The sequence below is a fragment of the Halobacillus kuroshimensis DSM 18393 genome, assembly GCF_000425705.1.
Classification (GTDB): Bacteria; Bacillota; Bacilli; order Bacillales; family Halobacillaceae; genus Halobacillus; species Halobacillus kuroshimensis.
Genome location: NZ_AUDY01000006.1, coordinates 1 through 50,965, shown reverse-complemented (window position 1 = coordinate 50,965; position 50,965 = coordinate 1). Strand labels below are relative to the sequence as shown.

The following is a 50,965-nucleotide window of genomic DNA, read 5'->3' as shown; positions in this document are numbered from 1 at the left end:
AGCATCTAAGCATGAAGCCCCCCTTGAGATGAGATTTCCCTCTGCTTCGAGCAGATAAGATCCCTCAGAGACGATGAGGTTGATAGGTCCGAGGTGGAAGCGTGGTGACACGTGGAGCTGACGGATACTAATGGATCGATGACTTATCTATATGAAGAAGGCGAAAGCGACTGGTCAAATCCGACTGGCTAAGCAAACATTCGTAAAGGCTGTGTTTTTCAGTCTTGAAGAAGGTGTGCTTAGAACAGCGAGGATTTAGGAGCTGCAGCCGGACTGAACTTCGTGAATGATGTTTAATCAATAGTTGTTTCCTTATCCGGTTTTGAGGGTTCACCTCAAACTTTATATTGATGTGGTGGTGAAGGCGGAGAGGTCACACCTGTTCCCATGCCGAACACAGTAGTTAAGCTCTTCAGCGCCGATGGTAGTCGGGTTTACCCCCGTGAGAGTAGGACGCTGCCACGTCACACAAAACCTTCAGGATTGTCCTGGAGGTTTTTTTCTATCTTTTTTTAAACGTACATAGATCTTGAAAGTATAAGATTCATAGTTTTGGACATACTAAGGCTGTAGCATATAAATCGCACGGAAAGAGGGGGATAGCGATGAGTAGGAAAGATCGATGCAGCATTTGTGAGAGGGAAACCGATCAGGGGTTGTATCTATTGAAAATCTATATCTGCGAAGCCTGTGAATCAGAAATAAAAGACACACCGGCGGATGATCCGAAGTATGTGCATTTCGTGAAGAAAATGGCAGAGGCACAGAAGTCCATGATTCCCTCCTGACGATTGATGACTTGTGCCAACAATGAACCTCGAGCGGTCTGTCTTTACCAGTAGAAAAAGAATTTGAATTCTCAAGCCGCGCGCCGGTAGATATCAGTCCTGCGCTTATCCGGCAGACATCGCTGGTGCTCGGAACATTACCAAAGGATCATCTAAAAAGGAAGATTTTCTGTTAAACAGAGAATCTTCCTTTTTTCTGCTTCAAAATCATAAAGGAAAAGAACAGACTTGCTTCTGAGACCACTCCTGGTTCTCAGAACAGCCGTCAGTAAAAAGACCTGGAGGGATCACGAAACTTCGGTGGATTGCCTGAGGAGGCGATCTCCGGTAGTGTGGAGGAGAAAGAAAGGATGGAGTGCACGTGAATGTAAAATCGACGCCTCTTTATGAGGCGCTGCAAAAAAATAGAGAGAAAGAACCGATTTCTTTTCATGTTCCAGGTCATAAATATGGGCAGATATATAAGGGGGAGGATACCGGCTTTCTTGGACTGGATGCGACAGAAATCAGTGGATTGGACGATCTGCATGCTCCCGAAGGCGTCATCCGCCAGGCGCAGGAGCAAGCGGCTGATTTTTTTGGAAGTGAAGAGACGTTTTTCCTCGTGAATGGTACGACGGTTGGAAACATGGCGCTCCTCTTAACGGTCTGCGGGCCGGGAGATGAAATCATCGTACAGCGGAACTGTCATAAATCTGTCCTGAATGGTATAGAATTGGCGGGAGCAAAACCGGTATTTATTGCCCCTGAATTTGAGGAGGATACGAGTCGCTACAGCCAGGTCACACCATCGTCTATTCAAAAAGCGCTCGACCAATATCCGGAAAGCCGTGCTGTTTTTTTAACCTACCCCGATTACTTCGGCCGGGCGTATCCCTTAAGAGAGATCGCTTCCGTTGTCCACAGCCGGGATATTCCTCTGCTGATTGATGAAGCTCATGGTGTTCATTTTCATTTAGGACCTCCATTCCCGGAGCCGGCCTTAAAAGCGGGGGTCGACGCCGTCGTCCAGTCGGCCCATAAAATGGCCCCGGCGATGACGATGGCTTCATACCTGCATATAAAGAGCTGCCGCGTCTCTTCTTCCCGTCTGCGTCACTACCTGCAGATGCTTCAGTCAAGCAGTCCTTCCTATCCATTGATGGCGAGTCTTGATCTGGCAAGGGATTATTTACAGCAGTGGTCTAAAGAGGATCGGGATACGCTCGTATCTTTCATTAAGGATGTGCGGGCTGTATTTGAACATTATCCGGAGCACTGGCGTGTTCTTCCCGTCACCCCTATGGACGATACACTGAAGATTGTACTTGAGCCTGAGACGAACACAGGCTTTGTTGTAGCTGATGTGTTGGAAAAGCAGGGACTGGTCCCTGAGATGGCTTCAACGGACCAGGTGCTGCTCGTGTTAGGGTTGGAGCCTTATTTTTCCTTGGCTAACTTAAAGAAACAACTGGCTTTCGTCGATAACAAATTAAAAAAGACGGAAAACCATGCTACAATAAAGCAAGATCAAATATCGTTTCCACCTATTCAAACATTGGAATGGAGTTATTCGGAGATGAGGGACAAACCGGTCGTTCTTATGGACTGGAACGAAGCGGAAGGACAGGCAGCCGCCGAAGCCATCATCCCTTATCCACCCGGAATCCCTTTGGTACTCAAAGGGGAACGTCTTTCCAGTACACATATCCAGGCCGTCCACTCTTTGGTGGAGAAGGGCGCACGTTTTCAGAACTTAGATATGGCAACAGGGGTGCGAGTGTTTAAAGGAGAATGATTGTGAAGGGATTGTTTGTAACATTTGAAGGCGGCGATGGGGCTGGAAAGTCATCCATGCTGAAAGAAATGGCCGCTGAGCTTCGGAGTGAGGGATACCCGGTCATGGAAACAAGGGAACCGGGTGGAATCCGTATTGCAGAAAAAATTAGAGAAGTCATCCTGAATCCGGATCATACAGAAATGGATGCACGGACAGAGGCACTGTTGTATGCAGCAGCCCGGAGGCAGCACCTTGTTGAAAAGGTTTTACCTGCTTTAGAGAAAGGGACCATTGTCTTGTGTGACCGTTTCGTCGATTCCAGTCTGGCCTACCAGGGTGCCGCCCGGGGGCTGGGTATGGATGAGGTCTATCAAATCAATGAATTTGCGATAGAAGACTGCATGCCGGATCTGACTCTGCTGTTTGATATAAAGCCGGAAGATGGTCTCGACCGGATTGCACAGAACAAAGGTCGGGAACAGAACCGTCTCGATCTAGAACATCTTGCTTTTCATAAAAAAGTCCACAAGGCTTATGAGGAACTTGCCGCACGCAGTAAAGACCGTATTCAAGTCATTGATGCCGGCCGGTCGTTCGACGAAGTGAAAAAGGACGCATCAAGAATTCTGCGCGCGTCCTTACCCTCATAAACCTTCCGCGATTTGTTATAATAGGAGAAAACACCCAAACAGGAGGGCTGTTCTCATGAAAATGATTATTGCGGTCGTCCAGGATAAGGACAGCAGCCGTTTAAACGATGCGTTATCCAAAAATGACTTTAAAACAACTAAACTGTCGACCACCGGTGGTTTTCTCAGGGAAGGAAATACGACATTCATGATTGGCTGTGGCGATGATCACGTCGATCATGCCCTCGATATCATCAGGGAAAATTGCAGCCAGCGCGAACAGATGGTGGCACCGATTTCTCCAATGGGGGGGAATGCCGACTCGTACATTCCGAAACCTGTGAAGGTGGAAGTCGGAGGAGCGACGGTGTTCATCTTACCTGTCGATTCCTTTTTTCAGTTTTAAGAGGGCCTTATGAAAATCAATCAGGATATAAGAGCAAATGTGGAAGGCCCAATTAAAAATACAGGAAAAATCCCACAGGGAAACCGGACGTTCGGTACGATGATCCAGACCCAGACTCAGCAGCTGCAGCAGAATCAGCTGGACCGGCTCGTGGAGACGATTACGGCCCAGGGAGAACGCGTTGCACGCTCCCGGTCCTTCAGGGATCTTGCTAAATATAAGCGTCTCATCAAGGATTTTATTAAAGAATCCGTTCAGTACGGCACAAACCTCAAGCCGTCCCAGCATTGGAGTCCGAATGGACAGACGCGCAGGCTTACGCTTATTGAAACCATTGATGAGCGGCTGCTGGAACTTACGGAAATGGTAATGGATCAGGAGAAGCGTTCGGTCGACCTGCTTGGATTGATGGGTGAAATGAAAGGTCTGCTGATTAATCTTTACACATAAGGACGGTATTTACATGCAGACGTGGCAGGACATGAAACATTTACAGCCGTTAGCGGCCCAGATGCTGGTCAACAGCTTCAAGAAAGACCGCATCTCCCACGCCTATCTATTTCAGGGAGATCGCGGCACTGGAAAAAAAGAAATGAGTTTACTATTTGCGAAAAGTATTTTCTGTAAAAATAAAGACGGGGCGGAACCGTGTCAGAACTGCCGCGACTGCCACCGTATCGATTCGGGGAACCACCCCGATCTGCACTGGATAGAACCGGATGGACAGTCTATTAAGAAAGACCAGATCCTTCATCTGCAGAAGGAATTCACATACACAGGACTGGAGTCCAACCGTAAAGTCTATATCATTGTGGATGCAGAAAAAATGACCGTCAACGCGGCGAACCGCCTGCTGAAGTTCCTCGAGGAGCCGAGCCGGCAGACGACCGCGATGCTGTTAACGGAAAACGGCGCCACGATTCTGGATACCATCCGATCCAGGTGCCAGCTGCTGGCTTTTCAACCACTCCAGGCGCATATCATGGAGAAAAAATTAATTGAAGAAGGCGTTTCCAACTCAAACGCCCGCCTGCTTGCGGCTTTGACGAATAACATAACGGAAGCACTGGAGATGAATGAGGATGAGTGGTTTGCGAATGCTAGAAAATTAGTGATACAATTAATTGAAGTGCTTCAAAATAAACCAAATGAAGGACTTTTGTTTATCAACCATCAATGGATGCCTCACTTTAAGGAACGCACCCAGCTGCAGCGCGGTCTTGACGTGCTCATACTCTGGTTTCAGGATATGATCCATCAACTTTTGGACCGGGAAGATTCGATCGTTTTCATTTCAGAGAAAGAGAAATTGAACCAGTCGGTCATGAGATGGTCACGACAGTCGGCAGCCAGAGGTCTTTCCAGCATTCTTGAGGCAAAACGAAAGATAAATCAAAATGTCCATCCTAATTTAGTGATGGAACAACTTACCCTTCAACTACAGAGGTGATGATCGTATGATCGAAGTTGTAGGTGTCCGATTTAAACAAGCCGGTAAGGTCTACTACTTTGATCCAGGTGGACTGCGTATGACGACGGAAGACTACGTCATTGTGGAAACGGTCCGCGGGATTGAATTCGGAAAAGTTGTCATTGCTAATAAATCCATAGATGAAGAAGATGTGGTGTTACCTCTTAAGAAAGTGATCCGCATGGCGGATGACAAGGATAAACTCACCGTGGATGAAAACAAGGACAATGCTCAAAAAGCCTACCAGGTTTGTGTGAAAAAAATCCGTGAACATAAATTGGACATGAATCTTGTCGATGTTGAATATACATTTGATCGCAATAAAGTGATCTTTTATTTTACTGCCGATGGACGCGTCGATTTCCGGACACTCGTCAAGGATCTCGCGTCTGTTTTCAAAACGAGAATCGAGCTTAGACAGATCGGTGTCCGTGATGAAGCCAAGATGCTCGGCGGCATCGGTCCCTGCGGCAGAATGCTCTGTTGTTCTACGTTCCTCGGGGATTTCGAGCCCGTATCTATTAAAATGGCGAAGGATCAGAATCTGTCGCTCAACCCAGCCAAAATTTCAGGCCTCTGCGGCCGCTTGATGTGCTGTCTGAAGTACGAAAATGATGATTATGAAAATGCGAAAAAAGAGCTTCCGGATCTCGGTGAGAATATATCAACTTCTTATGGGAAAGGCAGAGTGGTCGGTCTCAACATGCTTGAACGCATGGTTCAGGTTGAATTCCGCGAGAAGGAACGTGTATTGGAGTATTCCCTTCAGGAACTGATTGATGAAGGAGTCCTTCAAACCGAAGCCTCAGAATAAAAGGGTGAAGTCGACCGTGAATAAGAAAGCCATTTTTGAACAAGTATCCCATTTCGAAAGCCAGATCGGCGAGTTGTATGAACAGCTTGGAGATCTGAAAAAGCAGCTGGCCTATCTATTGGAAGAGAACCAGCATTTATCGCTTGAGAATCATCATCTGCGGCAGCGGTTGGAAAAGGAAAATGAGAAACAGGAGACAACTTCCTCACCCTCGTCGAAACAGGACAAAGGCACGGTCGTCGGAGAAGGCTATGATAATCTGGCCAGACTCTATGAAGAAGGCTTTCATATTTGTAACCTGCATTTCGGCAGCCCGAGAGACGAGGATTGCTTGTTCTGTCTATCATTTTTGAATAAAAAGAAATAAATCCAGGTCCAGGCCCTTTCCTTGCTCGTTCGAGGAAGGGCTCTCTTTATATCGGAAAGAAAGGAAACAGACGGATGGTACAATTGAAAGATGATGAACGAATCGATGATTTATTAGCCAAGGAAGAACGGAGGATTATCCAAAGCCCGAGCGCTTTTGCTTTTTCGCTCGATGCTGTTCTGCTGGCCGACTTTACATACGTACCGAAAACGAGAGGGAAGATTCTCGACTTGTGTACGGGGAACGGGGTCATTCCGTTGTTTCTATCCACACGCTCTTCTGTACCTATAACTGGAGTGGAAATTCAGGAGCGGCTGCATGATATGGCGGTTCGGAATGTTGAATTGAATGAACTTGGTGATCAGCTTCAGATGATTCGTGGAGATTTGAAGGAGATGCCGGCTTATTACGGCAATAACAAGTTTGATCTGGTCACCTGCAATCCTCCTTACTTTCCAACACCCAAAACAGAGGAGCATAACTTGAATGAATACCTGGCTGTCGCCCGCCATGAGATTCACTGTACTCTTGAAGATGTAGTGTCTGCATGCAGCCGGCTGGCCAAATCCGGCGGGAAAGTATCCATGGTGCACCGGCCGGACCGGCTTGTGGAAATTATCCAACGCTTCAAAGCCCACAAGCTGGAGCCGAAGCGGATGCGTCTTGTCTACCCGAAAGCAGGGAAGGAAGCAAACATCCTTTTGATTGAGGGGGTGCGGGACGGTCGTCCCGGCTTAAAAATCCTTCCGCCATTATATGCGCTTCAGGAAGATGGCGATTACACCGATGAACTGAAGGAAATCTTAAATGGACGGTAGTCATTATGTCTATATGCTTCGTTGCGGGGACGGGAGCCTTTATACCGGGTATACGAATAACCTCGAGCACCGTCTGCAGAAGCATCGGGAAGGAAAAGGAGCTAAATATACCAGAGGACGGGGACCGCTCGTACTGGAAGCGTGGCAGTGTTATGATCATAAAAGAGAAGCCCTCCAGGAGGAATACCGTTTAAAGCGGATGGCCAGAACGAAAAAAGAAATATGGATTGAACAGCGGAAGGAGGAAGCTGGTGAAAATTCAAAAGAGCTTTAGTGAACATCCAACAGGTACCCTTTATATTGTGCCTACACCGATCGGGAATCTGGAGGATATGACGTACCGGGCTGTATCTACCTTAAAGATTGCCGATATGATTGCGGCAGAAGATACCCGGAATACAAGAAAGCTGCTGAATCATTTCGATATTCACACGACATTGGTCAGCTACCATGAGCATAACAAATACACCAAGGGATCTCAGCTGATCGAACAGCTGCAGGCAGGGCAGACCATTGCTCTTGTCAGCGATGCGGGGATGCCGGGAATTTCAGACCCGGGGACAGACCTTGTGGCTGAAGCAGTGGGGGAGGACGTTCCAGTCGTTGTTCTTCCAGGGGCGAATGCCGCCCTTCCAGCCTTAGCCGGGTCCGGTTTACCAACGGATGAATTTTACTTTTGTGGCTTTCTGCCACGTAAAAAGAAAGACCGGGCAGCTGTATTAGGACGTCTGAAACCTTATGGAGCGACGCTGATCTTCTATGAATCCCCTCATCGTCTGAAAGAAATGCTCGCGCATATGAATGAAGAGCTCGGAGCAAGAAGGGCATCGCTCGTGCGGGAATTGTCCAAGCGTTTTGAAGAATATGTACGCGGGACCCTCTCTGAGCTCGCCCAGTGGGCAGAGGACGAGGACCTTCGTGGGGAATTCTGCATCATTGTAGAAGGATCTTCAGAAGAGGAAAAGCAGGAGGAGGCATGGTGGGCGGGGATTTCCCTGATCGATCATGTTGATCACTACATCGAGAAAGAACAGATGAAAAGTAAGCAGGCGATTAAGCAGACCGCCCTGGACAGAGAACTTCCAAAACGGGATGTTTATCAGGCTTATCACGTCATCCAGGATGAATAGAAATAAGAAAATCCCTTACTGTCAGGCCTGTCCAGTAAGGGATTTGTTTTGGAGCATATGTCAGACTGATTATCTCTCTATTCGCTAACCAGTGAGTGTCGTCGTCTTTTGTTTATCTCTTTTTTTATTTAAGGTTGTCCTGAAGTTCGTTAAGAAGCATTTGAGCGCCTTCTTTACTTAGAACAAGGTTGCCGTTGGCCAGTTTCATGTTGTCGTCTGAAACTTCACCAGTAATATGACAAGTCATATTCGGCTTGTACTTCTTGAGAACGATGCGGTCATCGTCCACGTAAATTTCTAATGCGTCTTTTTCATTGATCCCCAGTGTGCGGCGAAGTTCGATCGGAATTACAACGCGACCAAGCTCGTCCACCTTACGTACAATACCTGTAGATTTCATTTTTCTATCTCCCCTCAATCAAAAGTATGATCGTCATGTTTCGACATATGTCTCGACATAATAGTACCAACCATTCCCAGACGTGTCAATTACTAAAAAAGGTGCAGAGATTTCCATATCCCTATACTAGGTGAGGTATATAAAATGGGTGAGAGGAGTGATTTCCGCAGGCCTGATTTCCTCTTCTCCATTTATATCGGTTCCAAAAATGGATACTTTATCCACTTCGGTTATATATGTCCTATTTTACCATGGTATTTACATATGTGAAGTCTTTATATGTACGGCTTTTGACAGTTTTACATAACTTTCGGTATATTTTAATGTTAGGAATGGAAATAAAAGAAATAAATCGATAGAATGATACCATGACCTTTCATGGCGTTAGCATGATTTTTTTGAGGAGGGAACAGGATGCCAGAGGAAAAGAATACGTTCTATATTACGACACCAATCTATTACCCGAGTGGTAATCTGCATATTGGACATGCCTATACAACGGTGGCCGGCGATGCGATGGCCCGTTATAAGCGCCTGCGGGGGTACGATGTGATGTACCTGACAGGGACGGATGAGCACGGACAGAAAATCCAGCGGAAAGCCGAGGAAAAAGGGGTTTCCCCACAGGAGTACGTCGACGATATCGTCAGTGGAATCAAGCAGCTGTGGGATAAGCTGGATATTACGTATGATGATTTTATCCGTACGACACAGGACCGCCACAAAGTGGTCGTGGAGAAAATTTTCGACTATTTAATGAAAAAAGGGGATATCTACCTCGACGAATATGAAGGATGGTACTGTACATCATGCGAGTCCTTCTTCACAGAACGCCAGCTTGATGACGGGCACTGCCCGGACTGCGGCGGGGAAGTGGAAAAAGTGAAAGAGGAGTCCTACTTCTTCAAAATGAGCAACTACGTGGATCAGCTTCTTGACTTTTATGAGAAGAATCCAACGTTCATTCAGCCGGAAAGCCGGAAGAATGAAATGATCAACAACTTCATTAAACCAGGACTGGAAGATCTGGCGGTTTCCCGGACGACCTTCGATTGGGGAATCGGCGTGCCAGGTAATGAAAAACACGTCATATACGTGTGGATTGATGCCTTGAGTAACTACATTACAGCCCTCGGTTATGGTACAGATGATGATACACGCTATCAAAAATACTGGCCGGCCGACGTACAGCTGGTAGGTAAGGAAATCGTCCGTTTCCATACGATTTACTGGCCGATCATGCTGATGGCGCTGGATCTGCCGCTTCCGAAAAAAGTGTTCGCCCACGGATGGATTTTGATGAAAGACGGCAAGATGTCCAAATCAAAAGGGAATGTCGTCGACCCGGTTCAGCTCAGTGACCGCTACGGCCTTGACGCCCTCCGTTACTATCTGCTTCGCGAAGTGCCGTTCGGATCTGATGGTGTCTTCACTCCGGAAGCCTTTGTAGAGCGGACCAACTATGATTTGGCCAATGATCTAGGCAATCTGCTGAATCGTACAGTGGCTATGATCAGCAAATACTTTGATGGACAAATCCCGGCTCTTACACTCGCTGAGGATACCTTCGATGAAAGCCTGGAAAGCCTCGCCCGTGAAACGCTTGACGGCGTCGAAGAGTCGTTGGAAAATATGGAGTTCTCCGTTGCGCTTTCTACGTTGTGGAAGCTCATCAGCCGTACGAACAAATACATTGATGAAACGCAGCCATGGGTGCTTGCGAAAGATGAAGCGAAACGCGAGCGTCTCGGAAATGTCATGGCTCACCTGGCCGAAGCACTCCGTCATACCGCAGTTATGCTGCAGCCGTTCCTGACGCAGACACCGGACCGGATTTTCCAACAGCTTGGCTTGAATGAAGAGCGTTTCAAGTCATGGGAAAGCCTTGCAGAGTTCGGATTGATTCCAGCCGGAACGACTGTTCAAAAAGATGAGCCGATTTTCCCGCGTCTTGACGCAGAGGAAGAGACGCAGATCATTAAAGATATGATGAAACAGCCGGCTCCGAAGGAAGAAGAGAAAAAGGAAGCTCCAGCCGATCTTGCTGATGAAGTGACGATTGAGGACTTCGCCAAACTCGACTTCCGCGTAGCTGAAGTTTTGAAGGTCGACAAAGTGAAAAAAGCGGATAAACTGCTGAAAATCCAGCTTGATCTTGGCTTTGAGCAGCGTCAGGTTGTCTCAGGCATTGCCGAGCACTATTCGCCGGAGGAACTCGTTGGTAAGAAAGTGATCTGTATTGCCAACCTGAAGCCGGTGAAGCTGCGCGGTGAATTGTCCCAGGGGATGATTCTTGCCGGTGAAGACAATGGAAAGCTTGCTCTAGCTTCTGTTGATCAGACCTTGAGCAATGGAACAAAAGTGAAATAACCAATGGATAAAAAGGGAAAGCTCTAATCAGCGCTTTCCCTTTTCCAATGAAAAAAAGAAAGGCGGGACGACAATGCTTTTTGATACACATGTTCATTTGAATGCCGATCAATTCGAAGAAGATCTGGAAGAAACGATCCAAAGGGCACGCGAAGCTGGTGTGACGTATATGACGGTTGTCGGTTTTGACAGAAAGACGATTCCTAAGGCACTGGAAATTGCGGAATCTGATGAGAATATTTATGCAGCGGTAGGGTGGCACCCGGTGGACGCCATAGACATGACAGAGGAAGACCTTGCCTGGATTGAAGAGCTTACTTCGCATCCGAAAGTAGTCGCCCTCGGAGAAATGGGGCTCGACTATCACTGGGATAAGTCGCCCGCTGATGTGCAGAAGGAAGTGTTCCGGAAGCAGATCAGGCTTGCTAAAAAAGTCCGCATGCCGATTATCATCCACAACCGCGAGGCAACGGAGGATATTGTGCAGATCCTGAAAGAGGAGAACGCAGCAGAAGTCGGCGGAATTATGCACTGTTACAGCGGCCCTGTGGAAACTGCTCAGGAATGTATCGATATGAATTTTCTCATCTCCCTGGGCGGACCTGTGACCTTTAAAAACGCCAAACTTCCGAAAGAAGTCGCCAAGGCTGTTGATCTCAAGCATCTGCTTGTGGAAACGGACTGTCCTTTTCTCGCCCCTCATCCAAATCGGGGCAGCCGGAACGAGCCGGCTTATGTGAAGCTTGTGGCGGAACAGGTAGCTGAGCTGAAGGACATCTCCTATGAAGAGGTCAGTCGTGTCACAACAGAAAATGCTCTGTCCTTCTTTGGTATTTCCGATTCATAATGGAGGACTTTGGTCATAATATTACAGCTGGTTGAGAATTGTATGGGAATTGTAACATGCCTGTTATGTTATTCATCTGGGCATAAATGCATAATGGAGGAGTCAGTGATTGTCATCTGACTCCTCCATTTTATTTAAAGGGGAGTTAGTTGACATCATTTTGTCACTTGAATACAATGGTACGCGTGCTTTAGAGAGGGGGCCTTTAGGATGATTAGAAAAGAAATTGTAAAAAAAGCTGTCAGTCAAACGACTTTCTGGGCCGTATTATCTGTTATCCTGGTATCCGCCTTTTTAGTGACCGTTACCTATGAAGCCACCAAGGCTTCTGTGCAGGTGACTCAGAACGGAGAAAAAGAATTGATTCGTACCCATGCGGATACGGTGGAGGAATTAATGTCTGACCTGGACGTTGCCGTACAGCCGCATGATGAATTATCACATAAATTATCTGATTCAGTTGAATACGGGATGGATGTTGAATACATAGCATCAAAATCGGTTCACCTGGCCATTGATGGCGGGGAAAAGGAAGACTACTCTACAACGGCAGCTACTGTCGGAGAGTTTTTCAAGGAGAATGATCTGGAATTCAAGGAACACGATCAGCTGTCCCACCAATCCAGTGAGCATCTCGCTGATGGCATGAGTATTGAGGTCGCTGAAGCCTTTCAAGTTACGTTAAATGATGGCGGAGACGAGGAACATATATGGACGACGACTTCCACTGTGGAAGAATTATTGAAAGAACAGGGAATTGAACTCGATGACCTGGATGAATTGAACCTTGATGCGGATGCATGGGTGTCTGCGGATACACCGCTGGAAATCACGCGGGTGGAAAAGGTGACCGACATTGTCGAAGAAGAAACCGATTATTCTGTTGAAGTGAAAAAGGACGACTCCCTTCCGAAAGGGGAGCGTAAGGTGCTTGAGGCAGGGCAGGAAGGTCTTGTGAAGAAGACGTATGAAGTCACGATTGAAAATGGTGAAGAGGTCAGCCGTGAACTGGTAGAAGAAACGGTCGATCAGGAAAGCCGTAGGGAAATCGTAGCGCTTGGCACAAAAGTGGATGAACCCGCACCACAGCCTGTGGTGGCAGCCTCCACTTCGGATGCTGAAAAAGACACAGACTCTTCCCGCAAGGTCGTGCAGACATCTGCCAACGTTTCAAAAAGCAGTCAGGAAACAAGCCGTGAAAAAGAATCAAGTCAAACGATGCGGATGCATGCTACAGCGTACACGGCAGAGTGTGCCGGCTGTTCGGGCGTAACAGCAACGGGAATTGATTTGAATGAAAACCCTGATAAGAAAGTCGTGGCTGTTGATCCGAGTGTCATTCCACTGGGCAGCCGTGTCTGGGTGGAGGGTTATGGATATGCTGTTGCAGGAGATACGGGTGGAGCAATCAACGGGAAACGGATTGATCTTCACGTCTCTTCCAAGAGCGAAGCCTACAACTTTGGTTCAAAAACGGTACAAGTGAAAATACTGGATGAGTGAAGACAGCAGAGGAACCTTTCCTCTGCTTTTTTCCGTGTATAGACTCATGGTATGCTAGGGAGAGGTTTATAAACGGACGTGCAGGGAGGATACACCATTGAAAATTAAAGAGGTCATCGTCGTTGAAGGAAGAGACGACACGGCCAAAATTAAACGGGCCGTGGATGCAGATACCATTGAAACGAACGGCTCGGCTATTGATGAAGAGGTGCTGACACGCATCAAGCATGCGCAGGAGAAGCGGGGCATCATTATTTTTACGGACCCCGATTATCCCGGGGAGCGGATCCGGCATATCATTGCGCAGAAGATTCCGGACTGCAAGCATGCCTTCCTTCCGAAGCACCAGGCCAGAGCAAGGCAGGATAAAGGAATCGGAATAGAGCATGCTTCCATTACGGACATTCAAACGGCTTTAAGCGCTGTCTATGAGCTGATGGATGAAAAGGAAGGGGAAATTTCAAAGCAGGATCTGATTGACCTTGGTTTGATCGGAGGCCCGCATTCTGCTGATTTACGAGAAAAGATAGGCATGGATTTAAATATAGGCAAAACCAATGGAAAGCAGCTGCTCCGCCGGTTGAATATGTTTCATATCACCCGCCGACAGCTGGCTGAAAGTATAGATAGAATCAATCAGGAGGAAAGCTATGAACAATAAAGCGGTTGCGACACCATCACGTACAAAGGAAATACTCGGGAAGTATGGATTTTCGTTTAAGAAAAGCCTCGGACAGAACTTTCTTATCGACGTAAACATTCTGAAGAATATTATTGAAGAGGCTGGTATTCATGAAGAGGCGGGAGCCATTGAAATCGGGCCGGGGATCGGGGCACTTACAGAACAATTGGCCCGTCATGCCGATCGTGTCGTAGCCTTTGAAATTGATCAGCGCCTGCTTCCGATCTTGGAGGATACACTGAGTCCTTATGATAATGTGCATGTCATCAATCAGGATATTCTTCAAGCCGACGTAGAACAGGTCATTCAGGAACAGTTTAAGGAAGGACAGCCGGTCCGGGTTGTCGCCAACCTTCCTTATTACATCACGACGCCTATTCTGATGAAGTTGTTGATGAGTCGGCTGCCGATTGACAGCATTACCGTCATGATCCAAAAGGAAGTGGCCGACCGCATGGCCGCCGAGCCGAATACGAAGAGCTATGGGTCGTTGTCGATTGCTGTCCAGTACTATACAAGAGCAGCCGTGGCCCTGACTGTTCCCAAGACCGTCTTTATGCCGCAGCCGAACGTGGATTCTTCTGTCCTGCACCTGGAGATGCATGATCAGCCGCCGGTACAGGTGGAAGACGAAGACTTTTTCTTTGATGTGGTCAAAGCGACTTTCGGGCAGCGCAGGAAAACGTTGATGAATAACCTGGCCCGTCATTTCAAGGGCCGCATGGATAAGAGTGAACTGCGTGCCCGCCTGGATGAAGCCGGCATTGATCCTTCCCGCCGCGGGGAATCCCTGTCGATGGAAGAGTTTGCAGCTCTTGCGAATGAGTTGTATAAGTAAGACACAAAGCCCATCTTTTCACATACACTAATGTAGTGCTTAGAGTAAGGTGGGGAAGAAATGATATCAAATGGAGACCTCGTTACGAGGAAGTCTTATCAGCACGATGTAATTTTCCGTGTGAAGGAGAAATCCTCTTCCGTCGTCCAGCTGATGGGTGAGCATATCCGCCTCGAGGCGGACGCCCCGCTGGATGATGTGGAAGAAGTCACAGGCGCGGAGTACCACCGTAGAAAAAGCCGCGTGGAGGAGCAGGAAGCCTTTTCCTACCGCTTATTCAGACAGGATTACCGGCTGTTAAGGGAACAGCGGGAAGCGGATGCAGGAAGCGGCTACGGAACCGATGAAGAAACGAGCTACTTTCAAATCCCGCCCCGCATTCTCCATATTGATGGGGATCCGTTGTTTTTAAAAAAATGCATTGCCTTATATGAGCAGCTTGGCCTGCAGGTACACGGACAGTATCTCCATGAGAAGGAAATGCCTCACCAAGTCCTGCCTTTAATAGAAAAAGTCCATCCGGAAATCGTCGTTTTAACGGGACATGACTCGTATTCGAAAGCGAAGGGTCCGGTCAGAGAACTGGAATCGTACCGCCATTCCAAGTACTTTGTCGAAGCTGTGAGGAACATCAGGCGGAGCTACCCTAATTTCGATCAGCTGGTCGTATTTGCAGGAGCCTGCCAGTCGCATTTTGAATCGATCATCCGTGCCGGGGCCAATTTTGCGAGCTCACCATCCCGGGTGAACATCCACGCCATTGATCCTGTGTATGTAGCAGCCAGAGTGGCATATACGTCGTTCAAGGATCATATCAATATATGGGAGGTTATCCGCAACACCATCAGTGGTCAGGATGGGCTTGGCGGAATTGAGACGAAGGGACTTCTTCGGATCGGCATCCCCTATACGAAAAATCAGGAAGAATTATAGCCGTTGTTTCCAACAAACAACGGCTATTCACTTTTTGGATGGCCCGACGTGCAGTCATCCCCTTGTTTCGAATCATCCGGCACTGGATTCCAGCTGATTCAACCCTGCAGAAATTCCGCAAAAAACTACATACTTTTCCTACTTATGGATAACCTAACCAAGAGTAATTATTTATATCATTCTGTTGCAATGTTTTCGATCAGTTGGTATAATTGATAACTTTATTTGACTTTGTCCATAGTCTGTGGTATTCTTATAAACAGTGAGGTGGAGTGCAGTGGCTAAAACGTTAGGTGAAATTAAGCAGTCCCTAGAAGGACAGATTGGTAAACGACTAACTTTGAAAGCAAACGGCGGGCGCCGCAAGACGATTGAGCGTTCCGGTGTTTTAGCAGAAACTTATCCTGCGGTTTTCATTGTCGAGCTTGACCAGGAAGAAAATGCATTTGAACGTGTATCATACAGCTATGCAGATGTACTTACAGAGACAGTCGAACTGACCTTTGATGACCTTAAGACTTTGGCCCTTGAGCAGTGAACCTTCCGTTTGCTGCTTTTTTATTTTGCCTTCATTACGGAAAGCCATGCGTCTGCCCTCTGCGGGCGGCTTTATTGTAGAAGTTCCTGCCAGCATTGTATAGAACTACCGGTTATCCGGTGAGTGGTTTGGCACATACTAACGTTGTCGTAGCTGAGTGAAAGCGAAAGGAGCTGAGAACGATGGGACGTAAGCGCAGCATGATGTCCGATTCGTTTAAAGAAGAGATCGCGAAGGAACTTGGGTTTTACGACAAGGTACAGAAAGATGGCTGGGGCGGCATCTCTGGGCGCGATGCCGGCAACATGGTCAAACGGGCGATACAAATGGCAGAAGAACAAATGGTGAAAAACCGAAACTGAACGTTCCCCTTGATGCCGGGCATCAAGGGGTTTTACAGGTTTATCTGTTTTGCAGGTCCTTCTTCCTCTTCCAGGTGCGAAATATGGTACAATGCTTTCAGATAATCCAGAAGAAGAGGTGCTTATATGCAGATTTTAGAAAAAGCTCCTGCCAAGATAAATTTGTCCTTAGATGTTTTACATAAACGACCGGACGGCTTCCATGAAGTTGAAATGGTGATGACGACCGTTGATTTAGCGGATCGCATCCAGTTGACCCTTCTACGTGAACCTGTCGTAAGAGTGGAATCTGAAAGCCGCTTTGTTCCGAATGATGAACGAAACCTTGCCTACCGGGCGGCAAAGCTGATCCAGGATCGTTTCCGTGTAAAAAAAGGTGTGCATATTCATATTGAAAAAAACATTCCCGTTGCGGCTGGTCTGGCCGGGGGAAGTAGTGACGCAGCGGCTGTCCTGCGCGGAGTGAACCGGATGTGGGGCCTCGGCCTGTCTATGGATGAACTGGCCGTCCTTGGTGCTGAAATCGGTTCGGACGTGTCGTTCTGTGTTTACGGAGGAACAGCGCTTGCGACCGGTCGTGGTGAAAAAATTCAATCGCTGCCGGCTCCGCCGCCATGCTGGGTCGTTCTTTCGAAGCCGACTATCGGCGTATCAACCCAGACGGTTTATCAGAACCTGGACCTTAAAGGAGCGCTTCATCCTGATACCACGGCGATGGTCGAGTCACTGAAGGACGGAAATTACGACGGGATCTGCTCACATGTCGGCAATACACTGGAAGGTGTCACTCTCGGTCTTCATCAGGAAGTCGGCCAGATCAAGGAGCAGATGAAGCAGGCTGGTGCGGACGCTGTGCTCATGAGCGGAAGCGGACCGACGGTGTTCTGTCTTGTTGATCAGGATGCCCGTGCCCAGCGGATTTACAACAGCCTGAAAGGGTTCTGTACGGAGGTTTATATGGTAAGGATGCTTGGTTACCGGGAAACCACTTGATAAATTCCGTACATATTTGTTATATTTAACTAAAATATTCGGATTTTGAGGTGTCCTTACTATGAAAAGAAGTGAAAGGCTCGTTGCGATGACGCATTTTATCCTGGACCAGCCGAGAACGTTGATTTCCCTTCCCTACTTCTCAGAAAAGTACGGAGCGGCCAAGTCCTCCATCAGTGAAGACCTTGGCATCATTAATAAAATGTTCCAGCATGAGGGGATCGGGTATTTGGAAACGATATCCGGTGCCGCCGGAGGAGTGAAGTACATTCCTGTATTCTCGGAAGATTACAGCCGCACGTTCGTCAATCAGCTCTGTGATCGTCTTGAGGACCCGGAACGTCTGCTTCCCGGAGGGTATTTGTTTATGAGTGATATACTCGGGGACCCGGAGACGACGAGGAATATCGGCCGGATGTTCGCCTCCGCCTTCCGGGACAAAGGTGTTGACGTCGTCATGACGGTGGCAACCAAAGGGATTCCCTTAGCTTATGCCGTGGCTTCGTATTTGAACGTTCCAGTCGTCATTGCCCGCCGGGATCCTAAAATATCAGAAGGTTCCACGGTGAGCATCAACTATGTATCAGGCTCCACCCGTAAAATCCAGACCATGGTACTGACGAAGCGTTCCCTCCAGGAAGGCTCGAGAGTCTGCATCATTGATGACTTTATGAAAGCGGGCGGAACCATCAACGGCATGCGGAACCTGTTAAAAGAATTCAACGCAGAACTTGCCGGCATCGGCGTCCTCGCAGAAGCGGAAGATGAAGAGGAGGACCGGGTGGTGGAAGAATATTTATCGCTCGTCCAGATCGTCAATGCGGACGACCGCCGTTCAACCATCGAAGTCCGTCCGGGCAATCTGCTTGAAAATATCTAACCTTTTCCAAAGCTCTCATTCTTTTGTATGAGGGCTTTTTTCATGGCCGGAAAACCATCAGGGAGCCTGGAGTTCATCGAATATAAAAATTTTTTAGAAAACAGGCAGGAATTTTTCCCGTTTTGTGGAATTTGTGTTACATAAGTTCTTTTGGATAAAAAAGGTGGTGAAATTAATGGAAGTAACTGACGTAAGACTGCGACGCGTGAATACCGATGGAAGAATGCGAGCAATTGCTTCTATTACCTTGGACCAGGAATTTGTTGTCCATGACATACGGGTGATTGATGGCAACAACGGATTGTTTGTGGCGATGCCGAGCAAGCGGACTCCGGATGGAGAGTTCCGTGACATTGCACACCCGATCAATTCAGGTACACGTGGAAAGATCCAGGACGCTGTACTTGAAGCCTATCACCAGGCTGGTGAAGAGGAAGGAGCAGAGGTGGAATTCGAAGAAGCCGGGGCCTCCTGATACTTAGGAAACAACAAGAGTCTAACCGATGCGGTTAGGCTCTTTTTTCTGTTCTGGTAAAACCTTCATGCATTGTCCTATATTGTTGAAAATACCCCTGGATTAAGATATGATTCAAAGTGGATAATTAGGATGGAGGTTCTTTCATGACGAATCGATATGCCGTCGTACTGGCAGCTGGACAAGGGACACGTATGAAATCGAAACTGTACAAGGTTCTGCACCCTGTATGTGGGAAACCGATGGTTCAGCATGTCGTCGACCAGTTGAATACATTAGATCTAAGTGAATTGATTACAGTAGTAGGATTTGGAGCGGAAAAAGTTCAGGAACAGCTTGGTTCGGACAGTCATTATGTCGTCCAGAAAGAACAGCTGGGCACAGGCCACGCCGTTCAACAGGCCGATGACATCCTTGCTGATAAAGAAGGAACGACTGTTGTCGTCTGTGGTGATACGCCTCTATTGACAGCTGAAACCCTTCAGAAACTTCTCGATCATCACGAAGCGCAGAACGCAAAAGCCACCATTTTAACGGCTCACGCGGATGACCCTCATGGATATGGACGTGTCATCCGTGGCGGAAACGGCCAGGTGGAACGTATTGTAGAGCAGAAGGATGCATCAGAAGAAGAACAGGCGATTCAGGAAATCAATACAGGAACGTACTGCTTTGATAATGCCCTGCTTTTTGACGCATTGAAAAATGTTTCCAATGACAACGTTCAGGGAGAGTATTACCTTCCGGATGTGGTCGAAATTCTTAAAGACCGCGGGGAAACAATCAGTGCCTATCAGACACCGGAATTCTCTGAATCCCTTGGAGTCAACGACCGTGTAGCTCTGGCAAAAGCAGAAAAATTAATGAAAGCACGCATTAACGAGAAACATATGAGAAATGGTGTCAGCTTGATCGATCCGGATCAGACGTATATCGGTCCTGATGTCACCATCGGACAGGATGTCACCATCTATCCGGGAACCGTCATTGAAGGAACGACAACGATTGAAAATGATGCTGTCGTCGGTCCTCATACGACAATCAGCAACTGTCATGTCGGAGCGGAAACGTCGATCAAGCAGAGCGCGGCCTCAGACAGCCGTATCGGAAACCGTGTGCAGATCGGACCGTTCGCCCACATCCGTCCGCAGTCTGATCTCGGCAATGATGTAAAAGTCGGCAATTTTGTTGAAGTGAAAAAAGCCTCCTTCGGAGACGGAAGCAAAGCCTCCCACCTCAGCTACATCGGAGATGCGGAAGTGGGAAGCGGTGTGAACATCGGCTGCGGTACAATTACCGTCAATTACGACGGTCAGAACAAGCATTTGACGACAATCGAAGATGATGCCTTTATCGGCTGCAACTCCAATCTGATCGCACCGGTAACGGTCGGCCGGGGAGCCTATGTGGCAGCCGGATCCACCATCAATCAGGACGTACCGTCAGAGGCACTGTCTATTGCCCGTTCAAGACAGACGAACAAAGAGGGCTATGCAAATAAAATGAAATCGATCAAAAAAGATTAACGGAGGGTAACATCCATGCCAACTGGATATAAAGATTCAAAACTGAAAGTATTCTCGCTTAACTCGAACCCGGGCCTTGCGAAGGAAATAGCGGACAACATTGGAGTGGAACTTGGGAAATGTACAGTTACAAGCTTCAGTGACGGAGAGATTCAAATCAATATCGAAGAAAGTATCCGCGGCTGCGATGTGTATATCGTCCAATCGACCTGCGAGCCTGTCAACCAGCACATCATGGAACTGTTGATTATGATCGATGCTCTTAAGCGTGCATCTGCCCGTACCATCAATGTTGTTATGCCTTACTACGGCTATGCCCGCCAGGATCGTAAGGCCCGTGCCCGTGAGCCGATTACGGCCAAATTGATTGCCGATCTGCTTGAAACGGCGGGAGCTTCCCGTGTCCTTATGCTTGATCTGCACGCACCGCAGATCCAAGGGTTCTTTAACCTGCCGATCGATCACCTTGTCGGAGTACCTATTCTTTCTGATTACTTTGAAGAGAAGAATTTTGATGATGTCGTCATCGTATCCCCGGACCACGGCGGTGTAACCCGTGCCCGTAAAATGGCCGACCGTCTGAAGGCTCCGATTGCGATTATCGATAAACGCCGTCCACGACCGAACGTCGCGGAAGTGATGAACATTGTCGGAAACATCGAAGGGAAGACGGCCATTCTGATCGATGATATCATCGATACAGCAGGTACCATTACCCTCGCCGCCAATGCGCTCGTGGAAAACGGAGCCACTGAGGTTTACGCGTGCTGTACGCACCCTGTCTTATCCGGACCGGCGATTGACCGGATTGAGAACTCTAAAATTAAAGAATTGGTCGTGACCAATACCATTCCGCTCGGCGAAGAAAAAGCGAGCGGTAAGATTACGGAACTTTCCGTAGCAGGCTTGATCAGCGAAGCGATTATCCGTGTTCACGAACGCCAGTCCATCAGCATACTATTCGATTAATTTACAAAAATACGTTTAGCACTCTGCTTTAATGGGAAACTTTTATTAATGATTGGTAAATTAATGGAGGTTGATTATTTTGGCTATTACGTTGAAAGCGAAACAAAGACAAAATCTCAAACAATCCGTCACGCGTGAACTGCGCCAGGAGGGAAGTATCCCAAGTGTTGTTTACGGAAATGACAAAGAACCGATCACGGTTGCTGTTAACAGCATAGAGTTACTTAAAACTGTTCGTGATGAAGGGAAGAATGCGATCATTTCCCTGAATATCGAAGGTAAAGATACAGTTGATGTGATGCTGCATGACTATCAGGTGGATCCATTGAAGGATGAATTGATCCATGCCGACTTTTATGTCGTGAACATGTCTCAGGAGATGGATGTGGAAGTACCGGTTCGTCTGGAAGGAGAAGCTGCCGGCAGCAAAGAAGGCGGTGTCGTTCAGCAGCCGCTTTATGACCTTGCCGTTCGTGCAAAACCTGCAGATATTCCGGAAGAAATCGTCGTGGATATCTCTGAATTGAACATCGGTGACAGCGTGATGGTCAGTGATCTGAAAGCTTCCCGTAATTATGAAATTACAGAAGATGACAATACGACCATTGTTTCCGTAACACCACCGGAGGAAATGCCGGAGGAAGAACCGGAACCGTTGGAAGTTGATGCTGATCCAGAAGCGTCCGAAGAGAAATTCGAGGACGAAAAAGCTGGAACGGATGAAGCGAAACAGTAAAACAGAATCCCATGGATCAAGGGGCGCGGCCATAAAGGCCCGCCCCTTTTCTGTGTTTAGAAACGATGGAAAAGGGGATGGTAGGAATACATCGGCCTTTCCAGCGTGTTTTGACATTATTTTTGATTCAGCTTTGCTATAATAGATGGTATTAGAGAAAAAGGGAGTTCATTATGAAATGTATTGTTGGTCTCGGCAACCCGGGAAAGAAGTATGACCGGACCCGTCATAATGCCGGGTTTATGGTGCTTGATGAATGGGCGGAACGCAACAACTGGTCATTCAGTCAAAAGAAATTCAATGGTTTATATACAATGGAGCGTATGGATGGCGAGAAAGTGGTGCTCCTGAAGCCACAGACCTATATGAATTTGTCAGGAGAGTCGCTGAGACCGCTGATGGATTATTATGATCTGGATGTGGAGGATATCCTTGTCGTTTACGATGACCTTGATCTTCCCCCCGGAAAAATCCGCCTGCGCAAAAAAGGCGGCCACGGAGGTCACAACGGCATCCGCAGTATCATCGACCATCTCGGTACGAAGGAGTTCAAACGGCTTCGTGTCGGTGTAGGACGCCCGGAAGGCTCCAAAACCGTCATCGATCATGTGCTCGGAACGTTTACAAAAGAAGAGATTCCTCACGTCGAAGACAGTATCGATTACGCTGTGAAAGCATGTGAGGCATGGGTCGGTCAGACCTTTGACGAAGTGATGAATACGTACAATATGAAATGATACCTGTTTACTACTGAGTTCGTATAACGGACCACAAGGACGGTAACACTATCTACCATCACCCCTTCAAGGAGGATGGACATGAAAATACGATACTTCTGCCGTCATTGTGAGAATCAGGTTGGAGAATTAGATGCAGCACACGTGGATGTTTCTCAACTAGGGTTTGATCTGTTGAATGATCAGGATCAGGAACAGATGGTTCATATGACCGCTGATGGCGGTATGAATATACGGACGATCTGTGACTCGTGTAAAGAATCATTGGACGAACATCCACATTACCATGAACTGGACCATTTTATTCAGTAAATCCCGACCCCCAGCTTCTGCTGGGGGAAAAGGTGGTGGAGGAATTCGTTATGCAAGGGATAAAGGATTATTTACATCCAAAGGAAGATGTACAGTCCGTGATTGAAGGCTTTCAATCCGGAATGAAAGAACAAATGGTGGCTGGTCTATCCGGAGCCTCCAGGAGCCTGATGATTTCTCTTCTTCAGCAATCCCTGGATCGTCCGGTTATTCTTGTCACTCATCAATTGATACAAGCACAGCAGCTGTATGACGACATGCAGGAGCTTGCAGACCCTGATCAGGTTCATCTGTATCCGGTCAATGAACTGATTGCATCGGAAATCGCTGTTGCGAGTCCTGAACTCCGCAGTCAGAGAATCGAAGCGCTCAGCCAGTGGCTGAATCAGGAAAAGGGTGTATTGATCGCACCTGTAGCTGCTTTGAAACGTATGATGCCGCCGCAATCCTATTGGGAGCGTAACCTGCTCCCTTTTCGTGTTGGAGAAGAAATCAACCTGGAGGATTACCTGGAACGGTTTATCAGTATGGGGTATGAGCGTACGGAAATGGTGGCGACCCCGGGGGAGTTCTCTCTTCGTGGGGGAATTCTGGATGTGTATCCATTAACCGCCGAATTCCCGTACCGGATCGAGTTGTTCGATACAGAAGTGGACTCGATTCGGACCTTTGATTCAGAAACCCAGCGCTCCCATCAAAAGGTGGAGGCTGTCACCATCGGGCCGGCGACAGAACTGCTGTTGACGTCCGAGGACTTTACAAGAGCCCACCATCGTCTGGAAAACGCACTGGCTCATTCCTTGAAGAAGCTGACGCAGACCGAATCCAAGGAAACGTTGAGCCGGGTCATTGATCATGACCTGGAGCGTCTGAAGCAGCAGGAACGATTCCAGGAAATGTATAAGTACATTGAAATGTTCTATGAGGAGCCTGTCAGTCTACTAGACTACTTGTCTAAGGACGGGCTTATCGTTTTAGATGAGATGAGCCGGATACAGGAAACCGCCCACCGTCTGGATCAGGAAGAGGGTGAATGGCTGCAGAGCATGCTCGAGGCGAATCAGTCGGTACGCGATCTCCGCTTATCCTTTGACTGGCAGGATACGTGGAATAAAATGGAACACCCCCGTCTTTATTTATCTGTTTTTATGCGTCATATTGCCAATACCCAGCCTCAGAACATCGTCAATATTTCCAGTCGGCAGATGCAGCAGTTCCACGGACAGATGAATTTATTGAAAAATGAGATGGACCGCTGGGAGAAGCAGGACTACTCTGTCGTGATTCTCGCACCGGACGGAAACCGCCAGGAGAAGATCCAGGGAGTGCTGGCGGATTACGATATTGAAGCTGTTCCTGCTAAAGGGGAACCGGAACTCCCGCTTGTGAAGCCGACCATTGTGATCGGCAACATCAGCAGCGGTTTTGAATGGCCGATGCACAAAATGGCCGTTCTGACGGAAAAGGAATTGTTCAAAAAGCGGACGGCCAAGCCGAAACGCAGACAGAAGATGTCCAACGCCGAACGGATCAAAAACTATCAGGAGCTTAAAGTCGGCGACTATATTGTGCACGCCAGTCACGGAATCGGGAAATACCTCGGAATTGAAACGCTGAAAATGGGAGGAAGTCATAAGGACTTCCTGATGGTGAATTACTCGGGGAACGACAAATTGTATGTCCCGATCGATCAGATCGATATGATCCAGAAATATGTCGGTTCTGAAGGCAAGGAACCGAAAGTGTATAAACTGGGCGGCAGTGAATGGAAAAAAGTCAAAAGCCGTGTGCAGTCCTCTGTTGAAGATATTGCTGATGACTTGATCGAACTGTATGCCGAGCGTGAAGCATCCAAAGGGCATGCCTTTCAGGAAGACGGCGAAATGCAGCGTGAATTTGAAGCAGCTTTCCCGTATGAGGAAACAGAGGATCAGCTCCGCTGTATCGAAGAGATCAAGGCAGACATGGAGCAGATCCGTCCGATGGACCGCCTGCTCTGCGGGGACGTCGGCTACGGGAAAACCGAAGTGGCGATCCGCGCCGCCTTCAAAGCGATTGCAGAAGGCAAACAGGTGGCACTGCTCGTACCGACGACGATTCTTGCACAGCAGCATTATGAGACGCTTCAGGAACGCTTTCAGGGCTTCGGTGTCAATGTAGGCCTAATGAGCCGCTTCCGCACGAAAAAGCAGCAGAAGGAGACGACAGACCGGTTGAGAAAAGGACTGGTTGATGTCGTCGTAGGTACCCACCGGGTTCTTTCTAAGGACGTCGAGTTCAAGGACCTCGGTCTCTTAATTGTGGATGAAGAGCAGCGTTTCGGGGTGAAGCATAAAGAGAAAATCAAACAGTTGAAAAACAATGTCGACGTTTTGACCCTTACAGCGACGCCGATCCCACGAACACTGCACATGTCGATGCTCGGCGTTCGTGATTTGTCCGTGATTGAAACGCCGCCGGCCAACCGATTCCCGATCCAGACGTACGTACTGGAATACAACCCGATCTTCCTGAGGGAAGCAGTGGAACGGGAAATGGCAAGGGACGGTCAGGTGTTCTTCCTGTTTAACCGGGTGGAGAATATTGAACGGATGGCGCAGGAGATTGCTGAACTTGTTCCGGAAGCACGGGTGAGCTTTGCTCATGGACAGATGAATGAAACGGAACTGGAGAACGTTATGTTCTCCTTCCTCGGCGGGGAGTCTGACGTGCTTGTCAGTACGACGATCATTGAAACAGGGGTGGACATTCCAAACGTGAACACCTTGATTGTCTATGATGCGGACCGGATGGGGCTTAGTCAGCTGTATCAGCTGCGTGGACGTGTCGGACGTTCCAACCGTGTAGCCTACGCGTACTTTACGTATCAGAAAGACAAGGTGCTCACAGAAGTAGCAGAAAAAAGGCTCCAGGCGATCAAAGAATTCACCGAGCTTGGATCCGGGTTCAAGATTGCCATGCGTGACTTGTCCATCCGTGGAGCCGGTAACCTGCTCGGTTCCCAGCAGCACGGGTATATCGATTCGGTCGGTTTTGATATGTATTCCCAAATGCTCAAAGATGCGATCGAAGCGAAGCGTCAAGGCAAAAAGCCGGAAGAAGTCCAGCCTTTCCAGCCGGAGCTTGATTTGAGCGTGGATGCCTATATTCCGGATGATTACATCGCTGATGAAAAACAGAAAATCGATATGTACAAATTGTTCCAGGCGGTGGAGTCTGTCGAGGATATTCAGGACCTCAGGGATGAGCTGATCGACAGGTTCGGGGACTACCCGGGAGAAGTGGAAAATCTCTTCCGTGTCTCCAGCATCAAGCTGCAGGCGAAGCGGGCCAGGATTGAATCCGTCGCAGAGAAGAAGAAGAAAATCGAAATGGTGATGGAAGCGGAACAGAGCCGTGACATCGATGGATCCAAATTGTTCGACTTTGCCAACTCTTATGGAAGGATGGTTCAGCTCGGCACCGAGGACAGCCAGCTGAAGGTGACCTTCACATGGGACCGCAAACAGGAATTCGACCGCTACAGGCTTGTGGAAGAATTCATCGGCCGTCTGCCGGAGATGATGAGAGAAACAACAACAGCCTGATAAATATCACCCTGTTGCTGCAGGGTGGTCCGGCCTGGAGAGAAACCCTGTGTTTTTCTCCAGGCTTTTTTTTTATGCCTCCAGGAGTATAGATCATTCCTTATCCGCGGACGAGCGTCCAAGTTTGAAGCTGATTTTTAACAAGTTGAAAATCAGAGGGGTGCTATCCTGCTTGAGGATAGGTTTACATTATTTATGAAAAAAACCAGACCAAGGGTGTATAGGTTTTTATTGCTGACCCATACTATCGTTAATCACCCGCTTGTTCTGCTTGCTCTTCAACAGGAGAAGGAAAGGTAGTCATCACAGAAAAGGAGGCAGCATAAAAGAATGAAAGCAACTGGTATTGTACGTCGTATTGATGATCTAGGCCGTGTTGTTATTCCGAAAGAAATCCGCCGCACCCTCAGAATCCGTGAAGGAGATCCTCTGGAAATATTCGTGGACAGAGAAGGGGAAGTCATTCTGAAGAAATATTCCCCGATCAGTGAACTGGGTGATTTTGCGAAGGAATATGCGGAAGCCTTAAGTGAGTCCCTGGAATCCCCTGTTCTTATATGTGACCGGGACGAGTATATTGCTGTGGCTGGTGGAGGCAAAAAAGAATACATGAACCGGTCGATCGGATCAAAAGTGGAGGAAGTGATGGACTCGCGGTCCATGGCTTCTGAAAAGCATCCGGATCCAGTGGAATTCGTCCGCGGGCAGGAAGAAGACGTCATTTCCTATCTTATTCATCCTATCATCGCCCAGGGAGACCCCATTGGCTGTGTGATTGCGTTCAATAAAGAAGGAGCACCTCTTGAAGGCGGCGCAGATAAGGCGGTCCAGACGGCAGCAAGTTTTCTCGCCAAACAGATGGAATAACACGAAGGTCAGGCCGATGGTCTGGCCTTTTCCTATGATATAATGGAAGTTCTGAACACATACATATGAGGAGAACGTTCCAAAATGACTCGAACATCTACACCATCTATTTTAAAAGGCGCCTTCATTCTTTCTATGGCTGGTTTGATCAGCAAAGTCATCAGCGCCGGCTACCGGGTGCCCCTGCAGAATCTGACCGGGGATCTTGGGTTTTATGTATATCAGCAGGTCTATCCGATTCTCGGAATGGCCCTGGTGCTGGCTTTGTACGGTTTCCCCGGTGCGATTTCAAAATTCATATCCGATCGGGACCACACCGGCGGTCCTGCGTCCCTTCCATCTTTTTATCTGCCTGTATTCCTTCTGCTTACAGCCTTTAGTTTGTTCATCGTGGCTGCCGGCTGGATGCAGGCTCCCCGGCTGGCCCGTTGGATGGACGATCCACACCTGACACAGGCCGTCCGCACATCTTTTTGTGTCTTTCTGTTTATTCCTGTGATTTCTATTCTTCGGGGCGTTTTTCAGGGGAAAAACGATATGACTCCGACCGCTGTATCCCAGATCGTGGAGCAGGTCTTTCGAGTGGCTGTTATTATCACCACGGCTCTTGCGGTTTCCCGAAGCAGAGATTTGTACCACATCGGAACCGGAGCGGCCTATGGAAGTATGGCAGGAGCGGCAGCAGCTTCTCTTGTCCTTTTCCTTTGGATGATCAAAAAAAGGGGAGTATGGACTTTTCAGCGCTCTCCTGTCCAGGCTTCCTTCAGCAGACACATCCTTCTGTATGGAGTATTGATTTCCTTTAACTATATGCTGCTGTTGTCCCTGCAGCTTGTCGATGCCTTCACCCTTGTTCCGCAGCTGATCCAGAACGGGTATCATCCGGAAGAGGCGAAGGTTGTAAAGGGGATTTATGACCGGGGACAGCCATTGATTCAATTGGGTACCATCCTGGCTTCTTCCCTTGCTCTTGCTTTGATTCCTTCTGTGACACGTCGGCGGATGGAGGAGAATCCGGAGTTGGTCCGGTCTTCGATTGCCAGTGCCGGAAAAATCACACTCTACCTCGCCACCGGAGCGGCCGCCGGGTTGATCTTCCTTTTTCCTGATGTGAACGAGGTCTTTTTCCAGGATGCTGCTGGGAGCGGTTATTTACGCGTACTGATGCTCGTTATCATTGCCAGTTCCCTGTCCATTACGACTGCTTCTGTCCTGCAGGGACTCGGGCGGATCCGTCACACAGCTGTTCTTGTCATGGCCGGGATCGGTGTGAAGGGAGCGGCTAATTTTCTATGGATACCATCGGCCGGTATTTACGGTGCTTCTCTTGCTTCGTTAACCGCTGTTACTTTTGTTTTGTTTGGAAATATCGTAATCTTAAGGAAAGATCTTTCATTATGGAGATGGCGGTACCTTCCGTGGGGACCCCTGGCCCTTGCCGTTGCAGGAATGTCTGCAGGATTGTACATAAGCAGGGGAGCGGCCAAAGCTTTATTCGCCCTGGATGGCCGGCTGCCTCTTCTTCTTTATATTCTGGCCCTATCTGTCGGGGGAGCTGTAGTCTTCGTCCTGATTCTGATCAGGACCGGCGGTTTTACAAGAAAGGAGATAGAAGCTCTTCCCTCGAGTAACCGGCTGATTCAATTATTACCGAAAGGATGAAAACGATGCAGACGATTAAAATTTTCGGACTGGGCGCCTCCGGGCTGGACCAGCTTCCGCTTGGTGTATACAGGCAGCTGACGCAGGCCGGTGTCCCGCTCACTGCAAGGACGCTGGATCATCCTGTCGTATCAGAGCTTGTCCAGGAAGGGCTCTCGATCGAAAGCTTCGATGCCGTATATGAGGAGCACGAAAGCTTCGGCAGCGTATATGAAGAAATCACCACCCGTCTTCTGGACCGGCCGGAAGACGAGATCTTCTATCTAGTTCCCGGCCACCCGATGATGGCGGAAAAAACGGTACAGCTTCTTTTAGAAAAGGAAAAAGAAGGGGAAATAAACGTAGAGATTGAAGGAGGGCAGAGCTTCCTGGATGCCACCTTCACCACCCTCGGCATCGACCCGATTGAAGGTTTCCAGCTTGTCGATGCGACCGATATCAAGCGTGAGCAGCTGGTGTATACAAGCCATCTGATTTTATGTCAGGTCTATGATGCGATGACCGCATCTGAAGTGAAATTAACGCTGCTTGAGGATCTTCCGGCTGCGCATCCGGTAACCATTGTTACAGCGGCAGGGGGAAGCGGTGAGCTTGTCCGGACGGTTCCTTTAGAAGAGCTTGACAGGAGCGTGGAGGTCGACAACCTGACAAGTGTCTATGTCCCTCCTCTAGAAAAGTCCCTGCTCAATCACCAGTTTTTCCGGCTCAGGGAAGTGATCCGGATTCTGCGGAGCCCGGAAGGATGTCCGTGGGACCGGAAGCAGACCCACGAGTCGCTGCGGAAGTATTTGATCGAGGAAACCTACGAATTCATCGACGCCGTCAACCAGGAGGACGATGATCAGATGGTGGAAGAGCTCGGGGATGTGCTTCTACAGGTGATGCTGCACAGTCAAATCGGTGAAGATGAAGGATATTTTACCATTGATGACGTAATAGTATCGATAACGGATAAAATGATCCGCCGCCATCCGCACGTCTTCGGGGAAGTTCAGGCAGACACGACGGACGAAGTGCTGACGAACTGGGATGCGATCAAACAGCAGGAAAAGGGAGATAAATCCCCCCGCCTTTTGGACTCCGTACCGGAAAGTTTCCCAGCTCTCCTGCAGGCGGAGGAACTGCAGAAAAAGGCGGCCAAGGTCGGTTTCGACTGGGAGGATGTTGCTCCTGTTTTAGAGAAAGTGGAGGAAGAATGGCAGGAGTTTCAGGAAGCGTTAACCTCCGGGGACCGGGAGGAAATGGAGAAGGAGTTCGGAGATTGGCTGTTTGCCATTGCCAACCTCGCCCGCCATTACCGCCTGAACAGTGAAAATGCCCTGCAGCGGACCAACCGTAAATTCCGGATGAGGCTGTCGTCCATGGAAGAATCGGTGGAGGGCAGCGGCAGGAAACTGGAGGATTACGAGTTAGATGCTTTGGAAGAGTTATGGGTACAAGCGAAAGCCAAACATAAAGGAGCGGAATAAAGCATGCGTTTAGATAAATTTCTAAAAATCTCGCGGTTAATTAAGCGTCGTACGCTGGCCAAGGAAGTAGCCGATCAGGGACGGATCAGCATCAACGGCGCGCAGAGTAAAGCGGCCAGTAACGTAGCCGTCGGCGATGAGCTGACGATTCAGTTCGGTCAGAAGGTACTGACCATTGAAATTAAGGATTTGAGAGAGAACGTCAACAAAAATGAAGCGGCTTCCTTATATGAAATCAAAAAGGAAGAACCTGTGAATCAGGATTAATCTGATGAACCACCTCCCCGGGGGGAGGCAGACGGACTGTCGAGGGAATTCTCGGCAGTCTTTTTTACGTGTGAGCCCTTTCGATGGGAGAGGCAGGGTCCAAGTCATAATCCTTCTCTTTTTTTCATAGTTTGTACAAGAGAAGGAGGCTGTTAAGATGGAGAGCTATGAGAAAAACCATGGGGTAAGGACTCAGCAGCAGGTCGATCATCATGTAAAGGTTTGGAACCGGAGAAATGTTGAAATATCAGGCGTCAAAGAAGTGGACAGCTTCGATAGTGAAGAATTTCTACTGCAGACGAATATGGGGTATCTCGTCATCCGCGGCCAGAACCTGCAGATGAAAAACCTGGACCTTGAATCCGGGGTGGTTTCCATAAAAGGCAAAATGCACGAAATGACTTATTTGGACGAGCACCAGGGGGAGAAAGCTAAAGGTTTGTTTAGCAAGCTGTTCAAATGACCCTCACGACGCAGTTTATGACGATCCTTTCCATGATCGGGGGAGGGATGTTCGTTGGAGCATCCCTGGATACCTTCGAACGTTTTTTTCATAAGCGCAATAAACAGAGCTGGCTCGAGCTCCTGTATCAGCTTGGTTTCTGGCTGGCTCAGGCGGCCTTTCTTTTTTACCTGCTTTATCTTGTGAATTACGGTGAGCTCCGGGTGTATGTATTTGTAGCGGTCGTATGTGGGTTTGCCGCTTATCGCGCATTATTTCAGCGCCTCTACTTACGTTCGCTTGAGCTTTGGATAAAGATCTGCACGGCCGTTCTCACCTTTTTGAAAAAAACGGTGTATTATCTTGTATACATCCCTGCGAAATCCATCATTTTCCTTATTATTTCTTTACTTCTTGGCGTTTATAAGATACTTTTAAAGGGTATCATTATATTGTTTATTGTCGCTTTTTATCCAATCAAACTGCTTTTTCGATTGATTTGGCGTTTCCTGCCGAAAAACATGAAAATTTACTTAAGTGAATTAGCAGGGTTTTTGGAAAAGATGAAGAATATAATGGTCAGTTGGGTAAAACGATTCAAAAAGTAAAGGAGGACGAACTTTCATGGCAAAGAGACAGCAGGAGTCGGTGGCTCGTCTGGATTCTACATACATGCAGCATTATGATGCCTATATGGACAGACATCAGCGGAAGAAAAAGCGCCTGATACGCCGTCTCGCAATGTTTGCCCTGTTAGTGTCGATCGTAGCTGGATCCATGGTGTTTTACCATGTGAAGCAGCAGTCACTTTATGCACAGAAACATGAGGAATTCGAACAGTTGCAACAGGATATGAGTGTTTTGGAAAAAGAGGAGAAGGATTTGAAGGAGGAAATTGACCTTCTGAATGATGAGGAGTACGTTCTCCAAATTGCCAGGACCAATTATTTCTTCTCTAAAGAAGGCGAAATTATCTTTAAAATGCCTGATGAGGATCCGTCTTATTGACACTCTTTTCAAAGCTTATATATAATATATAAGAAGATATATTCTTATCGAAATTTTAAGGAGGAGCATTTTTTTTATGTCAATTGAAGTAGGCAGCAAGCTGCAGGGTAAGGTAACGGGAATCACTAATTTCGGAGCGTTCGTCGAGCTGCCGGATGGCAAGACGGGTCTGGTTCACATTAGTGAAGTTGCCGACAACTACGTAAAAGACATTAATGAGCACCTGAGTCAGGGAGACCAGGTGGAAGTAAAGGTTATTAATGTCGGAGATGATGGGAAGATCGGTCTTTCCATTAAGAAAGCAAAAGAGAACCAAAACCGTCGTCCGCCAAAACCTCGTAAGCCGGCTGAATCATTCGAACAGAAGATGAACCGTTTTATCAAGGATAGCGACGAACGTTTAGCATCACTGAAGAAGCACACGGAGTCCAAACGTGGAGGTCGAGGTGCTAAAAGAGGATAGCTTGCTGTCTAGGACAATGAGTAAAAGGTGCGCATCTTTTATATAAAAGGAACCCATCCAAATGTGGATGGGTTCCTTTTTTTATATTTCTAAAGCAGAGGCGGTTTACAAGGTTGAAATGATGGGATCATTATGAATATAATATTTCATAATTATTTGTTTATGAAATAATAATTTCAAAATGTGGAGGGGTTTGTTGTGAATAGACAGAAAGAGTATCCGGACCATAGAACGATGCAGCAGTCAGCCGAAGCCTATGCAAGAGCTGAAAAGGTCATTCCCGGCGGTGTGACCGCTAATATCAAGTATTTCGATCCACACCCCATTTTTATGAAAAAGGCGGCAGGCAGCCATCTGTATGATGCTGACGGCAACCATTATGTGGATTACCTTCTGTCCTATGGGGCGCTGATTCACGGGCATGGCCATCCTTCCATCAAAAAGGCTGTTATCCGCCAGATGGAGGAGGATGGAACGACGATTTACGGGACACCTCACGAAGGGGAGGTTGAGATGGCGGAACAGCTTTGTTCGTTATATCCAGGCATGGAACGGGTCCGGTATACCAACTCAGGACTGGAAGCCACGCTGCTCGCACTGAGAGTCGCTAAAGCCTATACGGGCCGGCCGAAAATAGCAAAGTTTGAAGGGCATTATCATGGAGGGTATGATCAAGTATTATGGAGTATCCATCCGGATGAGCAGGAAGCAGGAGATGCGGAAGAGCCGAATCCGGTTCCTGAATCGAGTGGTCTTCCAGAGTATTATCAGGATCATACCATTATTCTTCCGTTTAACGACCTGGAATCGACAGAACGGATCCTGCGCCGTCATGCCGGGGAAATATCCGCCCTTATGATGGAGCCTGTTCAGGGCGGTTACATACCGGCGGATCAGTCATTTATGGACGGCGTGCGCCGCGTGACGAAAGAGCTTGGCATTCTGCTGATTATGGATGAAGTGAAAACAGGCTTCCGCCTATCTCTTGGAGGGGCCCAGAAAACGTATGGCATCATCCCTGATTTGACGGCACTCGGGAAAGTGCTGGGCGGAGGTTTTCCTGTCGGTGCCGTCGGAGGAGCAGAGAACGTCATGGAGGTCCTGAATCCGAAGCGGAGTTATGATGTAATGTCCGGCAGTTCATCCGATCAGCCGCGTGCTCTGTTCCACAGCGGTACCTACAATGGTCATCCGACCGTACTGGCTGCCGGGATGGCGACGATCGATCTGCTTCAGCAGAGGGGCGTCATGGAAGACCTGATGACCAAGACGCACAAACTGCGCAAACACCTGGAAGACTTGTATAAGGTCATGGGAGTACCAATGAAAACGGTAGGGACGGGGAGTATTTTCAATGTGATGATGACAGATGGGGATATCCGTAATTACCGTGATCTTCAACACGTGGACATGACGTTCAGGAAGCGTGTGGATGAGCGTCTGCTTCAGCTCGGTGTGTATACGAAACCGCTCAACCGTTATTCAATGTCTTCTGTGCATACGGAAGCAGACATACAGTTTACTGTAGATGCACACGAAAAAGCGGTCAAGAACGTGAAAGGGTGACAGCTGCTGTGAAGAATGAACCGAATGTATATGAGACGATCCGCCGGTCTCTTCCGGAGATGAGCCGCTCCCACAAAAAAGTGGCGGCCATTCTGCTGGACCGGCCGGATGAAGTTGTTTTCCTGAATGTCAGCCAGCTGGCCGCTATGGCCGAGGTTAGTGACGCGACGATCACACGGTTTGTCGTTTTTCTTGGCTTCCGGGGATTTGCAGAATTCCAGGAGGCGATCCAATCATCATTAAAGCAGCAATGGAAGACGAGTGAACGGTTAATAAAGACAGGGAACACTTCCCCTTCATTTGAATCCGTGCTCAAAGAAGACATCACAGAAATGGAAGAGACGATGGACAGGCTGGATGAAAAGGAGCTGATGAAAGCGGTCCATGCTTTATGGAAGGCTGATAAAATATGGATTGCTTCGAACCGGAGTGCAGAAGCATTAGGGGGATTCCTTCATTACTATTTGGAAAAGGTGGTCGATGATGTCCGCATGATTCACTCCGTGGAGAGGGATGCGGATCTTCTGGCACGTCTCGGGAAACAGGATGTGGTAATCGGGATCAGTTTTCCACGGTACAGCAAAAGTACCGTCGACATCCTTGCATATGCTTGTGAGGAGGGGGTAGAAACAGTGGCGCTTACGGATACCCTTTCCTCTCCTCTTTCGGCTTATGCGGATACGGTTCTCACAGCAAAGAGCCGGATGCATTCTTATATTGATACGTTTACAGCGCCGCTCAGCGTCATTCAGGCACTGCTCGTACAGATCGGGAGGGAAAGAGAAGAAGAAACGGAAAAGCGTCTCGAGCATCTGGAATCGATCTGGGAGAAATTCGATGTGTTTTATTGAGGATCTGCAAAGAAAAAGAACATAGAAAAAACGCCTTCCAATTTGGAAGGCGTTTTTCTGGACAAGAATGTTTCCGATGACCCGTACGGGATTCGAACCCGTGATACCGCCGTGAAAGGGCGGTGTCTTAACCACTTGACCAACGGGCCAATATAACGTTTTTGAAAAAATAGTAGCGGCGGAGGGGATCGAACCCCCGACCTCACGGGTATGAACCGTACGCTCTAGCCAGCTGAGCTACACCGCCATGTGTTTGAAGTGATGTTGTCTCGCAACGTCACAAAAAATATAGTACACCATGATAGAAAAAGAGTCAACAACCAATAAAAAAATCAGACAACTCTGTTTATTTCGCTAGGGAAAGAGGGGGGTTTTTGGGAGGGGGTGGATGTGCCCGGCATACATTTTGTAGAATCTGATGCGGCTTCTGAGAAAAGCATCGAAGTTTTTGTTTCTGCTCTCTTGTTGTTTTGACAAAATGCTTCTTCTTCATGTGGTTTAATAGGTTTCACAAAGAAGGAGTGATAAACATGTTAGAAACAGTTTCGAAGCAGGAAAATCGTCAATCAGCCGTCCGAAGTTCGAGAATGGTTCAAGGCTTCCAAAGAGCTTCTTTCCGTACAGTTTCGTTTATGGCCGACAAAGGAGTCTTCCACATGGTCCTCGCCCTGCTGCTTGGACGAGCTATTATTCTATCATCCATGGCCCCTTTTGGTGTCGCTTTCCTGTCGGTGATCTGGTGGATGAAGCGTCCGCTCGTCATACCCGTAACGATCATGATGGCAGCAGGGGCTTCTACATACAGCTACGCGCATGCGGGTTTTATTGTAGGGGCGTCGACGGCTTTTTTGCTCTTAAGCCTGGGGCTGCGCAAAACAAGTCACCCCCAGAAGTGGCTCCCGGCTTTGGCATTAATGGCAAGCTTGATTCCCCGCACCGTCAGCCTCGCTTTACTGGACCGCTGGCAGCTCTATGAAATTACATTGATGGCTGCCGAAGGAATACTGAGCTTCATCCTTGTCCTTATCTTTATGCAGAGCATTCCGATTTTAACACCCCAGAGGTTTCAGCCTACGTTGAAAAACGAAGAGATTGTCTGCCTCATTATATTACTCGCTTCCGTTTTGACAGGATTGATCGGGTGGCAGATCCAGGGCGTAGCCGTCGTGGATGTATTTGCCCGGTACCTTGTCATTCTGCTCGCCTATATTGCCGGGGCTGCCATCGGTTCAACCGTTGGAGTCGTCACAGGTCTGGTGCTGAGTTTATCGAATATGGATCATATTTATCAAATGAGTCTGCTGGCTTTTTCCGGCCTGCTTGGCGGGCTCTTGAAGGAGGGGAAAAAAGCAGGAGTCAGTGCCGGTCTGGTGGTCGGCACCCTTTTAATCGGTTTTTATATGGGCAGTGACACAGAACTGCCGGCTTCCTTATGGGCAACGGCCTGGGCCGTGGCGTTGTTTGTTCTCACGCCGAACTCCTGGGTGAAACAGTTGTCCAAGTATGTTCCGGGCACAGATGAACATTTTTCGGAACAGCAGAAATACTTACAAAAAGTCCGGGATGTCACGGCTGTAAGGGTCGGGAAATTCTCGGACGTTTTTCAGGCTTTATCAAGAAGTTTCACATATCTGGAGTCTCCAAAGGAGGAAAGCGGTGAAGCGGAGGAGATCGATTACTTCTTGAGCCATGTCACAGAAAAGACCTGTCAGTCCTGTTTTATGAAGGAAAAGTGCTGGGTGCGGAACTTTGATGACACCCATAATTTGATGACTGATTTGATGCATGAACTGGATGAGAAAGGAGAGGCAGGCAGGGGCCTGCGAAAAAGTGTGGATCAGCACTGCGTCAAGCCGCAGAAGCTGATTGATACGATGAATCACGAGTTGTCTTTTTATCATGCCAACCGGCAGTTGAAACGGCAGGTGCTGGAGAGCCGGCGCTTTGTGGCGGAACAGCTGCAGGGGGTTTCGGAGGTGATGGATAATTTCGCTCAGGAGATCGTGAAAGAACGCGAGCACCACGAAAAAAAGGAGCATGTCATTTATCGTGCTCTTGAACGAATGGGGATGGTAATTCAGAAACTCGAAATCTATTCATTGGATGAAGGGAACATGGACCTTGAACTGATTGTAGAAATTGATAATTACCGCGGAGAAGGAGCGAAAATTATTGCACCGGTATTGTCCGACATTCTGGGAGAGACGATTGTCGTAACGATGGAGGAAATCTCTCCTTATCCGCAGGGCAGGTGTTACCTTTCGTTTGGCTCCGCCAAACATTACGCCATTGAATCCGGAGTGGCGCATGCAGCTAAAGGGGGCGGGTTTGTATCCGGAGATAGTTTTACGATGATGGAACTGGGCAGAGGAAAATATGCCCTGGCGATCAGTGATGGAATGGGTAACGGGGAACGTGCTCATGAAGAAAGTATGGAAACGCTGCGTCTGCTCAAGCAGATTTTACAGTCCGGCATCCAGGAATCAGCAGCGATCCAATCGATTAACTCCATCCTGTCGCTTCGTACGAATGATGAAATTTTTTCAACATTGGATTTAGCTGTGATTGATCTGCATCAGGCGACATCCAAGTTCATTAAAGTCGGGAGCACCCCGAGTTTTATAAAAAGAGGAGATAAAATCCACACCGTCGAAGCCGGGAATCTGCCAATGGGCATTATCCCGGACGTGGATGTAGATGTAAGGAGTGAACAGCTGAAAGCCGGGGACTTCCTCATTATGATGAGCGACGGCATACTGGAAGCACCGCGTCAGATTGAAAACGTGGAAATGTGGATCAAACGGAAGATCCGCGAAATATCGAGTCAGGATCCACAGGTGATGGCTGATCTGCTCCTGGAAGAAGTGATCCGTACCCATTCGGGTGACATTGTCGATGATATGACGATCATCGTAGCGAGAATCGATCATTATCTCCCGGAGTGGGCGTCCATTCCTTCAGAGAAAAAAGAGGCCTGACCGCGTATAGAACCCCTCCTTTTCGGCGAAGATGGAAGCAACGAAACAGGAGGGAGCATCATTATGAAAACAGGGCGACTGAAGCAGATACTGTTGTTAACCGATGGATGTTCAAATCACGGGGAGGACCCCGCCGCAGTGGCAGCACTGGCAAGAAGCCAGGGGATAACGGTGAACGTGATTGGTGTTCTCGACGACCGGCAGAACAGCAGGCCGCAGGGGCTTGATGAAGTAGAAGCGATTGCCGAGGCAGGCGGGGGCATCAGTCAGATCGTGTATCAAAAAAGTCTGTCCCAGACCGTGCAGATGGTGACGAAACAGGCGATGACCCAGACGATACAGGGTATCGTCAATAAAGAGCTGCAGGAGATTCTGGGAAAAAATCAATCGCTGGAGGAACTTCCTCCTGAGCAGCGGGGAGAAGTTGTGGAAGTCGTTGATGAGCTTGGGGAAAGCAGTGCTCTGGAGGTGCTGGTGCTCGTGGACGTGAGTGCAAGCATGCATCATAAGCTTCCTACAGTGAAAGATGCTCTTTTTGATTTGTCCTTAAGCCTCAATGCACGATCAGGGTCCAATGATTTCAGTGTCTACACCTTCCCGGATCCGAAACATACGATCCTGCAGATGGTGGACTGGACGCCGGAACTGGGAGCGGTCAACCGTTTGTTTTCTAAGTTGAACAGCGGCGGCTACACACCGACAGGCCCTGCTCTTCGAGAGGCCCTGTATGCTTTTGCTGCCAAATCAGCCCCTTCCCACTTGGAAGATGGAGAAGATCCTTATGAAGAAACAGGCTGGTAACTTCTCACCGGGCCATCAGGTCCTCGGCAGGTGGAACAAGCACCCTTACATCATCATGGAAAAACTCGGTTCAGGAGCGTGCGGCACCGTTTATAAATGCCGCTCGACACGTGGGGAGACGTATGCGCTCAAAATGGGAACCGACAGCTCCAGGATGATGCTTGAGGTGAACATGCTAAAGAAATTCAGCAAGGTCCAAGGGGAAAAACTTGGGCCTTCTTTTGTTGATGTGGATGACTACCGGATGTCCGGGGGGCATCAGCTGCCTTTTTATGTGATGGAATACATAGAAGGAAAGCCCCTGCCTCAGTTTCTGGCGGGGAAGTCGAAAGAATGGGTCGGTATTTGCGCAGCTCAAATTATGGGTGATATTGCCAAGCTTCACGAAGCTGGGTATGTGTTCGGCGATTTGAAAACAGACAATCTACTTGTTTCTGATTCGCGTGTCCGGCTTATTGACGTCGGGGGTGTGACAGCAGCAGGCAGGGCGATAAAGGAATACACGGAGTTCTATGACCGCGGGTACTGGGGGATGGGTTCCAGGAAGGCCGAACCTTCCTACGATCTATTCGCGATTACGATGATTATGCTGGAAACCGCAGGGGCGGGGCGTTTTGAAAGGGGGTCTTCCCCGAGAAAGACGCTGGAACAGAAACTGGCAGCTGCTCCTGTACTCAAACCATACCGGACAATCATCCAAAATGGCTGGAAGGGAAAGTACAAGGATGCTTCGGAAATGGAAAAAGATATGGCTGGTGTGCTACTGTACAAAACACCGTCTTCAACACGTGTCCATTTCCGCGCAGATCAGAAGAAAAAGACCACCGATTCCGGGGAGTTAACGGCCATCACCTTATTGTCCGTACTGCTTATGGGAGGGTCCTTGATTACTTTTTTCTTGTAACAGCTATTCTTTTGCAGATGGTGAGAAGAGTGATACGATAGGAGAAGATAGAGATAGACAGGAGGAACGTCTGATGGATCACGTTGTCCATTCGTTCATCTCAAAACATCAGTTAATTCAACCGGGACAGAGGGTCCTTGCTGCTGTATCCGGAGGGCCGGATTCAACAGCCCTTCTCCATATGCTGACCCAGCTGAGAGAGAAGGTTCCGTTTCACCTCACAGCTGTATCCGTGGATCACGGACTGCGGGGGGAAGAGGCACGGGAAGACCTGGCCTTTGTTCAGACGCTTGCGGATCAATGGGATGTCGAATTTCATGGAACCTCTGTCGATACAGGTTCGTATAAGGAATCATCGGGAAAAGGGACGCAGGAAGCGGCCCGCGATCTCCGTTATCGTTTCTTTGAAGAGCAGATGTATGCCCGGCAGGCGGATGTCCTCGTCATGGGGCATCACGGAGACGACCAGGCAGAGACGCTCATGATGCAGATGGTCCGTTCCGCCAGGCCTGAAGCGGTTCAGGGAATCCCTTTGCGGAGACCGTTTGCCTGCGGTGAAATCGTACGGCCGCTGCTATGTGTCTCCAAGGAACAGCTTCTCCATTATTTGAATGACCGTTCTCTTCCAAGCCGCCATGATCCCTCCAATGATCGGACCGACTACACGCGCAACGCGTTCCGTCACAGGGTGATGCCTTTTTTGAAGGAGCAGAATCCCCGGCTTCATGAGCATGTGCAGGCATTCAGTGAAAGGGCAGCGGAAGAGCGTTCCTACATAAACGAACAGGCTCAGAAGGTGTTGGAATATGTTCATTTTTCGGAGGATGTTGAGAAATTCGTACAATTTTCAAAACAAACCTTCAAAACATTTCCGCTTGCTTTACAAAGGACAGCCTTTCATCTAATATTGAACTATCTGTATGTGAAGCAAAACGAAGACATTTCCTATCTTCATGAAGAAATGTTCATGAACCTGTTAAGGGACGAGAAACCGAACCGTTCCCTTGATTTTCCCGGAGGGTTGAAAGTGGTCCGCGCTTACGATGAGATTACCTTCACATTCGCGGATGAAAACGAGGATTCGTCCTTTCGTTTAATTCTGCACCCCGGGGCCTCTGTCTCCCTTCCGGATGGTTCGTCCGTGGAAGCGGAATGGAGCTGGTGCCCGGAAGAGCCCGATGCCTTCACCTATGTATGTGAGGACTATCACGTAAACCTTCCGCTCATCGTCCGCTCCAGACAGCCTGGAGACCGTATGGAAGTAAGAGGGATGAAGGGGTCAAAAAAAGTAAAAGATATTTTTATTGATCAGAAAATCCCTGCCCGCACCCGCGGGACACTGCCGGTCGTTACCGATCAGACAGGGGAAATTCTCTGGCTTGGCGGCCTGAAAAAAGGCGGCAGGCAGAGAGGCAGGTCTTCAACAGGTCCATGGCTTCGGTTACATTATAAAAACAAAGCAGACGCGTAGGAGGAGCAATCATGCACAACGAAATTGAAAAGGTCTTGATTTCCGAAGAGGAGATCCAGCAGAAATGCAAAGAGATGGGAGCCCGTTTATCCGAGGAGTATAAGGATCGATTTCCTTTGGCTATCGGAGTGCTGAAAGGGGCAACTCCTTTTATGACAGACCTTTTGAAACGGATGGAGACGCATTTGGAAATGGACTTTATGGATGTGTCCAGCTATCACGGTGGAATGGAGTCCTCCGGTGAGGTCAAGATTGTCAAGGACCTTGATACAAAAGTAGAGGGCCGGGATATCCTGATCATTGAAGACATTATTGACAGTGGCCGCACGCTTGCCTATCTTGTCGACTTGTTTAAATATAGAAAGGCGAATTCGATTAAGATCGTCACCCTTCTTGATAAACCGACGGGACGCAACGCTGATGTAATAGCAGACGTTGTCGGCTTTGAAGTACCGGATGAGTTCGTTGTCGGGTATGGTCTGGATTACCAGGAGAAGTATCGGAATCTTCCTTATGTAGGGGTGTTGAAACCTGAAGTATATGGCGGATAGTCCCAGATACTCCGTAAGTGGTTTCAAACGGTTCGTTTCAAGGGTAATTAGTTGTGTCGTCCGTTTTTGTTATGGTAGTATTTACTATAGTTTTTCTCGTTTGGGAGGAGGTAGGCAATGAACCGGATCTTTCGTAATACCATATTTTACTTACTTATCTTCCTCGTTGTTATCGGCGTGGTCGGTTTATTCCGAGGTCAAGGTGATCCGCAGCAAGAGTTAAATGTAAATCAGTTTTACGATAAATTAAACAGCGGTGCCATCGAAGAGATGACAATTCAGCCTGTTAATGGAGTGATTCGAATCACTGGTCAGCTGGAAGGTGCAGAAGAAGGGGAAGAAGCCTTCACCGCACAGATTACAGCGAACGACCAGACACTTTCCAACATTACCGAGACGGCTCAGGAGCAGTCGATCTTAAATGTTGAACAGGAAGAGCAGCCGAGCGCATGGGTGACATTCCTGACATCCATTATTCCGTTTGTCATTATCTTCATTCTCTTCTTCTTCCTGCTTAACCAGGCTCAGGGCGGCGGAAGCCGTGTCATGAACTTCGGTAAGAGCAAGGCGAAGATGTACACCGAAGAGAAGAAAAAAGTACGTTTTAAAGACGTCGCTGGTGCAGATGAAGAGAAGCAGGAGCTTGTGGAAGTAGTTGACTTCCTTAAAGACCCGCGTAAATTCTCTGCTGTTGGTGCACGTATTCCAAAAGGTGTCCTTCTCGTAGGGCCACCAGGTACAGGTAAAACATTGCTGGCCCGTGCCGTTGCCGGGGAAGCGGGAGTTCCGTTCTTCTCCATCAGTGGTTCGGACTTCGTTGAAATGTTTGTCGGTGTCGGGGCTTCCCGTGTCCGTGACCTGTTTGAAAACGCCAAAAAGAATGCCCCTGGTATTATCTTTATCGATGAGATCGATGCTGTTGGACGTCAGCGTGGTGCAGGCCTTGGCGGCGGTCACGATGAGCGTGAGCAGACATTGAACCAGCTCCTTGTTGAGATGGACGGTTTCGGAGTCAATGAAGGGATCATCATCATTGCTGCGACCAACAGACCGGACATTCTTGACCCGGCCCTTCTTCGTCCTGGCCGTTTTGACAGACAGATTACTGTCGATCGCCCGGATGTCAAAGGCCGTGAAGCTGTTCTCGCCGTTCATGCGAAGAACAAGCCGCTGTCTGAAAATGTCGATTTGAAGACGATCGCTCTCCGTACACCAGGATTCTCTGGCGCAGACTTGGAGAACCTGTTGAACGAATCAGCTCTTGTAGCTGCCCGTGGAGACAAGAAAAGTGTCGACATGGATGATGTTGATGAAGCTATCGACCGGGTTATTGCAGGCCCAGCTAAGAAGAGCCGTGTCATTTCCAAGAAAGAGCGCGACATCGTGGCCAACCACGAAAGTGGACATACGGTCATCGGTATGGTGCTTGATGATGCTGACATGGTTCATAAAGTAACGATTGTCCCACGAGGTCAGGCCGGCGGTTATGCGGTCATGCTTCCAAAAGAAGACCGTTACTTTATGACAAAACCTGAACTGTTCGACAAAATCACGGGTCTTCTGGGCGGCCGTGTAGCTGAAGAAATCATCTTCGGTGAAGTGAGTACCGGTGCCCACAACGACTTCCAGCGTGCAACAAGCATTGCACGTAAAATGGTTACTGAATACGGCATGAGTGAAAAACTCGGACCGCTTCAGTTCGGGTCCAATTCCGGAGGTCAGGTCTTCCTGGGCCGTGACATTCAGAATGAGCAGAACTACAGTGACCAGATCGCTTACGAAATCGATCAGGAAGTGAAGAACTTTATCCAGTACTGTTATGATCGTGCGAAGACGATTCTGACAGAAAACAGAGATAAATTAGAGCTGATTGCCAAAACATTGCTGGAAGTAGAAACTCTGGATGCTACTCAAATCCGTTCCTTGTTTGACAAAGGACGTCTTCCAACAGATGAAGAGCTTGAAGCCCTTGCTAGAGAACACAATGCTAAAATCAAGAACAATACTTCTTCCGGAAGTGACGAAGATGTACGCGTCAACATCCAATCGAAAGATGAAGAAGTCTCTGAAGAGGAACAGGATACCGAAGATTCCTCAACAAATAAAGAAGAAGAGAGCGGGTCAGATTCTGACGATCGTCGTTCTTAATTCAACGAAAAAACCACACCAGCTCCGGCGGTGTGGTTTTTCGTGTCTCATTACAGCAGACGGTTCGGCTCTTGTGGTATGATGGTAGCCGAAGGAAATGACACAGGAGGCTGTTTGTATGAATTTTGTCCTTGATGTGGGAAATACCAATACTGTCTTAGGCGTATTTGAGAATGGTGCGTTAAAGTATCAATGGAGAATTAAGACAGATCGACATAAAACAGAAGATGAGTTCGGAATGCTGATCAAATCCCTTTTTGATCATGAAGGTCTGGCCTTTGAAGATATGGACGGGGTTATCATCTCTTCCGTAGTTCCGCCCATAATGTTTGCACTTGACCGAATGTCTCGTTATTATTTTAAAAAGCAGCCCATGATTATCGGAGAAAATAATGTCGACCATGGTCTGCCCATGAAATATCCGAACCCTGACGAAATAGGGGCGGACAGGGTAGTGAATGCTGTCGGAGCCATTGATGAGTACCCGCTTCCTTTGGTCATTATTGATTTCGGAACAGCGACAACCTACTGCTACATCAATGCAGAAGGTGAGTATCTGGGAGGTGCTATTGCGCCTGGAGTCAACATATCCATGGAAGCCCTCTATGCCAAAGCAGCTAAACTGCCGAAGATTGAAATTAAAAGTCCGGAGCATGTCATCGGACAAAGTACTGTAGAAGCGATGCAGTCCGGAGCATTTTACGGATACGTTGGACAAGTGGATGAAGTGGTGCGAAGGATGAAGGAAACTTCCGACCATACGCCCACAGTCATTGCTACCGGAGGCTTAGCGAACTTAATTGCCGGCCAGTCCAGGACCATTGATCATGTAGATCCCTATCTTACATTGAAGGGGCTGCATAAGATATATCAGCGCAACAAAGAGAAAAAAGCATTTAAAGGAGAATGATGATTCATGTCAGATTATTTAGTGCGGGCGATGGCATTTGATGGACAAGTGAGAGCGTACGCTGTTCAGTCCACCAACACCGTCGAAGAAGCAAGACGCAGACAGGATACGTGGGCGACAACATCAGCCGCTCTGGGTAGAACTTTGACGATCAGCTCTATGATGGGAGCTATGCTTAAAGGAGAAGACAAAATCACAGTGAAGGTTGAAGGCGGCGGGCCGGTGGGTGCCATTGTCGTGGATGCCAACGCTAACGGGGAAGTTCGCGGCTATGCGAAGAATCCTCATGTCGACTTCGAGTCCAATGCCCAAGGAAAGCTGGACGTATCACGTGCGGTCGGTACGTCCGGGACATTGAGTATTGTGAAGGATCTTGGGATGAGAGATCATTTTACTGGTCAGGTTCCGATTGTGTCCGGGGAAATCAGTGAGGACTTCACGTATTACTTCGCGAACTCTGAACAGGTCCCTTCCGCTGTAGGGGCAGGTGTACTGGTGGATACAGATCACAGCATCCTTGCTTCCGGAGGTTTTATCATTCAAATGATGCCGGGTGCTGATGACAAGACGACGACAGAAATTGAGAAACGTCTCTCTGATATGCGTCCCATTTCTACACTTGTGCAGGAAGGAAAAACACCGGAACAGATTCTTTACACCGTTCTAGGGGAAGAAAATGTCCAGCTGTTGGACACAAAGCCTGTGAATTTCCAATGCCATTGTTCACGTGAACGGGTCGAGATGGCCATTTCCAGCCTTGGTGATGAGGAAATTGAACGAATGATTGAAGAGGATAACGGTGCGGAAGCGAAGTGTCACTTCTGCAACGAAGATTATCAATTCTCTGCTCATGATCTGGAAGAACTGAAATCTCAGAGCACCAGCTGATTTTTTCATCATAGGCAGCCGATAAGGATATAAATAAAAGACGGGACTTTTGTTCCGTCTTTTTCTATTCTTTTAGCATGAATTGTTTGACAATTGTGGTGGATTTCAGTAAGTTAAAGTTAAATCCTATTTAAATACTTGGTTTTAGGAGTGATGGTGTTGAGAATCGTAAATAACGTAAGTGAACTTGTAGGACAGACTCCGCTGGTAAAACTGAACGGCAGTGCTGACGAAGACAGTGCAGACATTTACCTTAAACTGGAGTACATGAATCCAGGGAGTTCTGTGAAGGATCGTATTGCCCTTTCTATGGTGGAAGAAGCGGAGAAAGACGGCCGGTTGAACGAGGGCGACACGATTGTGGAACCAACGAGTGGAAACACGGGAATTGGTCTGGCTATGATTGCTGCAGCCAAAGGCTATAAAGCGATTCTCGTCATGCCTGATACGATGAGTCAGGAACGTCGGAACCTTCTGCGTGCCTACGGAGCGGAACTGGTTCTTACACCGGGAAGCGATGGTATGAAGGGAGCGATTAAGAAGGCGGCCGAGCTTCATGAAAAGCATGGCTACTTCATGCCTCAGCAGTTTAACAATGAAGCGAACCCTCTCATCCACGAAAAGACCACAGGACCTGAAATCATCGAGCAGATGGGTGATCAACTGGACGCTTTTGTTGCTGGTATTGGAACAGGGGGAACAATTACCGGTGCTGGAAAAGTGCTGAAGGAAAAGTACCCTGACATGAAGATCTATGCGATTGAACCGGAAGAATCCCCGGTATTATCCGGCGGAAATCCCGGACCACACAAAATCCAGGGGATCGGCGCCGGCTTTGTACCAGGAATCCTGAACACAGAAATCTACGATGAAGTCGTAACGGTTTCAAAAGAAGATTCCTTTACTGCTGCCCGTGAAGCAGCGCGTAAAGATGGAATCCTTGGAGGGATTTCTTCCGGTTCAGCGATCCACGTAGCGAAACAAGTAGCTAAGCAGCTAGGAAAAGGTAAAAAAGTGGTGGCGGTCATTCCTAGTAATGGGGAAAGATATCTATCCACTCCCCTTTACCAATTTGATGAAGAATAAAAGTCTAACGCACTCCTTTTAACAGGGGTGCGTTTTTTCCGTAGGACAGGAATTCCTGTCATGATAGAACTTATGAAATGTTGTAAGATAGGGGAAGAGTAATAAAGAAATGAGGGGAATACATGTCCTTATACTTACACACGCGCGTGAAAACCTATGATTTAACAAAACAGACCCTCGTTATGGGCATTTTAAACGTCACTCCTGATTCCTTTTCGGATGGCGGGCTGTACACAGATGTTGATCGGGCTGTCCAGCAGGCAGAAGCTATGGTGGAAGCAGGAGCCCACATCATTGACATCGGTGGTGAATCAACACGTCCAGGCCATGACCCTGTACCGGCGGAGGAGGAGTTGAAAAGGGTCCTTCCAACGATAGAGGCGGTAAGTCAGGCTGTTGATGTACCAATCTCCATTGATACGTACAAGTCGGAAGTGGCTGCCAGGGCTGTCCAGCATGGCGCCTCCATCATTAACGATGTTTGGGGGGCTGTAAAGGATCCGGCTATAGCTGATGTCGCTGCCCGGAATGACGTTCCACTTGTTTTGACACACAACCGGAAGGATCGGAATTACACTTCGTTAATGGATGATGTCAAAAAGGATCTAACGGAAATGGTGAACCGTGTGAAGGCACGGGGAGTGAAGGATGAGCAGATCATTCTTGATCCGGGTATCGGTTTTGCCAAGAGCCAGCAGGATAACCTTGTGGTCATGCGTCACCTCGGCGAGCTTCGTGACCTCGGTTATCCGATTCTTCTCGGTACTTCAAGGAAGTCTTTTATCGGTACGGTGCTGGATCTTCCTAAAGAGGAACGAATGGAAGGGACAGGCGCAACGGTGTGCTACGGGGTGGCCCAGGGAGTGGAAATGGTAAGGGTGCATGATGTGGGGCCCGTGGTCCGTATGACGAAAATGATGGATGCTATGATTGGAAAGGATGGAGGAAATGGATAAAATCTACGTTAATCAAATGGAATTCTGGGGCTATCACGGCCTTTTTCCCGAAGAAAACAAACTGGGGCAGCGTTTTTATGTAGATCTTGAATTGGAGCTGGACTTAAAACCGGCTTCCCAATCTGACGATATGACAAAGTCCATTGATTATGGGGCGATTTATGAAACAACAAAAAAGATTGTAGAGGGAAAGGCCTATAAGCTTGTGGAGTCTGTAGCTGAGCAGATATCCATGGAGTTGTTCTCCTCCTTCCCGCTTTTGGAAGGTTGTCTTGTAAAAGTATTCAAACCGGACCCGCCCATCCCCGGACATTATCAATCCGTAGCAATTGAGATATACCGGAGCCGGTCTGATGAATAAAGCTTATATCGCACTCGGATCCAACCTTGCTGAACGGGAACAGTACCTTCGTGATGCCATTGCTTTACTGGATGAAAATGAAGACGTTCAAGTAGAGGGGAGATCGGGAGTGTATGAAACGAGTCCGGTGGGTTACACAGACCAGGGGGATTTCTTGAATATGGTGATCACCGTGGAGACATCCCTTCCTCCTGAAGATCTGTTGGCAGCCTGTCAGGCGATTGAAGATGGTCTTGGAAGAAAAAGATTAGTGAAATGGGGGCCGCGGACCATTGATCTCGACATCCTTTTGTATAATGAAGAAAACAGAGCAGCTGCCGACTTGACGATCCCCCACCCCCACATGCATGAACGGGCGTTTGTTATCGTCCCTCTGGCCGATGTAGATCCACAGGCCTACCTTCCCCATCTGCAGAAGCAGGCGGTCGAACTGCTTCATGAACTTCCGGATGCAGAAAGGGAAAGCGTTACGTTATGGGGGCACCTGTGAACAAAAAGCCATGAAGCAGCAAGGCCCTCGGCAGGGAAGCGGAGTCAAGGTTCCCGTGAGCGTTGACACACCCATAAGACTTTTTTATACTAAACCATAGTTAGATGCTGCCAGCCCTTTGCTGGCAGTTTTTGTTATTGTGGCGGCACAGTACAAGGAAAAGACGAGGAATGGAGTGATAGCAGTGTCAGAAGAACTGAATGAATATATGCAGGTGCGCAGAGACAAGATGAATGCTCACCGTGAACAAGGTCTGGATCCGTTCGGCGACCGTTTCGACCGGACCCACTATGCGGACCAGCTAAAAGAACAATACGATACCTATACAAAAGAAGAGTTGGAAGAAAAGCAGTTCCCGGCGACCGTAGCCGGCCGAATCATGACCAAGCGCGGGAAAGGGAAAGCTGGCTTCACGCACATCCAGGATGTCACAGGACAGATCCAGTTGTACGTCCGTAAAGATGAAATCGGAGAAGAAGCCTATGACAACCTCTTTAAAACAGCAGATCTCGGGGATATTGTCGGAGTAACCGGAGTGATGTTCAAAACAAACGTCGGAGAACTTTCTGTAAAAGCGGAGGAATTCCAACTGCTTACGAAATCCCTGCGCCCGTTACCTGAAAAGTTCCACGGACTCCAAGATGTAGAACAGCGCTATCGTCAGCGTTACCTTGACTTAATTACGAACCCTGACAGCAGAGACACGTTTGTTCTGCGCAGTAAAATCATCCAATCCATGCGCCGCTACCTGGACGGTTTAGGATTCCTTGAAGTGGAAACACCATTAATGCACGGCATTCCGGGAGGAGCTTCCGCCCGTCCGTTCATCACCCATCACAACGCGCTTGATATGCAGTTGTACATGCGCATAGCAATCGAGCTTCATTTGAAGCGCCTCATTGTAGGCGGTATGGAAAAGGTATATGAAATCGGACGTGTCTTCCGTAATGAAGGCGTATCTACGCGTCACAACCCTGAATTTACGATGATCGAATTGTATGAAGCGTATGCAGATTATAAGGACATTATGGCGTTGACGGAAAACATGGTCGCTCATATCGCTAAAGAGGTCCTCGGTACAACTACGGTCATGTATGACGATCAGGAGATTAATCTGGAACCAAACTGGACCCGTCTGCATATGGTGGATGCAATCAAGGAATATACAGGCGTCGATTTCTGGAAGCACATGAGTAATGATGAAGCTAAAGCTCTTGCTGAAGAACATGGCATTGAAATTAAAGACACGATGACATTCGGTCATATTGTCAACGAGTTCTTTGAGCAGCGTGTCGAAGAAAAGCTTGTCCAGCCAACCTTCATTTATGGACATCCGATAGAGATTTCTCCACTTGCCAAGAAGAACCCCGAAGATGAGCGGTTCACAGATCGTTTTGAGTTGTTCATCGTTGGACGTGAACATGCCAATGCCTTCTCTGAGCTGAACGATCCTATCGATCAGCGCGAAAGGTTTGAAGCTCAGCTTAAAGAGCGCGAAGAAGGAAATGATGAAGCCCATATGATGGATGAGGACTTCCTGGAAGCTCTTGAGTATGGCATGCCGCCGACAGGTGGATTGGGAATCGGCGTAGACCGCCTCGTTATGCTGTTAACCAATTCAGCCTCTATCCGCGACGTCCTGCTGTTCCCGCAAATGCGACATCGTGAATCCTGATCCAGCTATCCTCCGCCGGTTATAAAGGCGGAGGATTTCTTTTTATAGCAAAATGATAAGATATTTTGAAAAAACTATTGCGCTGGACTCGTATCCGTGATAAATTATTACTTGTCGCTTTAAGAGAGCGGCGCGGTGTTGAAAAACGCCAAAACAAATCATGAAAAAAGTTATTGACACAAACAGCTTCCCATGATAAATTAGTATTTGTCGCCAAAAACGAAAGCCAAACACTTTCTCAACTTAATGAAAAAAGTTGTTGACATGAAAAACAACACATG

At 48.2% G+C, this 50,965-nt stretch carries 52 protein-coding genes, 2 tRNA genes and 2 rRNA genes; 53 read left to right on the top strand and 3 right to left on the bottom strand.

Going from position 1 to position 50,965, the window contains the following annotated elements; translation table 11 throughout:
- The 13 genes from H615_RS0101490 to rsmI form a co-directional block, all read left to right on the top strand.
- Positions 1-151, top strand: a 23S ribosomal RNA gene (locus tag H615_RS0101490); the annotation flags it as partial.
- A 200-nt stretch (positions 152-351) separates the two neighbouring features.
- A 5S ribosomal RNA gene (gene rrf, locus H615_RS0101480) occupies positions 352-465 on the top strand.
- A 140-nt stretch (positions 466-605) separates the two neighbouring features.
- Positions 606-788 (top strand): sigma factor G inhibitor Gin, encoded by a 183-nt coding sequence (locus tag H615_RS0101475; RefSeq protein ID WP_035531108.1) that lies wholly within the window; start codon positions 606-608, stop codon positions 786-788.
- A 361-nt stretch (positions 789-1,149) separates the two neighbouring features.
- Positions 1,150-2,565, top strand: coding sequence for an aminotransferase class I/II-fold pyridoxal phosphate-dependent enzyme (locus H615_RS0101470; RefSeq protein ID WP_035531105.1), 1,416 nt, complete (start codon positions 1,150-1,152; stop codon positions 2,563-2,565).
- A gap of 2 nt (positions 2,566-2,567) precedes the next feature.
- Positions 2,568-3,197 carry a dTMP kinase gene (gene tmk, locus H615_RS0101465; protein WP_027953504.1) on the top strand — a complete coding sequence of 210 codons (630 nt, stop codon included), beginning with the start codon at positions 2,568-2,570 and terminating at the stop codon, positions 3,195-3,197.
- Between the two features lie 55 nt (positions 3,198-3,252).
- The gene (locus H615_RS0101460) at positions 3,253-3,582 is read left to right on the top strand and encodes a cyclic-di-AMP receptor (protein WP_027953503.1); all 330 of its coding nucleotides are present in this window, start codon (positions 3,253-3,255) and stop codon (positions 3,580-3,582) included.
- A gap of 9 nt (positions 3,583-3,591) precedes the next feature.
- Positions 3,592-4,032 carry a YaaR family protein gene (locus H615_RS0101455; RefSeq protein WP_027953502.1) on the top strand — a complete coding sequence of 147 codons (441 nt, stop codon included), beginning with the start codon at positions 3,592-3,594 and terminating at the stop codon, positions 4,030-4,032.
- A 13-nt stretch (positions 4,033-4,045) separates the two neighbouring features.
- A complete protein-coding gene (holB, locus tag H615_RS0101450; protein ID WP_027953501.1) occupies positions 4,046-5,032 on the top strand; it encodes a DNA polymerase III subunit delta' in 987 nt (328 codons plus the stop codon).
- A gap of 7 nt (positions 5,033-5,039) precedes the next feature.
- Complete coding sequence (locus H615_RS0101445) at positions 5,040-5,867, top strand: PSP1 domain-containing protein (RefSeq protein ID WP_027953500.1); 828 nt, start codon at positions 5,040-5,042, stop codon at positions 5,865-5,867.
- A 16-nt stretch (positions 5,868-5,883) separates the two neighbouring features.
- Entirely contained in the window at positions 5,884-6,234 is a 351-nt protein-coding gene (gene yabA, locus H615_RS0101440; protein WP_027953499.1) for a DNA replication initiation control protein YabA, read from the top strand.
- 74 nt (positions 6,235-6,308) lie between these two features.
- Positions 6,309-7,052 (top strand): tRNA1(Val) (adenine(37)-N6)-methyltransferase, encoded by a 744-nt coding sequence (locus H615_RS0101435; RefSeq protein WP_027953498.1) that lies wholly within the window; start codon positions 6,309-6,311, stop codon positions 7,050-7,052.
- Positions 7,042-7,326 (top strand): GIY-YIG nuclease family protein, encoded by a 285-nt coding sequence (locus H615_RS0101430; protein ID WP_027953497.1) that lies wholly within the window; start codon positions 7,042-7,044, stop codon positions 7,324-7,326. The genes H615_RS0101435 and H615_RS0101430 overlap by 11 nt, the downstream gene beginning before the upstream one ends.
- A complete protein-coding gene (gene rsmI / locus H615_RS0101425; RefSeq protein ID WP_425306995.1) occupies positions 7,304-8,182 on the top strand; it encodes a 16S rRNA (cytidine(1402)-2'-O)-methyltransferase in 879 nt (292 codons plus the stop codon). Before H615_RS0101430 ends, rsmI begins: the two co-directional genes overlap by 23 nt.
- Before the next feature lie 124 nt (positions 8,183-8,306).
- Here the strand turns inward: rsmI and H615_RS0101420 are convergent, their stop codons facing one another.
- Positions 8,307-8,582, bottom strand: coding sequence for a transition state genes transcriptional regulator AbrB (locus H615_RS0101420; protein ID WP_027953495.1), 276 nt, complete (start codon positions 8,580-8,582; stop codon positions 8,307-8,309).
- Between the two features lie 414 nt (positions 8,583-8,996).
- Here H615_RS0101420 and metG point away from each other — a divergent pair, with 414 nt between their 5' ends.
- From metG to H615_RS0101285, 27 genes are all read left to right on the top strand, one after another.
- Complete coding sequence (metG, locus tag H615_RS0101415; protein ID WP_027953494.1) at positions 8,997-10,952, top strand: methionine--tRNA ligase; 1,956 nt, start codon at positions 8,997-8,999, stop codon at positions 10,950-10,952.
- Positions 10,953-11,025: 73 nt separating this feature from the next.
- Complete coding sequence (locus H615_RS0101410) at positions 11,026-11,799, top strand: TatD family hydrolase (protein ID WP_027953493.1); 774 nt, start codon at positions 11,026-11,028, stop codon at positions 11,797-11,799.
- A gap of 210 nt (positions 11,800-12,009) precedes the next feature.
- Complete coding sequence (locus H615_RS22765; protein ID WP_027953492.1) at positions 12,010-13,302, top strand: G5 and 3D domain-containing protein; 1,293 nt, start codon at positions 12,010-12,012, stop codon at positions 13,300-13,302.
- Between the two features lie 97 nt (positions 13,303-13,399).
- On the top strand, positions 13,400-13,963 hold the full coding sequence (rnmV, locus tag H615_RS0101400) for a ribonuclease M5 (RefSeq protein WP_027953491.1): 564 nt from the start codon (positions 13,400-13,402) through the stop codon (positions 13,961-13,963).
- Positions 13,953-14,822 (top strand): 16S rRNA (adenine(1518)-N(6)/adenine(1519)-N(6))-dimethyltransferase RsmA, encoded by an 870-nt coding sequence (rsmA, locus tag H615_RS0101395; protein ID WP_027953490.1) that lies wholly within the window; start codon positions 13,953-13,955, stop codon positions 14,820-14,822. The genes rnmV and rsmA overlap by 11 nt, the downstream gene beginning before the upstream one ends.
- Positions 14,823-14,882: 60 nt before the next feature.
- Positions 14,883-15,755 (top strand): sporulation peptidase YabG, encoded by an 873-nt coding sequence (gene yabG, locus H615_RS0101390; protein ID WP_027953489.1) that lies wholly within the window; start codon positions 14,883-14,885, stop codon positions 15,753-15,755.
- 277 nt (positions 15,756-16,032) lie between these two features.
- Complete coding sequence (gene veg / locus H615_RS0101385) at positions 16,033-16,293, top strand: biofilm formation stimulator Veg (RefSeq protein ID WP_027953488.1); 261 nt, start codon at positions 16,033-16,035, stop codon at positions 16,291-16,293.
- Between the two features lie 182 nt (positions 16,294-16,475).
- The gene (locus H615_RS0101380) at positions 16,476-16,655 is read left to right on the top strand and encodes a small, acid-soluble spore protein, alpha/beta type (protein WP_027953487.1); all 180 of its coding nucleotides are present in this window, start codon (positions 16,476-16,478) and stop codon (positions 16,653-16,655) included.
- 126 nt (positions 16,656-16,781) lie between these two features.
- The gene (ispE, locus tag H615_RS0101375) at positions 16,782-17,648 is read left to right on the top strand and encodes a 4-(cytidine 5'-diphospho)-2-C-methyl-D-erythritol kinase (protein ID WP_027953486.1); all 867 of its coding nucleotides are present in this window, start codon (positions 16,782-16,784) and stop codon (positions 17,646-17,648) included.
- 61 nt (positions 17,649-17,709) lie between these two features.
- Positions 17,710-18,528 carry a pur operon repressor gene (gene purR, locus H615_RS0101370; protein WP_027953485.1) on the top strand — a complete coding sequence of 273 codons (819 nt, stop codon included), beginning with the start codon at positions 17,710-17,712 and terminating at the stop codon, positions 18,526-18,528.
- A gap of 175 nt (positions 18,529-18,703) precedes the next feature.
- Positions 18,704-19,003, top strand: a complete 300-nt coding sequence (gene spoVG, locus H615_RS0101365) for a septation regulator SpoVG (RefSeq protein ID WP_027953484.1) — start codon at positions 18,704-18,706, stop codon at positions 19,001-19,003.
- A 146-nt stretch (positions 19,004-19,149) separates the two neighbouring features.
- A complete protein-coding gene (gene glmU / locus H615_RS0101360) occupies positions 19,150-20,529 on the top strand; it encodes a bifunctional UDP-N-acetylglucosamine diphosphorylase/glucosamine-1-phosphate N-acetyltransferase GlmU (RefSeq protein WP_027953483.1) in 1,380 nt (459 codons plus the stop codon).
- A 15-nt stretch (positions 20,530-20,544) separates the two neighbouring features.
- Positions 20,545-21,498 carry a ribose-phosphate diphosphokinase gene (locus H615_RS0101355; protein WP_027953482.1) on the top strand — a complete coding sequence of 318 codons (954 nt, stop codon included), beginning with the start codon at positions 20,545-20,547 and terminating at the stop codon, positions 21,496-21,498.
- 79 nt (positions 21,499-21,577) lie between these two features.
- Entirely contained in the window at positions 21,578-22,234 is a 657-nt protein-coding gene (locus H615_RS0101350; RefSeq protein ID WP_027953481.1) for a 50S ribosomal protein L25/general stress protein Ctc, read from the top strand.
- A gap of 173 nt (positions 22,235-22,407) precedes the next feature.
- Positions 22,408-22,971 carry an aminoacyl-tRNA hydrolase gene (pth, locus tag H615_RS0101345; protein WP_027953480.1) on the top strand — a complete coding sequence of 188 codons (564 nt, stop codon included), beginning with the start codon at positions 22,408-22,410 and terminating at the stop codon, positions 22,969-22,971.
- 81 nt (positions 22,972-23,052) lie between these two features.
- Entirely contained in the window at positions 23,053-23,283 is a 231-nt protein-coding gene (gene fin, locus H615_RS0101340) for an anti-sigma-F factor Fin (RefSeq protein ID WP_027953479.1), read from the top strand.
- 50 nt (positions 23,284-23,333) lie between these two features.
- The gene (gene mfd / locus H615_RS0101335) at positions 23,334-26,870 is read left to right on the top strand and encodes a transcription-repair coupling factor (protein ID WP_027953478.1); all 3,537 of its coding nucleotides are present in this window, start codon (positions 23,334-23,336) and stop codon (positions 26,868-26,870) included.
- Between the two features lie 330 nt (positions 26,871-27,200).
- Positions 27,201-27,737 carry a stage V sporulation protein T gene (spoVT, locus tag H615_RS0101330; RefSeq protein ID WP_027953477.1) on the top strand — a complete coding sequence of 179 codons (537 nt, stop codon included), beginning with the start codon at positions 27,201-27,203 and terminating at the stop codon, positions 27,735-27,737.
- An 84-nt stretch (positions 27,738-27,821) separates the two neighbouring features.
- Entirely contained in the window at positions 27,822-29,399 is a 1,578-nt protein-coding gene (locus tag H615_RS0101325; RefSeq protein WP_027953476.1) for a putative polysaccharide biosynthesis protein, read from the top strand.
- 5 nt (positions 29,400-29,404) lie between these two features.
- Positions 29,405-30,868 (top strand): bifunctional methyltransferase/pyrophosphohydrolase YabN, encoded by a 1,464-nt coding sequence (gene yabN / locus H615_RS0101320; RefSeq protein WP_027953475.1) that lies wholly within the window; start codon positions 29,405-29,407, stop codon positions 30,866-30,868.
- Between the two features lie 3 nt (positions 30,869-30,871).
- A complete protein-coding gene (locus H615_RS0101315) occupies positions 30,872-31,135 on the top strand; it encodes an RNA-binding S4 domain-containing protein (protein WP_027953474.1) in 264 nt (87 codons plus the stop codon).
- 157 nt (positions 31,136-31,292) lie between these two features.
- Positions 31,293-31,598 (top strand): sporulation protein YabP, encoded by a 306-nt coding sequence (gene yabP, locus H615_RS0101310; protein ID WP_027953473.1) that lies wholly within the window; start codon positions 31,293-31,295, stop codon positions 31,596-31,598.
- Entirely contained in the window at positions 31,595-32,185 is a 591-nt protein-coding gene (gene yabQ, locus H615_RS0101305) for a spore cortex biosynthesis protein YabQ (protein ID WP_027953472.1), read from the top strand. The genes yabP and yabQ overlap by 4 nt, the downstream gene beginning before the upstream one ends.
- 16 nt (positions 32,186-32,201) lie before the next feature.
- Positions 32,202-32,585, top strand: a complete 384-nt coding sequence (locus H615_RS0101300) for an FtsB family cell division protein (protein ID WP_027953471.1) — start codon at positions 32,202-32,204, stop codon at positions 32,583-32,585.
- A 76-nt stretch (positions 32,586-32,661) separates the two neighbouring features.
- Positions 32,662-33,048 carry a S1 domain-containing RNA-binding protein gene (locus H615_RS0101295; protein WP_027953470.1) on the top strand — a complete coding sequence of 129 codons (387 nt, stop codon included), beginning with the start codon at positions 32,662-32,664 and terminating at the stop codon, positions 33,046-33,048.
- A gap of 234 nt (positions 33,049-33,282) precedes the next feature.
- Entirely contained in the window at positions 33,283-34,614 is a 1,332-nt protein-coding gene (locus tag H615_RS0101290; protein ID WP_051254551.1) for an aspartate aminotransferase family protein, read from the top strand.
- 8 nt (positions 34,615-34,622) lie between these two features.
- On the top strand, positions 34,623-35,465 hold the full coding sequence (locus tag H615_RS0101285; RefSeq protein WP_027953468.1) for a MurR/RpiR family transcriptional regulator: 843 nt from the start codon (positions 34,623-34,625) through the stop codon (positions 35,463-35,465).
- Positions 35,466-35,542: 77 nt separating this feature from the next.
- On the opposite strand, the gene H615_RS0101280 is transcribed toward H615_RS0101285, so the two are convergent.
- Positions 35,543-35,614 (bottom strand) — tRNA-Glu (locus H615_RS0101280).
- 24 nt (positions 35,615-35,638) lie between these two features.
- A tRNA-Met gene (locus H615_RS0101275) sits at positions 35,639-35,712 on the bottom strand.
- Between the two features lie 283 nt (positions 35,713-35,995).
- On the opposite strand from H615_RS0101275, the gene spoIIE reads away from it, so the two are divergent.
- The 13 genes from spoIIE (at position 35,996) to lysS (ending at position 50,684) form a co-directional block, all read left to right on the top strand.
- Complete coding sequence (spoIIE, locus tag H615_RS0101270) at positions 35,996-38,443, top strand: stage II sporulation protein E (RefSeq protein ID WP_027953467.1); 2,448 nt, start codon at positions 35,996-35,998, stop codon at positions 38,441-38,443.
- A gap of 63 nt (positions 38,444-38,506) precedes the next feature.
- Positions 38,507-39,244 (top strand): vWA domain-containing protein, encoded by a 738-nt coding sequence (locus H615_RS0101265; protein WP_027953466.1) that lies wholly within the window; start codon positions 38,507-38,509, stop codon positions 39,242-39,244.
- On the top strand, positions 39,225-40,148 hold the full coding sequence (locus tag H615_RS0101260; protein WP_027953465.1) for a serine/threonine protein kinase: 924 nt from the start codon (positions 39,225-39,227) through the stop codon (positions 40,146-40,148). Before H615_RS0101265 ends, H615_RS0101260 begins: the two co-directional genes overlap by 20 nt.
- 73 nt (positions 40,149-40,221) lie before the next feature.
- Positions 40,222-41,619: a tRNA lysidine(34) synthetase TilS gene (tilS, locus tag H615_RS0101255; protein WP_027953464.1), complete on the top strand. Its 1,398-nt coding sequence runs from the start codon at positions 40,222-40,224 to the stop codon at positions 41,617-41,619.
- 11 nt (positions 41,620-41,630) lie between these two features.
- Positions 41,631-42,170: a hypoxanthine phosphoribosyltransferase gene (gene hpt, locus H615_RS0101250; protein ID WP_027953463.1), complete on the top strand. Its 540-nt coding sequence runs from the start codon at positions 41,631-41,633 to the stop codon at positions 42,168-42,170.
- Positions 42,171-42,287: 117 nt separating this feature from the next.
- Positions 42,288-44,318 (top strand): ATP-dependent zinc metalloprotease FtsH, encoded by a 2,031-nt coding sequence (gene ftsH / locus H615_RS0101245; RefSeq protein ID WP_027953462.1) that lies wholly within the window; start codon positions 42,288-42,290, stop codon positions 44,316-44,318.
- 118 nt (positions 44,319-44,436) lie between these two features.
- Positions 44,437-45,228 (top strand): type III pantothenate kinase, encoded by a 792-nt coding sequence (locus tag H615_RS0101240; protein ID WP_027953461.1) that lies wholly within the window; start codon positions 44,437-44,439, stop codon positions 45,226-45,228.
- Between the two features lie 6 nt (positions 45,229-45,234).
- Positions 45,235-46,116, top strand: coding sequence for an Hsp33 family molecular chaperone HslO (hslO, locus tag H615_RS0101235; RefSeq protein WP_027953460.1), 882 nt, complete (start codon positions 45,235-45,237; stop codon positions 46,114-46,116).
- 153 nt (positions 46,117-46,269) lie between these two features.
- Positions 46,270-47,202 (top strand): cysteine synthase A, encoded by a 933-nt coding sequence (gene cysK / locus H615_RS0101230; RefSeq protein WP_277988145.1) that lies wholly within the window; start codon positions 46,270-46,272, stop codon positions 47,200-47,202.
- A gap of 122 nt (positions 47,203-47,324) precedes the next feature.
- Entirely contained in the window at positions 47,325-48,158 is an 834-nt protein-coding gene (gene folP, locus H615_RS0101225) for a dihydropteroate synthase (RefSeq protein ID WP_035531097.1), read from the top strand.
- A complete protein-coding gene (gene folB, locus H615_RS0101220) occupies positions 48,151-48,519 on the top strand; it encodes a dihydroneopterin aldolase (RefSeq protein WP_027953457.1) in 369 nt (122 codons plus the stop codon). Before folP ends, folB begins: the two co-directional genes overlap by 8 nt.
- Positions 48,512-49,009: a 2-amino-4-hydroxy-6-hydroxymethyldihydropteridine diphosphokinase gene (gene folK / locus H615_RS0101215; RefSeq protein ID WP_211225361.1), complete on the top strand. Its 498-nt coding sequence runs from the start codon at positions 48,512-48,514 to the stop codon at positions 49,007-49,009. Before folB ends, folK begins: the two co-directional genes overlap by 8 nt.
- A gap of 184 nt (positions 49,010-49,193) precedes the next feature.
- Positions 49,194-50,684, top strand: a complete 1,491-nt coding sequence (gene lysS / locus H615_RS0101210; RefSeq protein ID WP_027953455.1) for a lysine--tRNA ligase — start codon at positions 49,194-49,196, stop codon at positions 50,682-50,684.
- The last annotated feature ends 281 nt before the right edge of the window (positions 50,685-50,965 follow it).

Coding starts and splice junctions, on each gene's coding strand:
- H615_RS0101475 (WP_035531108.1), top strand. CDS start 606: ATGAGTAGGAAAGATCGATGCAGCATTTGTGAGAGGGAAACCGATCAG.
- H615_RS0101460 (WP_027953503.1), top strand. CDS start 3,253: ATGAAAATGATTATTGCGGTCGTCCAGGATAAGGACAGCAGCCGTTTA.
- H615_RS0101455 (WP_027953502.1), top strand. CDS start 3,592: ATGAAAATCAATCAGGATATAAGAGCAAATGTGGAAGGCCCAATTAAA.
- holB (WP_027953501.1), top strand. CDS start 4,046: ATGCAGACGTGGCAGGACATGAAACATTTACAGCCGTTAGCGGCCCAG.
- H615_RS0101445 (WP_027953500.1), top strand. CDS start 5,040: ATGATCGAAGTTGTAGGTGTCCGATTTAAACAAGCCGGTAAGGTCTAC.
- H615_RS0101435 (WP_027953498.1), top strand. CDS start 6,309: ATGGTACAATTGAAAGATGATGAACGAATCGATGATTTATTAGCCAAG.
- H615_RS0101430 (WP_027953497.1), top strand. CDS start 7,042: ATGGACGGTAGTCATTATGTCTATATGCTTCGTTGCGGGGACGGGAGC.
- H615_RS0101420 (WP_027953495.1), bottom strand. CDS start 8,582: ATGAAATCTACAGGTATTGTACGTAAGGTGGACGAGCTTGGTCGCGTT.
- metG (WP_027953494.1), top strand. CDS start 8,997: ATGCCAGAGGAAAAGAATACGTTCTATATTACGACACCAATCTATTAC.
- H615_RS0101410 (WP_027953493.1), top strand. CDS start 11,026: ATGCTTTTTGATACACATGTTCATTTGAATGCCGATCAATTCGAAGAA.
- H615_RS22765 (WP_027953492.1), top strand. CDS start 12,010: ATGATTAGAAAAGAAATTGTAAAAAAAGCTGTCAGTCAAACGACTTTC.
- rsmA (WP_027953490.1), top strand. CDS start 13,953: ATGAACAATAAAGCGGTTGCGACACCATCACGTACAAAGGAAATACTC.
- yabG (WP_027953489.1), top strand. CDS start 14,883: ATGATATCAAATGGAGACCTCGTTACGAGGAAGTCTTATCAGCACGAT.
- H615_RS0101380 (WP_027953487.1), top strand. CDS start 16,476: ATGGGACGTAAGCGCAGCATGATGTCCGATTCGTTTAAAGAAGAGATC.
- ispE (WP_027953486.1), top strand. CDS start 16,782: ATGCAGATTTTAGAAAAAGCTCCTGCCAAGATAAATTTGTCCTTAGAT.
- purR (WP_027953485.1), top strand. CDS start 17,710: ATGAAAAGAAGTGAAAGGCTCGTTGCGATGACGCATTTTATCCTGGAC.
- spoVG (WP_027953484.1), top strand. CDS start 18,704: ATGGAAGTAACTGACGTAAGACTGCGACGCGTGAATACCGATGGAAGA.
- glmU (WP_027953483.1), top strand. CDS start 19,150: ATGACGAATCGATATGCCGTCGTACTGGCAGCTGGACAAGGGACACGT.
- H615_RS0101355 (WP_027953482.1), top strand. CDS start 20,545: ATGCCAACTGGATATAAAGATTCAAAACTGAAAGTATTCTCGCTTAAC.
- pth (WP_027953480.1), top strand. CDS start 22,408: ATGAAATGTATTGTTGGTCTCGGCAACCCGGGAAAGAAGTATGACCGG.
- fin (WP_027953479.1), top strand. CDS start 23,053: ATGAAAATACGATACTTCTGCCGTCATTGTGAGAATCAGGTTGGAGAA.
- mfd (WP_027953478.1), top strand. CDS start 23,334: ATGCAAGGGATAAAGGATTATTTACATCCAAAGGAAGATGTACAGTCC.
- spoVT (WP_027953477.1), top strand. CDS start 27,201: ATGAAAGCAACTGGTATTGTACGTCGTATTGATGATCTAGGCCGTGTT.
- H615_RS0101325 (WP_027953476.1), top strand. CDS start 27,822: ATGACTCGAACATCTACACCATCTATTTTAAAAGGCGCCTTCATTCTT.
- yabN (WP_027953475.1), top strand. CDS start 29,405: ATGCAGACGATTAAAATTTTCGGACTGGGCGCCTCCGGGCTGGACCAG.
- H615_RS0101315 (WP_027953474.1), top strand. CDS start 30,872: ATGCGTTTAGATAAATTTCTAAAAATCTCGCGGTTAATTAAGCGTCGT.
- yabP (WP_027953473.1), top strand. CDS start 31,293: ATGGAGAGCTATGAGAAAAACCATGGGGTAAGGACTCAGCAGCAGGTC.
- yabQ (WP_027953472.1), top strand. CDS start 31,595: ATGACCCTCACGACGCAGTTTATGACGATCCTTTCCATGATCGGGGGA.
- H615_RS0101300 (WP_027953471.1), top strand. CDS start 32,202: ATGGCAAAGAGACAGCAGGAGTCGGTGGCTCGTCTGGATTCTACATAC.
- H615_RS0101295 (WP_027953470.1), top strand. CDS start 32,662: ATGTCAATTGAAGTAGGCAGCAAGCTGCAGGGTAAGGTAACGGGAATC.
- H615_RS0101290 (WP_051254551.1), top strand. CDS start 33,283: ATGCAGCAGTCAGCCGAAGCCTATGCAAGAGCTGAAAAGGTCATTCCC.
- spoIIE (WP_027953467.1), top strand. CDS start 35,996: ATGTTAGAAACAGTTTCGAAGCAGGAAAATCGTCAATCAGCCGTCCGA.
- H615_RS0101265 (WP_027953466.1), top strand. CDS start 38,507: ATGAAAACAGGGCGACTGAAGCAGATACTGTTGTTAACCGATGGATGT.
- H615_RS0101260 (WP_027953465.1), top strand. CDS start 39,225: ATGAAGAAACAGGCTGGTAACTTCTCACCGGGCCATCAGGTCCTCGGC.
- tilS (WP_027953464.1), top strand. CDS start 40,222: ATGGATCACGTTGTCCATTCGTTCATCTCAAAACATCAGTTAATTCAA.
- hpt (WP_027953463.1), top strand. CDS start 41,631: ATGCACAACGAAATTGAAAAGGTCTTGATTTCCGAAGAGGAGATCCAG.
- ftsH (WP_027953462.1), top strand. CDS start 42,288: ATGAACCGGATCTTTCGTAATACCATATTTTACTTACTTATCTTCCTC.
- H615_RS0101240 (WP_027953461.1), top strand. CDS start 44,437: ATGAATTTTGTCCTTGATGTGGGAAATACCAATACTGTCTTAGGCGTA.
- hslO (WP_027953460.1), top strand. CDS start 45,235: ATGTCAGATTATTTAGTGCGGGCGATGGCATTTGATGGACAAGTGAGA.
- cysK (WP_277988145.1), top strand. CDS start 46,270: ATGGTGTTGAGAATCGTAAATAACGTAAGTGAACTTGTAGGACAGACT.
- folP (WP_035531097.1), top strand. CDS start 47,325: ATGTCCTTATACTTACACACGCGCGTGAAAACCTATGATTTAACAAAA.
- folB (WP_027953457.1), top strand. CDS start 48,151: ATGGATAAAATCTACGTTAATCAAATGGAATTCTGGGGCTATCACGGC.
- folK (WP_211225361.1), top strand. CDS start 48,512: ATGAATAAAGCTTATATCGCACTCGGATCCAACCTTGCTGAACGGGAA.